This is a genomic window from Sphingomonas abietis, from assembly GCF_027625475.1.
In the GTDB taxonomy this organism is placed as follows: domain Bacteria; phylum Pseudomonadota; class Alphaproteobacteria; order Sphingomonadales; family Sphingomonadaceae; genus Solisphingomonas; species Solisphingomonas abietis.
Map to the genome: position 1 here is coordinate 57,672 of NZ_CP115174.1, position 54,832 is coordinate 112,503.

The 54,832-nt window shown below is 68.1% G+C and carries 56 protein-coding genes, 1 tRNA gene and 1 riboswitch (1 of these 58 running past the window's edge); of the genes, 32 read left to right on the forward strand and 25 right to left on the reverse strand.

Annotated features, from left to right (window positions below; translation table 11 throughout):
- Positions 1-20 precede the first annotated feature (20 nt).
- On the forward strand, positions 21-689 hold the full coding sequence (locus tag PBT88_RS00315) for a COQ9 family protein (RefSeq protein WP_270077277.1): 669 nt from the start codon (positions 21-23) through the stop codon (positions 687-689).
- A gap of 7 nt (positions 690-696) precedes the next feature.
- Here PBT88_RS00315 and PBT88_RS00320 read toward each other — a convergent pair whose 3' ends face one another.
- A complete protein-coding gene (locus PBT88_RS00320; RefSeq protein WP_270077278.1) occupies positions 697-1,296 on the reverse strand; it encodes a hypothetical protein in 600 nt (199 codons plus the stop codon).
- Between the two features lie 170 nt (positions 1,297-1,466).
- On the opposite strand from PBT88_RS00320, the gene PBT88_RS00325 reads away from it, so the two are divergent.
- From PBT88_RS00325 to ssb, 3 genes are read left to right on the forward strand one after another with little or no spacing between them, the layout of a single operon-like run.
- On the forward strand, positions 1,467-1,709 hold the full coding sequence (locus PBT88_RS00325; RefSeq protein ID WP_270077279.1) for a FeoA family protein: 243 nt from the start codon (positions 1,467-1,469) through the stop codon (positions 1,707-1,709).
- The gene (gene feoB / locus PBT88_RS00330) at positions 1,706-3,568 is read left to right on the forward strand and encodes a ferrous iron transporter B (protein WP_270077280.1); all 1,863 of its coding nucleotides are present in this window, start codon (positions 1,706-1,708) and stop codon (positions 3,566-3,568) included. Before PBT88_RS00325 ends, feoB begins: the two co-directional genes overlap by 4 nt.
- A 15-nt stretch (positions 3,569-3,583) precedes the next feature.
- On the forward strand, positions 3,584-4,141 hold the full coding sequence (gene ssb, locus PBT88_RS00335; RefSeq protein WP_270077281.1) for a single-stranded DNA-binding protein: 558 nt from the start codon (positions 3,584-3,586) through the stop codon (positions 4,139-4,141).
- 6 nt (positions 4,142-4,147) lie between these two features.
- On the opposite strand, the gene PBT88_RS00340 is transcribed toward ssb, so the two are convergent.
- The 3 genes from PBT88_RS00340 to PBT88_RS00350 all read right to left on the reverse strand — a co-directional run bounded on the left by PBT88_RS00340 (position 4,148) and on the right by PBT88_RS00350 (position 5,438).
- A complete protein-coding gene (locus PBT88_RS00340; RefSeq protein ID WP_270077282.1) occupies positions 4,148-4,294 on the reverse strand; it encodes a hypothetical protein in 147 nt (48 codons plus the stop codon).
- 125 nt (positions 4,295-4,419) lie between these two features.
- Entirely contained in the window at positions 4,420-4,956 is a 537-nt protein-coding gene (locus tag PBT88_RS00345) for a YceD family protein (protein ID WP_270077283.1), read from the reverse strand.
- On the reverse strand, positions 4,953-5,438 hold the full coding sequence (locus PBT88_RS00350) for a ubiquinol-cytochrome C chaperone family protein (protein ID WP_270077284.1): 486 nt from the start codon (positions 5,436-5,438) through the stop codon (positions 4,953-4,955). Before PBT88_RS00350 ends, PBT88_RS00345 begins: the two co-directional genes overlap by 4 nt.
- 184 nt (positions 5,439-5,622) lie before the next feature.
- On the opposite strand from PBT88_RS00350, the gene PBT88_RS00355 reads away from it, so the two are divergent.
- The gene (locus PBT88_RS00355) at positions 5,623-6,126 is read left to right on the forward strand and encodes an outer membrane protein assembly factor BamE (protein WP_270077285.1); all 504 of its coding nucleotides are present in this window, start codon (positions 5,623-5,625) and stop codon (positions 6,124-6,126) included.
- A gap of 135 nt (positions 6,127-6,261) precedes the next feature.
- Here PBT88_RS00355 and ribH read toward each other — a convergent pair whose 3' ends face one another.
- Genes ribH through gltX form a run of 6 tightly spaced genes read right to left on the reverse strand, consistent with a single transcriptional unit; the run spans position 6,262 to position 11,179 of the window.
- The gene (gene ribH / locus PBT88_RS00360; RefSeq protein ID WP_270077286.1) at positions 6,262-6,675 is read right to left on the reverse strand and encodes a 6,7-dimethyl-8-ribityllumazine synthase; all 414 of its coding nucleotides are present in this window, start codon (positions 6,673-6,675) and stop codon (positions 6,262-6,264) included.
- Positions 6,675-7,793 (reverse strand): 3,4-dihydroxy-2-butanone-4-phosphate synthase, encoded by a 1,119-nt coding sequence (gene ribB, locus PBT88_RS00365; protein ID WP_270077287.1) that lies wholly within the window; start codon positions 7,791-7,793, stop codon positions 6,675-6,677. The genes ribH and ribB overlap by 1 nt, the downstream gene beginning before the upstream one ends.
- Entirely contained in the window at positions 7,790-8,407 is a 618-nt protein-coding gene (locus PBT88_RS00370; RefSeq protein ID WP_270077288.1) for a riboflavin synthase, read from the reverse strand. The genes ribB and PBT88_RS00370 overlap by 4 nt, the downstream gene beginning before the upstream one ends.
- A 10-nt stretch (positions 8,408-8,417) precedes the next feature.
- On the reverse strand, positions 8,418-9,422 hold the full coding sequence (gene ribD, locus PBT88_RS00375) for a bifunctional diaminohydroxyphosphoribosylaminopyrimidine deaminase/5-amino-6-(5-phosphoribosylamino)uracil reductase RibD (RefSeq protein ID WP_270079343.1): 1,005 nt from the start codon (positions 9,420-9,422) through the stop codon (positions 8,418-8,420).
- Positions 9,423-9,469: 47 nt separating this feature from the next.
- Positions 9,470-9,811, reverse strand: a complete 342-nt coding sequence (locus PBT88_RS00380) for a hypothetical protein (protein ID WP_270077289.1) — start codon at positions 9,809-9,811, stop codon at positions 9,470-9,472.
- A gap of 33 nt (positions 9,812-9,844) precedes the next feature.
- The gene (gene gltX, locus PBT88_RS00385; RefSeq protein ID WP_270077290.1) at positions 9,845-11,179 is read right to left on the reverse strand and encodes a glutamate--tRNA ligase; all 1,335 of its coding nucleotides are present in this window, start codon (positions 11,177-11,179) and stop codon (positions 9,845-9,847) included.
- A gap of 111 nt (positions 11,180-11,290) precedes the next feature.
- Here gltX and PBT88_RS00390 point away from each other — a divergent pair, with 111 nt between their 5' ends.
- Positions 11,291-12,226 carry a ribose-phosphate pyrophosphokinase gene (locus tag PBT88_RS00390; RefSeq protein WP_270077291.1) on the forward strand — a complete coding sequence of 312 codons (936 nt, stop codon included), beginning with the start codon at positions 11,291-11,293 and terminating at the stop codon, positions 12,224-12,226.
- A 31-nt stretch (positions 12,227-12,257) separates the two neighbouring features.
- On the opposite strand, the gene PBT88_RS00395 is transcribed toward PBT88_RS00390, so the two are convergent.
- The gene (locus PBT88_RS00395; RefSeq protein WP_270077292.1) at positions 12,258-12,692 is read right to left on the reverse strand and encodes a VOC family protein; all 435 of its coding nucleotides are present in this window, start codon (positions 12,690-12,692) and stop codon (positions 12,258-12,260) included.
- Positions 12,693-12,760: 68 nt separating this feature from the next.
- On the opposite strand from PBT88_RS00395, the gene hisN reads away from it, so the two are divergent.
- A complete protein-coding gene (gene hisN, locus PBT88_RS00400) occupies positions 12,761-13,528 on the forward strand; it encodes a histidinol-phosphatase (RefSeq protein WP_270077293.1) in 768 nt (255 codons plus the stop codon).
- A gap of 8 nt (positions 13,529-13,536) precedes the next feature.
- On the opposite strand, the gene PBT88_RS00405 is transcribed toward hisN, so the two are convergent.
- On the reverse strand, positions 13,537-15,654 hold the full coding sequence (locus PBT88_RS00405; RefSeq protein WP_270077294.1) for an AsmA family protein: 2,118 nt from the start codon (positions 15,652-15,654) through the stop codon (positions 13,537-13,539).
- A 174-nt stretch (positions 15,655-15,828) separates the two neighbouring features.
- On the opposite strand from PBT88_RS00405, the gene rpmI reads away from it, so the two are divergent.
- From rpmI to pheT, 4 genes are all read left to right on the forward strand, one after another.
- Complete coding sequence (rpmI, locus tag PBT88_RS00410) at positions 15,829-16,032, forward strand: 50S ribosomal protein L35 (protein WP_270077295.1); 204 nt, start codon at positions 15,829-15,831, stop codon at positions 16,030-16,032.
- A 13-nt stretch (positions 16,033-16,045) separates the two neighbouring features.
- Complete coding sequence (gene rplT, locus PBT88_RS00415) at positions 16,046-16,423, forward strand: 50S ribosomal protein L20 (RefSeq protein WP_270077296.1); 378 nt, start codon at positions 16,046-16,048, stop codon at positions 16,421-16,423.
- A gap of 116 nt (positions 16,424-16,539) precedes the next feature.
- On the forward strand, positions 16,540-17,628 hold the full coding sequence (gene pheS, locus PBT88_RS00420; protein ID WP_270077297.1) for a phenylalanine--tRNA ligase subunit alpha: 1,089 nt from the start codon (positions 16,540-16,542) through the stop codon (positions 17,626-17,628).
- Positions 17,625-20,009: a phenylalanine--tRNA ligase subunit beta gene (pheT, locus tag PBT88_RS00425; protein ID WP_270077298.1), complete on the forward strand. Its 2,385-nt coding sequence runs from the start codon at positions 17,625-17,627 to the stop codon at positions 20,007-20,009. Before pheS ends, pheT begins: the two co-directional genes overlap by 4 nt.
- A 129-nt stretch (positions 20,010-20,138) precedes the next feature.
- Here the strand turns inward: pheT and metW are convergent, their stop codons facing one another.
- A complete protein-coding gene (gene metW / locus PBT88_RS00430; RefSeq protein ID WP_270077299.1) occupies positions 20,139-20,744 on the reverse strand; it encodes a methionine biosynthesis protein MetW in 606 nt (201 codons plus the stop codon).
- Positions 20,741-21,856: a homoserine O-acetyltransferase MetX gene (gene metX / locus PBT88_RS00435; RefSeq protein ID WP_270077300.1), complete on the reverse strand. Its 1,116-nt coding sequence runs from the start codon at positions 21,854-21,856 to the stop codon at positions 20,741-20,743. Before metX ends, metW begins: the two co-directional genes overlap by 4 nt.
- 121 nt (positions 21,857-21,977) lie before the next feature.
- Between metX and hisC the strand changes: the two genes are divergently transcribed.
- Both hisC and PBT88_RS00445 read left to right on the forward strand, forming a co-directional pair.
- Positions 21,978-23,072: a histidinol-phosphate transaminase gene (gene hisC / locus PBT88_RS00440; RefSeq protein WP_270077301.1), complete on the forward strand. Its 1,095-nt coding sequence runs from the start codon at positions 21,978-21,980 to the stop codon at positions 23,070-23,072.
- The gene (locus PBT88_RS00445; RefSeq protein ID WP_270077302.1) at positions 23,073-23,978 is read left to right on the forward strand and encodes a prephenate/arogenate dehydrogenase family protein; all 906 of its coding nucleotides are present in this window, start codon (positions 23,073-23,075) and stop codon (positions 23,976-23,978) included.
- A gap of 10 nt (positions 23,979-23,988) precedes the next feature.
- Here PBT88_RS00445 and PBT88_RS00450 read toward each other — a convergent pair whose 3' ends face one another.
- The 4 genes from PBT88_RS00450 to ftsE are packed head-to-tail and all read right to left on the reverse strand — an operon-like array spanning position 23,989 to position 26,804.
- Entirely contained in the window at positions 23,989-24,672 is a 684-nt protein-coding gene (locus tag PBT88_RS00450) for a lysophospholipid acyltransferase family protein (protein WP_270077303.1), read from the reverse strand.
- 7 nt (positions 24,673-24,679) lie between these two features.
- Entirely contained in the window at positions 24,680-25,213 is a 534-nt protein-coding gene (locus PBT88_RS00455; RefSeq protein ID WP_270077304.1) for a YdcF family protein, read from the reverse strand.
- Positions 25,210-26,094, reverse strand: a complete 885-nt coding sequence (locus tag PBT88_RS00460; RefSeq protein WP_407696487.1) for a cell division protein FtsX — start codon at positions 26,092-26,094, stop codon at positions 25,210-25,212. Before PBT88_RS00460 ends, PBT88_RS00455 begins: the two co-directional genes overlap by 4 nt.
- Positions 26,095-26,096: 2 nt before the next feature.
- Positions 26,097-26,804, reverse strand: a complete 708-nt coding sequence (gene ftsE / locus PBT88_RS00465) for a cell division ATP-binding protein FtsE (protein ID WP_270077306.1) — start codon at positions 26,802-26,804, stop codon at positions 26,097-26,099.
- 158 nt (positions 26,805-26,962) lie between these two features.
- Between ftsE and PBT88_RS00470 the strand changes: the two genes are divergently transcribed.
- The 3 genes from PBT88_RS00470 (at position 26,963) to PBT88_RS00480 (ending at position 30,640) form a co-directional block, all read left to right on the forward strand.
- Positions 26,963-27,724 carry a zinc-ribbon domain-containing protein gene (locus PBT88_RS00470; protein WP_270077307.1) on the forward strand — a complete coding sequence of 254 codons (762 nt, stop codon included), beginning with the start codon at positions 26,963-26,965 and terminating at the stop codon, positions 27,722-27,724.
- Positions 27,725-27,821: 97 nt separating this feature from the next.
- Positions 27,822-27,907: transfer RNA gene (locus PBT88_RS00475), tRNA-Leu, on the forward strand.
- 264 nt (positions 27,908-28,171) lie between these two features.
- The gene (locus PBT88_RS00480) at positions 28,172-30,640 is read left to right on the forward strand and encodes a glycoside hydrolase family 31 protein (RefSeq protein WP_270077308.1); all 2,469 of its coding nucleotides are present in this window, start codon (positions 28,172-28,174) and stop codon (positions 30,638-30,640) included.
- Here PBT88_RS00480 and PBT88_RS00485 read toward each other — a convergent pair.
- Both PBT88_RS00485 and PBT88_RS00490 read right to left on the reverse strand, forming a co-directional pair.
- Positions 30,624-31,676 (reverse strand): glycosyltransferase family 2 protein, encoded by a 1,053-nt coding sequence (locus tag PBT88_RS00485; RefSeq protein ID WP_270077309.1) that lies wholly within the window; start codon positions 31,674-31,676, stop codon positions 30,624-30,626. The genes PBT88_RS00480 and PBT88_RS00485 overlap by 17 nt on opposite strands.
- The gene (locus PBT88_RS00490) at positions 31,673-34,168 is read right to left on the reverse strand and encodes a DegT/DnrJ/EryC1/StrS family aminotransferase (RefSeq protein WP_270077310.1); all 2,496 of its coding nucleotides are present in this window, start codon (positions 34,166-34,168) and stop codon (positions 31,673-31,675) included. Before PBT88_RS00490 ends, PBT88_RS00485 begins: the two co-directional genes overlap by 4 nt.
- Before the next feature lie 293 nt (positions 34,169-34,461).
- Between PBT88_RS00490 and PBT88_RS00495 the strand changes: the two genes are divergently transcribed.
- From PBT88_RS00495 to PBT88_RS00525, 7 genes are read left to right on the forward strand one after another with little or no spacing between them, the layout of a single operon-like run.
- Complete coding sequence (locus PBT88_RS00495) at positions 34,462-36,060, forward strand: efflux transporter outer membrane subunit (RefSeq protein WP_270077311.1); 1,599 nt, start codon at positions 34,462-34,464, stop codon at positions 36,058-36,060.
- A gap of 1 nt (position 36,061) precedes the next feature.
- Positions 36,062-37,399 (forward strand): efflux RND transporter periplasmic adaptor subunit, encoded by a 1,338-nt coding sequence (locus PBT88_RS00500; RefSeq protein WP_270077312.1) that lies wholly within the window; start codon positions 36,062-36,064, stop codon positions 37,397-37,399.
- 4 nt (positions 37,400-37,403) lie between these two features.
- Positions 37,404-38,099, forward strand: coding sequence for an ABC transporter ATP-binding protein (locus PBT88_RS00505; RefSeq protein ID WP_270077313.1), 696 nt, complete (start codon positions 37,404-37,406; stop codon positions 38,097-38,099).
- Positions 38,100-38,149: 50 nt separating this feature from the next.
- Positions 38,150-39,358, forward strand: coding sequence for an ABC transporter permease (locus tag PBT88_RS00510; protein ID WP_270079344.1), 1,209 nt, complete (start codon positions 38,150-38,152; stop codon positions 39,356-39,358).
- Positions 39,355-40,029, forward strand: a complete 675-nt coding sequence (locus PBT88_RS00515) for an EF-hand domain-containing protein (protein WP_270077314.1) — start codon at positions 39,355-39,357, stop codon at positions 40,027-40,029. The genes PBT88_RS00510 and PBT88_RS00515 overlap by 4 nt, the downstream gene beginning before the upstream one ends.
- Positions 40,026-40,751 (forward strand): response regulator, encoded by a 726-nt coding sequence (locus PBT88_RS00520; protein WP_270077315.1) that lies wholly within the window; start codon positions 40,026-40,028, stop codon positions 40,749-40,751. Before PBT88_RS00515 ends, PBT88_RS00520 begins: the two co-directional genes overlap by 4 nt.
- Complete coding sequence (locus tag PBT88_RS00525) at positions 40,751-42,073, forward strand: sensor histidine kinase (protein WP_270077316.1); 1,323 nt, start codon at positions 40,751-40,753, stop codon at positions 42,071-42,073. The genes PBT88_RS00520 and PBT88_RS00525 overlap by 1 nt, the downstream gene beginning before the upstream one ends.
- Positions 42,074-42,088: 15 nt before the next feature.
- Here PBT88_RS00525 and PBT88_RS00530 read toward each other — a convergent pair whose 3' ends face one another.
- From PBT88_RS00530 to PBT88_RS00540, 3 genes are all read right to left on the reverse strand, one after another.
- Positions 42,089-42,673, reverse strand: coding sequence for a manganese efflux pump MntP (locus tag PBT88_RS00530; protein WP_270077317.1), 585 nt, complete (start codon positions 42,671-42,673; stop codon positions 42,089-42,091).
- 12 nt (positions 42,674-42,685) lie between these two features.
- Positions 42,686-42,871: riboswitch (yybP-ykoY riboswitch) on the reverse strand.
- A 26-nt stretch (positions 42,872-42,897) separates the two neighbouring features.
- Positions 42,898-45,588, reverse strand: coding sequence for a phosphoenolpyruvate carboxylase (gene ppc, locus PBT88_RS00535; RefSeq protein ID WP_270077318.1), 2,691 nt, complete (start codon positions 45,586-45,588; stop codon positions 42,898-42,900).
- Between the two features lie 83 nt (positions 45,589-45,671).
- Complete coding sequence (locus PBT88_RS00540; protein WP_270077319.1) at positions 45,672-46,274, reverse strand: HNH endonuclease; 603 nt, start codon at positions 46,272-46,274, stop codon at positions 45,672-45,674.
- A gap of 176 nt (positions 46,275-46,450) precedes the next feature.
- Here PBT88_RS00540 and gluQRS point away from each other — a divergent pair, with 176 nt between their 5' ends.
- The 8 genes from gluQRS to PBT88_RS00580 all read left to right on the forward strand — a co-directional run bounded on the left by gluQRS (position 46,451) and on the right by PBT88_RS00580 (position 52,511).
- Complete coding sequence (gluQRS, locus tag PBT88_RS00545; protein WP_270077320.1) at positions 46,451-47,335, forward strand: tRNA glutamyl-Q(34) synthetase GluQRS; 885 nt, start codon at positions 46,451-46,453, stop codon at positions 47,333-47,335.
- Positions 47,336-47,344: 9 nt separating this feature from the next.
- Complete coding sequence (locus PBT88_RS00550) at positions 47,345-47,587, forward strand: HIG1 domain-containing protein (protein ID WP_270077321.1); 243 nt, start codon at positions 47,345-47,347, stop codon at positions 47,585-47,587.
- A gap of 9 nt (positions 47,588-47,596) precedes the next feature.
- On the forward strand, positions 47,597-48,175 hold the full coding sequence (locus tag PBT88_RS00555) for a cob(I)yrinic acid a,c-diamide adenosyltransferase (protein ID WP_270077322.1): 579 nt from the start codon (positions 47,597-47,599) through the stop codon (positions 48,173-48,175).
- Positions 48,176-48,271: 96 nt separating this feature from the next.
- Positions 48,272-49,564: an ergothioneine biosynthesis protein EgtB gene (gene egtB / locus PBT88_RS00560; RefSeq protein WP_270077323.1), complete on the forward strand. Its 1,293-nt coding sequence runs from the start codon at positions 48,272-48,274 to the stop codon at positions 49,562-49,564.
- Between the two features lie 2 nt (positions 49,565-49,566).
- Complete coding sequence (egtD, locus tag PBT88_RS00565; protein WP_270077324.1) at positions 49,567-50,547, forward strand: L-histidine N(alpha)-methyltransferase; 981 nt, start codon at positions 49,567-49,569, stop codon at positions 50,545-50,547.
- A 64-nt stretch (positions 50,548-50,611) separates the two neighbouring features.
- Positions 50,612-51,481, forward strand: a complete 870-nt coding sequence (locus tag PBT88_RS00570; RefSeq protein ID WP_270077325.1) for a 3-hydroxyacyl-CoA dehydrogenase NAD-binding domain-containing protein — start codon at positions 50,612-50,614, stop codon at positions 51,479-51,481.
- The gene (locus PBT88_RS00575) at positions 51,478-52,017 is read left to right on the forward strand and encodes an HIT family protein (RefSeq protein WP_270077326.1); all 540 of its coding nucleotides are present in this window, start codon (positions 51,478-51,480) and stop codon (positions 52,015-52,017) included. Before PBT88_RS00570 ends, PBT88_RS00575 begins: the two co-directional genes overlap by 4 nt.
- 68 nt (positions 52,018-52,085) lie before the next feature.
- Positions 52,086-52,511 carry a hypothetical protein gene (locus tag PBT88_RS00580; RefSeq protein ID WP_270077327.1) on the forward strand — a complete coding sequence of 142 codons (426 nt, stop codon included), beginning with the start codon at positions 52,086-52,088 and terminating at the stop codon, positions 52,509-52,511.
- Between the two features lie 48 nt (positions 52,512-52,559).
- Here the strand turns inward: PBT88_RS00580 and PBT88_RS00585 are convergent, their stop codons facing one another.
- Both PBT88_RS00585 and PBT88_RS00590 read right to left on the reverse strand, forming a co-directional pair.
- Positions 52,560-52,838 (reverse strand): hypothetical protein, encoded by a 279-nt coding sequence (locus PBT88_RS00585; RefSeq protein ID WP_270077328.1) that lies wholly within the window; start codon positions 52,836-52,838, stop codon positions 52,560-52,562.
- Positions 52,835-54,076, reverse strand: coding sequence for a NupC/NupG family nucleoside CNT transporter (locus tag PBT88_RS00590; RefSeq protein WP_270077329.1), 1,242 nt, complete (start codon positions 54,074-54,076; stop codon positions 52,835-52,837). The genes PBT88_RS00585 and PBT88_RS00590 overlap by 4 nt, the downstream gene beginning before the upstream one ends.
- Positions 54,077-54,218: 142 nt before the next feature.
- On the opposite strand from PBT88_RS00590, the gene PBT88_RS00595 reads away from it, so the two are divergent.
- On the forward strand, positions 54,219-54,832 hold the 5' portion of the coding sequence (locus tag PBT88_RS00595; protein ID WP_270077330.1) for a hypothetical protein. The gene runs 4 nt beyond the window's last position; the window shows 614 of its 618 coding nt (coding positions 1-614); its start codon is at positions 54,219-54,221; the stop codon falls past the right edge of the window.

The window sequence follows — 54,832 nt, forward strand, 5'->3', positions numbered from 1 at the left end:
GCGGAGCTAGAAGCGCGGCCATGGCCGACATCCTCCTCCCCGCCGACCCGACCCTTGACGAGATGCGCGCGGCGCTTGGCGCCGTCATTCCCGCCCATGCCGTGTTCGATGGCTGGACCGAGATCGCGCTGGAGAATGCGGCGAAGGAGCTGAAGCTCGATCCCGCCCATGCCCGGCTCGCTTTCCCGGATGGCGCGCTCGGCATGATCGATGCCTGGTATGCCAGTATCGACACGCGTCTTGCCGCTGCCTTTCCGCCCGAGCGCATCGCGGCGATGAAGATTCGCGAGCGCATCGGGGCGCTGGTGCTGGCCCGGCTCGATTTCGCCCGCCCGCACAAGCAGGCGGTGCGCAGCGCGCTCGCCATCCTCGCCCAGCCAAGCCATTTGGCTGCCGCAGCGAAGTTCGGCTGGCGCGCGGCGGACGGGATGTGGCGGATCGCGGGTGATACCGCGACCGACTTCAACCATTATACCAAGCGGGTGACGCTCTCGGCCGTCTACGGATCGACCCTGCTCGCCTGGCTGGACGACGAAAGCGAGGGCGAGGCGGACACCCAAGCGTTCCTCGGTCGCCGCATCGATGGCGTGATGCGCTTCGAGAAGTTCAAGGCGCAGCTGGTGCCCGATCCGGAGCGGCGGTTCAGCGTCACGCGATTCCTGGGGCGGCTGCGCTACCCCGCCGCCTGACCGACGCTCAGTCGGACCCGCTTTCGCTGGCGAGGCGCGCGGCCATGCCGGCATGGCGCCCCGCGGCATAGGGATCGAGACCCGCCGCGCCGCGTGCCGGATCGACCGCATATTGCGGTGCCAGGACGACGCCGGTCACGCCCGCATAATGGCTGCCCTTGCCGGCGACGGCATCCTCGCCCTTGATCTGGCTGGCGAACGCCGCCCCCCCGATCACCCAGGCGATCACCACCTCGGTGGTCTTGCCCTGGCCCGCGATCCGATAATGGCCGGACACCGGCACCGGGCGGCCATCGATCGTCAGATCGACCAGGTCGAACTCCATCTTGCCCGATTTGCCGAAGCCGCCCTTGCCGGTGCGATAGGTGACGATGCCCTGACCGGGCGTGCCGCGCGGGATAACGACATAGCCGTCCTTCACCACATCCTGCGCGACGACCAGATCGATCGAGTCGCCCCGGCGCAGATCGGCGGTGCTGACGTCGTGCAGCGGCCGAACCTCCACCGCGGCACCGCTTTCGAGCGGCGATGCCGGTATCGCCTGGGCGGATGCGCCCGCCAGGATCGCGATCATCGTAGCGCCGAGCGCCGCCTTCATCCCCGTCATGTCCGTTTCCACCCCGTCCCTGTGGCGCCTGGCATCGCACGGATTCCGTAAAGGATGCCGGAAAGGGCGTGGTTAAATCGCCGCAAGGTAGGGATCGGCGCTGGCATCATACGGGTGTTATTGATAATGACTTGCATGGGGAGCCTTTCCCTCGAACTGGAATAGTGCCTGTGCGCCTCGATCAATTGCCGCTGAAATGCCCCGCCAGGGTTTCCGCCGTCGCGTGGGACGAGATGGCCGAAACCACCGCCAAGCGACTGCGCGAACTGGGGCTGGACGAAGGCGTGCTGGTGGAGGCGCTGCATGTCGCGCCGTTCGGCAGGGATCCGATCGCCTGCCGGGTGGGGCGGATGACGGTGGCGCTGCGCCGTGCGCAGGCCCATGCGATCACGGTCGAGCAGCTGGCCGCATGAACCCCGCACCGATGGTGGCGCTGGTCGGCAATCCCAATGCCGGCAAGAGCGCGCTGTTCAACGCGCTGACCGGCGCCCGCCAGAAGGTCGGCAATTATCCCGGCGTCACGGTCGAGCGGAAGGTCGGCCGGATGAGCCTGCCCGATGGCCGCCCGATCGAGCTGATCGATCTGCCCGGCACCTACAGCCTCGAACCGGCCAGCCCGGACGAGCAGGTCACGCGCGACGTGCTGTTCGGCCGCCAAGAGGGCGAGCGGCTGCCGCAGGCGATCCTGTGCGTGGTCGATGCGACCAATCTCGACAATCATCTGCGCTTCACCCTCCAGCTGATCGCGCTCGGCCTGCCGGTGGTGGTGGCGCTCAACATGGTCGACATGGCCGAGCGCGACGGGCTGACGATCGATGCCGCCAGGCTTTCGGCCGAACTCGGCGTGCCGGTGATCCCGACGGTCGCGGTGCGCAAGCGCGGCATCGATGCGCTCAAGACGGCGATGGAAGGACTTGTCGGCGACGGCACCGTCCGCAAGATCGCCGCCGGTCCGGGCTTCCACCACGAGGATCTGGTCGTGCTCCAGCGCCGGGCCCGCGCGATCGCGCTGGCCGCGACCACCGAGGAGCATGGCGCGCGCGCCTGGAGCCATCGCATCGATTCGATCGCGCTGCATCCGGTGTTCGGGCCGTTGCTGCTCGCCGCCTTGCTGTTCATCGTCTTCCAGGCGGTGTTCGCCTGGGCGCAGGCGCCGATGGACGCGATCACGGCGGGCTTCGACTGGCTCGGCCGCTGGGTCGAGGCGACCTTCCCCGACGGTTTCGTGCGCAACCTGCTCGCCGAGGGCGTGATCAAGGGGACCGGCGCGGTCGTCACCTTCCTGCCGCAAATCCTGATCCTGTTCTTCTTCATTCTGCTGCTGGAGGCGACCGGCTACATGGTCCGCGCCGCCTTCATGATGGATCGGTTGATGGCGCGGGTCGGCCTGTCGGGCCGCGCCTTCATTCCGCTGCTCTCCAGCTTCGCCTGCGCAGTGCCCGGGATCATGGCGACGCGGACGATCGACGATCCCAAGGATCGCCTGACCACCATCCTGATCGCACCGCTCACCACCTGTTCGGCGCGACTGCCGGTCTACACGCTGATCATCGGTTCGTGCATCCCGGCCAGGCATGTGCTGCCCTATGTCGGGTTGCAGGGCCTCGTGCTGTTCGGGCTGTTCATCATGGGGATCGTGTGCGCGCTGCTGGCGGCGCTGATCCTGCGCAAGACCGTCACCAAGGGGCCGAGCCAGGGCTTCATGATGGAAATGCCCAAATATCAGATGCCGAGCGTCCGCGACGTCGGGCTCGGCCTGTGGACGCGCTGCCTGATCTTCCTCAAGCGCGCCGGCACGATCATCCTGCTGTCCAACGTGATCCTGTGGGTATTGTCCTCTTACCCCGTGGCGCCGGCCGGGCAGAAGCAGACCGAATATTCGATCGCGGGCCGTATCGCCTCGGTGATCGAGGTCGTGGTCAAGCCGATCGGGTTCAACCATAATATCGCGCTGGCGCTGCCGCCGGCGATGGCGGCGCGCGAGGTCGCGGTGTCGGCGCTCGCCACCACCTATGCGATCGACGCCGGCGACGACACCGAGGCGGCCAGCGAGGCGGTCGGGCCCAAGATCGCCAGGGACTGGACGCTGCCCACCGCGCTCGCCTTCCTGATGTGGTTCGTGTTCGCGCCGCAATGCTTATCCACAATCGCGGTGACACGACGGGAAACGAACGGGTGGAAATGGCCGGCGTTCATGGTTAGCTACCTTTTCGTGCTGGCCTATGTCGCGGCGGGAGCGACCTTCTGGATCGCGACCTGGGCTGGACTCTAGATTCGGAGAGAATTCATGGCCGGCGTCAACAAAGTCATCCTCGTCGGCAATCTCGGGCAGGATCCGCAGTCGCGCAGCTTCCAGAATGGCGGCAAGGTCGTCGAGCTGCGCATCGCCACCAGCGAGACCTGGAAGGATCGCGCCACCGGCGAGCGCAAGGAAAAGACCGAGTGGCACACGGTCAAGATCTTCAACGAAGGCCTGGCCAACACCGCCGAGCGCTTCCTCAAGAAGGGCTCCAAGGTCTATATCGAAGGCGCGCTCCAGACCCGCAAATGGCAGGATAATGCCGGCGCCGACCGCTATTCCACCGAGATCGTGCTGCAGGGCTTCAACGGCTCGATGGTGATGCTCGATGGCCCCGGCGGCGGCCAGGGCGGTGGCCGTTCTTCTGGTGGAGACGAATGGGGTTCGTCGGGCGGCGATTTCGGCGGTGGCGGCGGATCGAGCTTCGGCGGTGGTAACAGCGGCGGCGGCTTCGGTGGCGGCCAGCGTTCGGGCGGTGCCTCCGGCGGCTCGCGCCCGGCCGGCGGCGCCTTCGACAGCGATCTGGACGACGACGTTCCCTTCTGAGTGCGCTCAGGCCGCGCGGCGGCGCGCGATCGTGACGTCGATATTGCGAAGCATATCCTCGATCGACGGCATGTCGTGCGCCGCCGGTGCGTGAGTGGGTGCCTTGCGCATCCGGCGGGCGATGACGGTGAAGCTGTCGGTCTGGCGGGCCATGGCAATCCTTTCGGGGCAGGCCTGTTCGCTAGAGTCGCGTGGTTAACGGACTCTTGACGCCATTTCGCAAAGCTGTGGACGAATATCCGTGCCGGGCAGGGGCTTCGGCACGGACAGAGCGGGGCTCAGCCCTTCGTCAGCCCCTTGAGTGCGGCGAACGGGCTGGTCTCGGCGCGCAGCCGCTCGGCCTCCTCCTCGGCGATCACGCCGGCGGCGTGCAGCCGCTGATCGGCATCGGCGACGCGGGGGAAGGGATCGAGGGCGAGGCTGAAGCCCTGCGCCACCGCCTCGCCGAGATCGATCGCGCCGCCTTCATAGGGCAGCACGTCGAGATCGCCGGCGTCCAGTTCCAGTTCCTCGTCCGCTGCCTCGCCCTCGGGATCGAAGCGCAGCGAGAAATGCTCGTCTACCCGGGCCTTGATCGGGTCGCCGGTGGCGACGCAGCTCTGCACCGCACGGCCGGACAGCTTGCCCTCCGCCCGGATCCGGGTGCCGTCGCGGCGGATCGTCGCATCCGCCGACAGGCTGTCGATCGAGACCAGCCCGAAGCGGGTCGCCAGCGCCGCCCGCTCGGCGGCATCGGCCTCGATATGCACGCCGCGCGGCTCCTCGCCGATCGTGTCGATCCGATAGGGGCGGCTGAATTCGGGGGTGCCGTTCACAGGGTTTCTCCAGATAGGGGCGCGCCTGCCACCAGCGTGGCCAGGTCGCGTTGCTCCAGCGCCGCGGCGAAGGCGCGTAGCCCGGCCTCGACATGCGCCTTCGCGGTTTCGGGCACGTCTGCGCCACGGTGGATATTGCGTTCGATCGCGCCGCCGAGGTCGCCGTCCGCGGTCAGGGCGTCGCGATAGGCGCTCAGGCGGCCGCCGAGCTGGCTCATCATGCGGCCGACATGCTTGCCGACCACGAGATCGCCGATGCCATGCTGGCGCAGCTGGCCGTCCATGTCGCTGATGAAGAGTTCGGTGAGCCTGGCGGCCGGTTCGCGGGCCGCATCGCCGAGCGCCTCGAGCCGTAGCAGGACCAGTGCCAACAGGCTGGAGACCATGTCGAAACGGCCGTCCAGCGTATCGGGCACGCGCCCGTCGAGATACCAGTGGGGCAGGCGCGCGGCGGCAACGATGGCGTTGTACAGCGGCATCATCGGGGCGGCATCGCCCCGTCCGCCCCATATCCGTTTGAGTAGAGCCACCAACCTGCCTGCATCCTGCGCACGAGCCGCCTTGTGCGGCGCCCCGGCACCGCATATTGAGCGGCTGAGCAGCCGATGCAATGCCGCTCGGGTTGGGTTTGGCCGGATCGGGCACCGGCGACGTGAGGAGAAGCGAATGACGGCCAGCATGCGTGGCGCCACCAAGGCCGCCGTAGCGGGCATGGCGCTGGCCGCAAGCCTCTCGGGCTGCGCCGAAGTGCGCAACCATCAGGGCTATGTCGTCGATCGCACGCTGGTCGCGTCGGTGGAGCCGGGCGTCGACAATCGCGATTCGGTGCAGGCCACGCTGGGCGATCCGAGCTTCGCCAGCCAGTTTGATGACGGCACCTGGTATTATGTGTCGCGCTCGACCAAGCAATTCTCGTTCGGTACGCCCAAGCCGGTCAGCCAGCTGACCCTCGCCGTGCATTTCGACAAGGCCGGCCTCGTCACCGGCATCGATCGCAGCGGGCTTGAGCTTGCGTCGCACATCCATCCGGTCGGCGACAAGACGCCGACGTTGGGCCGCACGCGCAGCCTGTTCCAGGAGCTGTTCGGCAATATCGGTGCGGTCGGTTCGGCCGGCATGAACGCGCCGACCACCGACAACCCGACCGGCGGCGGCACCAACGCGCCTTAATGCCAGGCGCTCGGCTGGTCTGCGGGCTGAGCCGGGCAATGGCGGCGACGGCCTGATTGCGTTCAGACCGGCTCCGAACAGCCCGAACGTCGCGCCGCACCCGATGGCAATGACCGATCGGGTGCGGCTACGGCCTCAGCTGTATTTCTGCTGAAGTTCAAGCATCGCAATCGCGGCCTTGGCCGCCTCGCCGCCCTTGTCCTTCTCGGTGCGACGGGCGCGGGTCAGCGCCTGCGCCTCGTTCTCGGTGGTGAGAATGCCATTGCCGATGGCGATGCCGTCCAGCGTCAGCGCCATGATCGCGCGCGCGCTTTCGCCGGCGACGATCTCGAAATGGTAGGTTTCGCCGCGGATCACCACGCCGATCGCCACGAAGGCGTCGTAATGATCGGCAGCCAGCGCGATCGCGCCGGGCACTTCCAGCGCGCCGGGCACGGTGATGGTCTCGTGGCTATGGCCGGCCGCCTCGATCGCGGCGCGGGCGCCTTCGAGCAGCAGGTCGTTCAGATGCTTGTAGAAACGGGCTTCGACAATCAGGATCTTGGCCATCAGAGTGGGCGCTCCTCGATGATGTTGAGGCCGTAGCCGTCCAGGGCGATCAACGTGTGGTGGGAATTGGTGAGCAGGATCATCTCGTGGATGCCGAGTTCGGCGAGGATCTGGGCGCCGACGCCATAATCGCGCAGCTCGTTCATCTCGGGCACCTTCTCGCCGGCATGGGCGCGGATCGCCTGCGACAACGATACGGTGCGGTTGAGCAGCACGACGACGCCGCTGCCTTCCGCCGCGATTGCCTCCATCGATCGTTCCAGCAGCGCCTCGCGCTCGCCGGTCCCGCCGAGCACGTCGGACAGGGTGTCGAGCGAATGCATCCGCACCATCGCCGGCTTGCCCGGTTCGAGCCGGCCCTTGACCAGCGCGAGCGTCTCGGCGTCGATCGCCTTGTTGCGATAGGTGATGGCGGTCCATTCGCCGCCCCAGCGGCTTTCGAACTTCGCCTCGGCGACCTTCTCGACATTATGGTCGTGGCGGCGGCGATAGGCGATCAGATCGCGGATCGTGCCGATCTTGAGGCCATGGAGCTGGGCGAAGGACACGAGATCGTCGAGCCGGGCCATCGTCCCGTCATCCTTCATGATCTCGCAGATCACGCCCGACGGGTTGAGCCCGGCGAGGCGGGAGACGTCCACCGCGGCCTCGGTATGGCCAGCGCGGACCAGCACGCCGCCCGGCTTGGCGATCAGCGGGAAGACATGGCCGGGGGTGACGATATGCTCGGGGCCCTTGGAGGCATCGATCGCCACCGCCACGGTGCGGGCGCGATCGCCGGCCGAGATGCCGGTGGTGACGCCGTCGCGCGCCTCGATCGAGACGGTGAAGGCGGTCTCGTGGCGGGTGCCGTTCTTGGCGCTCATCAGCTTGAGGCCGAGCTGATCGACCCGCTCCTTGGCCAGCGTCAGGCAGATCAGGCCCTTGCCATGGGTCGCCATGAAGTTGATCGCCGATGGCGTCGCCATCTGCGCGGGGATCACCAGATCGCCCTCATTCTCGCGGTCCTCATCGTCGACGAGGATGAACATGCGGCCATTCTTGGCCTCCTCGATGATCTCCTCGGTGGTCGAGAGGAAGGCGTGGCGCATACGCTTGAAGGGTTCGGCTGCGGTCATGTGCGGAGCTGCTCCATGCGGCCCAGATAGCGGGCGAGGATATCGATCTCGAGATTGACGGACGATCCCGCCGCCAGCGCGCCGAGCGTCGTCTGCGCGGCGGTGTGCGGGATGATGTTGAGCGCGAAATGGGTGGTGCCGTCGGGCTGGTCGGTGACGTCGTTGACGGTCAGCGACACGCCGTCGACGGTGATCGATCCCTTGGCGGCGAGATAGGGGGCCAGCGATGCCGGCGCCGCGATGTCGATGCGCCGCGAATCGCCCACGGGCGCCATGCCGACGACGGTGCCGATGCCGTCGACATGGCCGGTGACGATGTGGCCACCCAGTTCGTCGCCGACCTTCAGCGCGCGTTCGAGATTGAGCTGCCGCCCCTGTTCCCACATGCCGGAGGCGGTACGCGAGACGCTCTCTGCCGAGATGTCGACGTCGAACGTGGCCGGCGCGCCGGGCGCCGATTTGTCGACCACCGTCAGGCACGCGCCCGAACAGGCGATCGAGGCGCCGAGCGCCACGCCCGCCATGTCATAGCCGCAGGCGATGCGCAGGCGCAGGTCGCCGCGTTGCTCGACATGTTGGATGGTGCCGATGTCGGTGATGATACCCGTGAACATGCTGCTGCCCCTAGCGCCGTCGTTCGTAGATTTCGAGTGGGTCGATGCCGAAGGTTCGCGTATCGGTCAGCGCCCAGCGGCCATGCGCTTCGGAAAGCTGCCCGAGGCCGATATCGCCGATCGCCGCGCGGCCTTCCCCGATCAGGATGGGCGCGCGGTAGAGCAGCAGGCGATCGACCAGATCGGCGGCGAGGAAGCTCGACGCGACGCCGGCGCCGCCTTCGACGAGGACATGGTCGGTGCGCGGCAGCGCCGTGATCTGGTCCGGCGCGGACAGGACGAGATAGCCGCCGCCACCGCCGCCGAGCAGCATCTCGGTGATGAGCGCGGGGTGCTCCGCGCTGGCCTGCGCCGCGAACGATCGGCTGAGCAGCAGACGGGCAGGCGCGCGATCCTCCAGCCCCGGCAGGCGCACGTCGAGCCGTGGCGTATCGGCGTCGTGGGTGCCGCGCCCGACCAGGATCGCATCGGCGCGCGCCCGTTCCAGATGGGCGTGGGCGCGGGCCTCGGGGCCGGTGATCCAGCGGCTTTCGCCGGACGGCAGGGCGATCTTCCCATCGAGCGAGGTCGCGAGCTTCAGCGTGACGTGCGGCCGCCCCAGCGTCTGCCGGGTGAGGAAACCCGCCATCGCCCGGCGGGCGGGCTCGACCAGGATGCCCTCCGTCACCGCGATTCCCGCGGCGCGGAGGCGCGCAAACCCCTGGCCCGCGGTGCGCGGATCGGGATCGGTGATCGCGGCGACCACCCGTGCCGGCCGCGCCGCGACCAGCAGATCCGCGCAGGCCGGGCCGCGCGCGCCATGGTGCGCGCAGGGTTCCAGCGTCACATAGGCGGTCGCGCCGAGCGCCGATGCGCCGGCCTGTTCGAGCGCCACCGCCTCGGCATGGGGGCGGCCGCCCGGCTGGGTCCAGCCTCTACCGACGACGCGGCCATGCTTGACGATCACGCAACCGACATTGGGATTGGGCGCCGTGCGGCCCCGGCCGCGTTCGGACAGGGCGATCGCGGCGGCCATCCAGCGCGCATCGGCGGCGGGATCGATCCGGCTATCCATCGCGCGGCTCACAGCCAGCCGCTGGTGGCCTTCTGTGCCTTCTGGAAGAAGGCGCGGCGTTCGGCATTGGCCTGATCGCGCTCGATGCGATCCTTCTTCTGCTCGGCAATGATCTCCGCGTCGGTGCGATCCGCGCGCCAATTGTGGACGAAGATGATCTGCTGCTGCGCCGGGAAGCGGCTGTCATGCCAGAAGGCGAAGATGGTGAAGGCCGTGATCCCCGCGGCGAGGATGGCGATCACATAATCGGCGCGACCACGCGTGCCGAGGAATAGCCGCAGATCCTCGAACCCGGCGGCGAGGCGGCGGGGTGAGGGCGGCTTGAACGGCGAGAAGGATGAACGGGCCATAAGCGGCAAGATAGGCGTCTCCGGCCCCGGCCGCTAGGCCGCTGCCGTGCGCAACCGTTCGATCGCGCGTTCGCGGCCGATCAGGGGGAGCAGCGCCGCCATTTCCGGGCCGTGATCGCGGCCGGTCAGCGCCTGCCGCAGCGGCAGGAACAGGGCCTTGCCCTTGCGTCCGCTGGTCGTCTTGAGCGCGCCGGTCAGCGCGGCCCAGGGCGAGACGGACCAGTCGATCGCCGCGGCGGCTTCGGCCGCCTGCGCGCAGAAGAGTCTGTCCTCGGCGGTCAGCGGCGCCGCCGCGATCGGCCCGTCGATCATCGCCTGGCCCTCTACGATGTCGTTCAGCGTGGCGAGATTCGGGCGGAGCGCCAGCCAGCCGGCCTCGCTGGTCCCGGCCGGCAGGCGATCGCGCACGGCGGCATAGGGCAGCAGGTGCAGCGTCTTGGCGTTGAGTTGGGCCAGCTCCGCCGAATCGAACCGGGCCGGCGCCCGGCCCATATGCGAGAAGGCGAACCCTGCGATCAGGTCGCCGGCCTGCGCGACCGGCATGACGGGGTCGCTCGTCCCGATTCGCGCGAGCAAGGCGAGCAGGGCCTGCGGTTCGATCCCGTCCTGGCGAATCGCGCCGACGCCGATCGAGCCCTCGCGCTTGGAGAGCTTGCCGTCCGCCCCGACCAGCAGCGCCATATGCGCGAAATGCGGGATGGCGGCCCCCAGCGCGGCGAACATCTGGATCTGCACGGCGGTGTTGGAGACATGATCCTCGCCGCGCACGACATGGCTGACCTTCATGTCGATATCGTCGATCACGCTCGGCAGCAGATAGAGCCAGCTGCCATCCGCACGGCGGACCACCGGATCCGACAGCGCGGCGCCCTCGAAGCGCTGTGGCCCGCGCACGAGATCGGTCCACTCGATCGGCACCGCGTCCAGCCGGAAGCGCCAATGCGGGCGGATGCCGTCGGCCTCCAGCCGGTGCCGCTCCTCCACCGTCAGCGCCAGCGCGGCGCGATCGTAGATCGGCGGCAGGCCGCGCCCGAGCGCGACGCGCCGCTTGATCGCCAGCTCCTCCTCGCTCTCGTAGCAGGGATAGACCCGGCCGGCCGCATGCAGCCCCTCGAACGCCGCCTCGTAAAGCGCGAAACGATCCGACTGGCGGACCTCGCCATCCGGCACCAGCCCGAGCCACGCCAGATCCTCGCGGATCGCGACGACATTCTCCTCGGTGGAGCGCGCGCTGTCGGTATCGTCCAGCCGCAGCAGGAATGTGCCGCCGGCCGCGCGCGCCGCCAGCCAGCACACCAGGGCGGTACGGATGTTGCCGACATGCAGCTTGCCGGTGGGAGAGGGCGCGAAGCGGGTGATCACGGTCATGGAGGGCGCTGTAGCAGCCTGTCATCGTCCCGCAACTTGGCAGGACGCCGAGTCGTCGCTAAGGCGCGCGCAACACACGCCCGGCGTCGGGCGCCGCCGGGGATCACACGCATGAAACTTCTGTCGGGCAATTCGAACCTGACGCTCGCCAAGGCGATCGCGGACTATCTCGACATGCCGCTCACCAATGCGAGCGTGCGCCGTTTCGCCGACGAGGAGATCTTCGTCGAGATCCACGAGAATGTCCGCGGCGAGGACGTGTTCGTCCTCCAGTCGACCGGCTATCCGGTCAACGACAATCTGATGGAATTGCTGATCTGCATCGATGCGCTCAAGCGCTCGTCGGCCCGGCGGATCACGGCGGTGCTCCCTTATTTCGGCTATGCCCGGCAGGATCGCAAGCCCGGCCCCCGCACGCCGATCTCGGCCAAGCTGGTCGCCAACATGATCACCGCGGCGGGGGCCGATCGCGTGCTCTCGGTCGATCTCCATGCCGGCCAGATCCAGGGTTTCTTCGATATCCCGACTGACAATCTCTATGCCGCGCCGGTGATGTCGGCGGATATCCTGGCGCGCTTCTCCGGCAAGAATCTGATGGTCGTCTCGCCGGACGTCGGCGGCGTGGTGCGTGCGCGCGCGCTTTCCAAGCGGCTGGGCAATGCGCCGCTGGCGATCGTCGACAAGCGCCGTGAAAAGCCGGGCGAATCGGAGGTGATGAACATCATCGGCGACGTCGAGGGCCGCTTCTGCATCCTGATCGACGATATCGTCGATTCGGCCGGCACGCTGTGCAACGCCGCCGCCGCGCTCAAGGAGGCGGGGGCCGAGGGGGTGGTCGCCTACGTCACCCATGGCGTGCTGTCCGGCGGCGCGGTGGCGCGCGTCGAGGGTTCGGTGCTGACCGAACTGGTCGTGACCGATTCGATCGCGGCGCCGCCTGCGGTGGCCGATGCCCAGAAGATCCGCCTGCTGACGATCGCGCCGCTGCTGGCGGAAGCGGTGAAGCGCATCGCCGACGAAACCTCGGTGTCGAGCCTGTTCGACTGATCCCGGCAGGGATGCCCCGCCGGGAGGCGTGTCAGGCGTCGGCCGGCGGCGGTGCGAAGGGGTCGTAGTCCCCGAAGCTCCAGATATTCCCTTCCGGGTCGCGGGCGGTATAGCCCCGGCCCGGATAGCCCTCATTGTCGTGCGGTTCGGTGACCAGTTCGGCGCCGGCCGCCCTCGCGCGTTCCGCATGGGCGTCGACGTCGGCGATCACCGCATAGACGCACATGGTAATGCCGCCGGCCTCTTCGGTCGTCCGCCAGCGATAGGTGTCGCTGGCCTCGTCGTCGCTGGTGCTGCTCAGCATGATCATATTGCCGTCCAGCTGGAGCTGGGCATGGTGGATCACCTCTTGATCCTCTTCATCGGCATAGATGGCGTGCGGCAGGAAGCCGAAGGCATCGCACAGGAACAGGATGGCGGCGGGCGCATCGTCATAGCGAAGCGTGGGGATCAGGGCGTGGCGCATGGTCGATTCATCTTTCGAAAGCTCACCCGAGGCTACCGCAGCCATGCGCGTTTCGCTACGGCATGGGCATGACCGACGACGATATCCGACTGGCCGAGCGACTGGCCGATGCGGCCGGCGCCGCGATCCGCCCCTTCTTCCGCGCCCGCTTCGATCTGGAGCAGAAGGCCGATGCCTCGCCTGTCACCGAGGCCGATCGCGCCGCCGAGGCGGCGATGCGCGCGATCATCGAGGCCGAGCGACCGGAAGACGGCATCATCGGCGAGGAATATGGTGTGGTGCGCGGGGAGGCCGAGCGTTTGTGGGTGCTCGACCCGATCGACGGCACCCGCGCCTTCGTCACCGGCCGGCCGCTGTTCGGCACGCTGATCGCGCTGCTGGAAGGCGGCAGCCCGGTGCTGGGCATTATCGACCAGCCCATCCTCGGCGAGCGCTGGATCGGCGCCGCCGGCCGGCCGACGCGCTTCAACGGCGGGATCGTCGGCACGCGCCATTGCACCGATCTCGCCGAAGCCCGGTTCGGCAGTACCGCGCCCGCCGCGTTCAGCGTGGACGAGAATGCCGCCTATGCGCGCGTCACCCGCGATGCGCGTGACGCGATCTGGGGCGGCGACTGCTATAATTACGGGCTGGTCGCGCTCGGTCAGCTCGACGGCGTGATCGAGGCGAACCTGAAGCTCTATGATTTCGCTGCGCTGGTGCCGGTGGTCGAGGGCGCGGGCGGCGTGATGCGGGATTGGCAGGGCGCGCCGCTCGACCGGGGCAGCGACGGCCGCGTGGTGGCGCTCGGCGATGCCCGACTGCTCGATCCCGTGCTGGAGCGGCTGGGCGGCTGACGCGCCGGCTAGAAGATACCGAGGATCTTCTTTTTCTTCTTGGGCTGGGCGGCCTTCTGGCCGTTCGTGCCCTTGGTGCCGAGCGCCTTGATGTCCTGGCCCTTGGTGGTGCGCTGGGCGGACGCCGGCGCCGCTGCGAGGATCGGGCCGCAGGCCGCGCTCTTGGCGTCGCCCGGATCGACGAAGGCCAGCACCGAGGCGAACGGCGTCGCCACCAGCCCGAGCGCGACCGCCGCACCGCCGCGCGCGAGCAGTTGCGGGGTGACGATGCCGAGCTTGGGCGCCGCGAAATAACCGCCGATATTGACCGGGGATTGGCCGGAGAAGACCGAGAATTTCTTGGCATCGGCCCTGAACTGGATGTTCATCGACTCGTCCTGGAAGCTGAAGCCACCCTTTGCGGTCATCACATTGGCGTCGGTATCGATCAGGATCGGGTCGGCGGCCGCGACGCCTTTCTTCACGGTGAAGGCGATCAGGCCGCAATTGATGTGGACCGGCTTCTTGAGCTTCTTCTGGAGCAGGCGCTGCACGAACACGCCGATATCGAATTCGGCGAGCTGGACGTTGCGCGTCCAGAAATCGCCGGCCGGGATGATGATGGCGATGCGGCCATCGGAGGTCGCCAGCGACTTGCGCACCGAATCGCCGGTGCCGTGCATCTTCACGCGTGCCGCGATGGTGCCGGTGGTGCCCGATTCGTCCACGCCCCAGCCGGCGAGTAGCCTGCCCATCGGCGTCGGCGACAGCCGGATGTCGTAATCGGTGACGACCGCCGGATCACGCGCGTTGAGGGTGATGTCGGCGGCGAGATGCCCGCCCGAGACGTCCATCGTCATCGGCGAAAGGGTGAGCAAATTGTGATCGAGGTCGAGCGTCAGCGCGACGTTGGAGACCGGCACGTGCGGCGCCCGGATTGTCGCCACCTTGTAGATCACATGGGCGTCGAACGCCTTGAGCGCCTCGGCGCGCAGGGGGGCGTCGGGCAGGATGCGCGGGTGGTCGGTCTTGGACTGGGTGGTCGCCGCCGCCGTCGGCCCCTTGGCAGCGAGCGCGGTGGGATCATAGCCGATGAACGGCCCGATATCGATGATATCGACCTTCCGGGAGGCGATGTCCGCATCGACGCGAAGCCGGTCATGGGGCAGCGAGATGGTCATCTGCCCGGCAAGATCGCTGTCGCCGAAGGCACCGGCGAGATGCGCGAACTTCCAGTCGCCGCCCTCCTTGGTCAGGTGCGATTTGAAGTGATAGGCGCGGGTATCGGGGATCACGACGCCGAGCAGGTCGAACAGCAGCCGCGCATTCGGGCCGCGAACCGCGACATTGAGGTCCGATCCCTCGATCTGGGTGGCGGCGGGCAGCGTACCGGCGACATCCAGATGGGTCGCGCCGGTCAACGCGTGCAGCTCGAGCTGGGTCTTGCCGAGCGTGATCGTGGAATTGGGCGACAGCAGCGCGCCGGTGTTGGTGAACGGATGGCCGCGCAGCGTGCCGTCGCCGGTGAAATGGATCGCATTGTTGATGCTGGTGCCGGTCGACTGGATCGTGTCGAGCCGCTGGTCGGTCGCCAGCAGCATCTGCGGATCGCGGTAACGGACGGTGGTTCCGGCCGCCATCGCACGCTCTATCACCGGCATCTGGAAGGGCGCGCCCTTCTTGTTCGGATCGCCGAAGGTCCATGTGTTGTGGAGGTGGGCCTTGTCCCACTCGGCATCGATCGCGGCGTTGGTCAGGTTGAGCCAGCGCGCATGGCGGGCGCCGAAGATCAGCCGGATCGTCGAGATGCGGGTATCGATATGATCGGCGGTGAGGAAATTCGGCTTCGAGGCCCAGCCGGGGTTCGACACGCTCAGCCCGTCGGCGACGAACTTGACGTTGATCGGATCGAGATAGAGCTGGAAATCGCCGGCGACCGTGACCTGCCGTTCGGTCAGGCTGGAGGCGATGCTCTCGAACCGATGCTTGAGGAAGCGGCCCTTGGTGACGAACAGGATCGCCCAGGCAAGGACGATCAGCCCGATCAGGATGGCGATCACCGAGAGGCCGTAGCCGACCGGGCGGTGCCAGCGCCGGTGCGAGCCGACGGGATGCTGCTCTGCGGCCGGGGGTGATGCCATGGTCATGAGGCAGGAGAACGGCCGCGCCACCGCTCTGTTCCGACAGGTGGTTGCATGCAACCGGCTTTGACCCTATAGGCCCGCCCTTCGATCGAGGGATGGTCCGGCCAGTGTGGGCTGCCGTGTCCTGTCCGCAATCGACCGGTCCCAGTTCCGGGGCCACCTTACGAGGAGTCGAAAATGCCCAAGCTCAAGACGAAGAGCGGCGTGAAGAAGCGCTTCAAGCTCACCGCCACCGGCAAGGTGAAGCATGGTGTGGCCGGCAAGCGCCACCGCCTGATCAGCCACAATTCCAAGTACATCCGCACCAACCGCGGCACCAGCGTGCTTTCCGAGGCGGATACGCCCCGGATCAAGCTCTGGGCGCCCTACGGTCTGAACTGAGGAGTACTGACACATGGCACGCGTAAAGCGGGGTACGACCACCCGCGCCAAGCATAACCGGATCCTGGACGCAGCGAAGGGCTATTACGGCCGTCGCAAGAACACGATCCGCATCGCCCGTCAGGCCGTCGAGAAGGCCGGCCAGTACGCCTATCGCGATCGCAAGGTGAAGAAGCGCTCGTTCCGCGCGCTCTGGATCCAGCGTATCAACGCGGCAGTGCGCGCCGAGGGCCTCACCTATGGCGTGTTCATGCACGGCCTCAAGCTGGCCGGCGTCGAACTGGACCGGAAGGTTCTGGCCGATCTCGCCATGAACGAGGGCCAGGCGTTCAGCGCGATCATCGCGCAGTCCAAGGCGGCTCTGCCCGAGGGCGCGCGCGTCGCGGCATAAGCCGATACGCTGAAGGCTCTTCAAGGGGCGCGGTGGCCGATGGTCGCCGCGCCCTTTGCTTTTTGGGGTCGGCCTGTCCTAAGGGCTCGGCCGACATTCCCGGATCTGGACCTGCCATGACCACCGATATCGACCAGTTGCAGGGCGACCTGCTGAGCGCCATCGCCGCCGCCCCGAATCTGGAAGGGCTGGAGGCGGCCCGTGTCCATGCGCTCGGCAAGCAGGGCGCGGTGACGGCGCTGCTCAAGACGCTCGGCGCGATGGCGCCCGAGGAGCGGCAGGCCCAGGGCCCGCGCATCCAGGGGCTGCGCGAGGCGGTGACCGCCGCGATCGCCGCGAAGAAGGCCGAGATGGAGCGCGCCGTGCTCGATGCGCGGCTCGCCTCCGAGACGCTCGACATGTCGCTTCCGGTGGCAGGCACGGCCGGCGGATCGGTGCATCCCGTTTCCCAGGTGATGGACGAGCTGGCGGAGATCTTTGCCGATCTCGGCTTCGCGGTTGCCACCGGCCCCGAGATCGAGGACGACTGGCACAATTTCACCGCGCTCAACATCCCGGAGAGCCATCCGGCGCGCGCGATGCATGACACCTTTTACTTCGACAAGGTCGATGGTGAGGGCAGGAAGATGCTGCTCCGCACGCACACTTCACCCGTCCAGATCCGCACGATGGTGACGCAGAAGCCGCCGATCCGGATCATCGCGCCTGGCCGCACCTATCGTTCGGACAGCGACGCCACCCACACCCCGATGTTCCACCAGGTCGAGGGGCTGGTGATCGATCGCGGGATCACGATGGGCCATCTCAAATGGACCCTCGAGACCTTCGTGAAGGCCTTTTTCGAGCGCGACGACATCGTGCTGCGGCTGCGGCCGAGCTATTTTCCCTTCACCGAGCCCTCGATGGAGGTCGATGTCGGCTATACGCTGGTGAAGGGCAAGCGCGTGATCGGCGGCGCCGAGCCCGATGGCTGGATGGAAATCCTGGGCAGCGGCATGGTCCATCCCGAGGTGATCGCCGCCTGCGGGCTCGATCCCGAGGAATGGCAAGGCTTCGCCTTCGGCTGCGGCATCGATCGTCTCGCGATGCTCAAATATGGCATGGACGATCTGCGCGCCTTCTTCGACGGCGATCTGCGCTGGCTGCGCCATTATGGCTTCGCGGCGCTCGACATACCCACCATCGCGCAGGGAGTCGGCGCATGAAGTTCACCCTGAGCTGGCTCAAGGAGCATCTCGACACGCAGGCCGACGCGGTCGCCGTGGCGGACGCGCTCAACCGCATCGGGCTGGAGGTGGAGGAGGTCTCCAACCCCGCCGACGTGCTGCGCCCGTTCAAGATCGCGAAGGTGCTCACCGCCGCGCCGCATCCGCAGGCGGACAAGTTGCAGGTGCTGTCGGTCGATGCGGGTGACGGGCCGTTGCAGGTGGTCTGCGGCGCGCCGAACGCGCGCGCGGGTCTGGTCGGCATTTTCGGCGCGCCGGGCACCTGGGTGCCGGGGCCGGACATGACGCTGAAGGTCGCCGCGATCCGCGGGGTCGAATCGAACGGCATGATGTGCTCGTTCCGCGAGCTGCTGCTCGGCGAGGATCATGACGGCATCGTCGAGCTGCCCGCGGATGCGCCGGTCGGCACCAGCTACGCCGAATGGGCGGGGCTGGACGATCCGCTGTTCGACATCGCGATCACCCCCAACCGACAGGATTGCATGGGCGTGCGCGGCATCGCCCGCGATCTCGCCGCTTTCGGCCTCGGCACGCTCAAGCCGCTGCACGATGTCTATCGCATGGCCTCGCTCGATCCGATCGCGGGCGATGATCCCGCGCTGGACGTGCGGATCGACGATGTCGAAGGATGCCCGGCCTTCTTCGCGCAGGCGGTGGCGGGCGTGACCAATGGCGCCTCGCCCGAGTGGATGGCGCGCCGGCTCCAGGCGATCGGCCAGAAGCCGATCTCGATGCTGGTCGACATCACCAATTTCGTCTCAATCGATCTCGGCCGCCCGCTCCACGTCTATGACCGCGCGAAGCTCGCCGGTGCGCTGGTCGCGCGCAAGGCGAGCGACGGTGAGCAGGTCGTCGCGCTCAACGGCAAGACCTACACGCTCGACGGCTCGATGACCGTGATCGCCGACGACGCGATGGTCCACGATATCGCGGGCATCATGGGCGGCGCGCATTCGGGCGTGTCCGAGGGCACCACCGACGTGCTGATCGAATGCGCCTATTTCGATCCCGACCATATCGCGCTCGCCGGCCAGAAGCTGGCGCTGACCAGCGATGCCCGCCAGCGCTTCGAGCGCGGCGTCGATCCGGCCTTCCTCGATGCGGGGCTGGCGATCGCGACGAAGCTGGTGCTCGATCATGGCGGCGGCCGCGCCAGCGCGATCACCCGCGCCGGCCAACCGCCGGTCGCGCCGCGCACGCTCGCCTTCGATCCGGCGAAGACGCGGACGCTGGGCGGCATGGATGTGGCCATCGACCGGCAGAAGGCGATCCTCGAACGGCTCGGCTTCGGTGTCTCCGACGATTTCACCGTCACCATCCCGAGCTGGCGTCGCGATATCGACGGCACCGCCGATCTGGTGGAAGAGGTGATCCGCATCGAGGGGCTGGACAATCTCCCCGCGGTGCCGCTGCCGCGCGCCGAGGGCGTTGCCCGCCCGACCGCGACGCCCGAGCAGCGCACCGAGCGCAAGGCGCGCCGCATGGCTGCCGCGCGCGGCTTCGCCGAGGCGGTGACGTGGAGCTTTCTCTCCGAGAAGGAGGCGGCGGTGTTCGGTGGCGGCCATTGGACGCTCGCCAACCCGATCTCCGAGGATCTCAAGGTGATGCGCCCGTCGCTCATCCCGGGGCTTGCCCGCGCCGCGCAGCGCAACCGCGATCGTGGCGAAAAGTCGGTACGGCTGTTCGAGCTCGGCCGTCGCTATCTGGGAGAGGCAGAGCGCTCGACCTTGACCGTGCTGATCGCCGGCGAGGCCCAAGGCCGCGACTGGCGTTCGGGCAAGGCTCGCGCGGCCGACGCCTTCGATGCCAAGGCCGAAGCGGTGGCAATCCTCGCCGCGGCGGGCGCGCCGGTCGATCGGCTCCAGCTGGTCGGGGCCGGTGGCGACACTTGGCATCCGGGGCGCTCGGGCCAGCTCGGCCTCGGCCCCAAGATGATCCTCGCCACCTTCGGCGAGCTGCATCCCGAGACGGTGAAGGGCCTCGATGTCGAGGGGCCGGTGGTCGCCGCCGAAATCTATCTCGACGCGATCCCGGTCAAGCGCGATGCCGGGCGAACCCGTCCCGTCTATGCGCCGTCGGCGTTGCAGGCGGTGCGGCGCGACTTCGCCTTCCTGGTGCCCGCCGATCTCGCCGCCGACAGGCTGACCCGCGCCATCGCCGGGGCGGACAGGCAGGCGATCGTCGAGGTATCGCTGTTCGACGTCTTCACCGGCGCCGGCGTGCCCGAAGGGCAGAAATCGTTGGGCGTCGAGGTGGTGCTCCAGCCGACCGACAAGAGCTTCGACGAGGCCGGGTTGAAGGCGATCGCCGACAGGATCGTCGCGGCGGCGGCGAAGCAGGGCGCGACGCTGCGCGGCTGAGCGCCCGACCCGCTATCCGTTCGCGCTGAGCGCAGTCGAAGTGCGTGCTTCAAGCCTGGCGCATGCAGCATGTCCTTTGACTGCGCTCAGGACGATCGGATGTTGGCAGGGCGGTATGCCGACCGGAGATCAGCGCCGGATCAGGAACACCGCATGTTCGGCGCGGAAGTTCGCTGCCCATTCGCTGGTCAGTCGGTCGCCGTTGAGGAACCAGGCGCCCTCGGTGACGATGGCGCGGGCCTTCAGGAAGGCGCGGAAATCGTCGATGGTCAGGTGATGGATGTTGGGGGTGGCGTACCACGCCACCGGCAGCGTCCGTGTCACCGGCATCCGCCCGCCCCACAACAACGACGCGCGCACCCGCCAGTAGGCGAAGTTGGGGAAGGAGACGAAGGCGCGCCCGCCGATGCGCAGCAGCTCGTCGAGCACCTTGTCGGGCGCGCGCGTCGTCTGGAGCGTCTGGCTGAGGATGGCGTAATCGAAGGCGTTGGAGGGATAGCCCGCCAGATCGACATCGGCGTCGCCCTGCACCACCGAGAGGCCGCGCGCCACCGCGCTGGCGACGTTGCCGGCATCGATCTCGATGCCCCGCGCATCGACCCCGGCATGATCGCGCAGCGCCGCCATCAGCGCGCCGTCGCCGCACCCGATGTCGAGCGCGCGGCTGCCTGGCGCGACATGGTCGGCGATGATCCGCAGATCGGGGCGGAGAGCGAGAAGCGCCTGGCCGTTCACAAGCCGCCCGCCTTCAGGAAGCCGTCGACGACGCGGAACAGCTCGGGCACGTCGAGCAGGAAGGCGTCATGGCCGAAGGGGGAGGACAGCTCCACAAAGCTTGCCGCCGCGCCGGCGGCGTTCAAGGCCTGCACGATGCTGCGCGATTCGCGGGTCGGGTAGAGCCAGTCGGTATCGAAGGAGACGAGGCAGAAGCGCGTCTTGGTGCCGCGGAAGGCATTGGCGAGCAGCCCGCCATGCTCTTCGGCGAGATCGAAATAGTCCATCGCGCGGGTGATATAGAGATAGGAGTTGGCGTCGAAGCGATCGACGAAGCTCAGCCCCTGGTGGCGCAGATAGCTCTCCACCTGGAAATCGGCGTCGAAGCCGAAGCCCTTTGATTCACGCGCCTGAAGCTTGCGGCCGAATTTCTCGGTGAGCCCGTCCTCGGACAGGTAGGTGATGTGCGCCGCCATCCGCGCCACCGCCAAGCCATCGGCAGGGGGATCGTTGCTCGCATAATAGTCGCCGCCGCGCCATTTGGGATCGGCCATGATCGCCTGTCGCCCGACCTCGTGGAAGGCGATGTTCTGCGCCGAATGACGCGCCGCGCTGGCGACGATCACCGCCGAGCGGACCCGCTCCGGATAGGTCGCGGCCCATTCGAGCACCTGCATCCCGCCCATCGATCCGCCGACCGTGGTCAGTACGCGCACGCCGAGGTGATCGAGCAGCATCGCCTGCGCGCGCACCATGTCGCGGATGGTGATGACCGGGAAGCGCATCGCATAGGGCTGGCCGTCGGCGGCAGCCGTCGCCGGGCCGGAGCTGCCCATGCACGATCCCAGCACGTTGGCGCAGACGATGAAATGGCGGGCCGGGTCGATCGGCTTGCCCTCGCCGACCATGCGCGTCCACCAGCCCGGCTTGCCGGTGACGGGGTGGAGGCTGGCGACATGCTGGTCGCCGGTCAGCGCATGGCAGATCAGGATGGCGTTGGAGGCATCGCCGTTCAGCGTGCCGTAGGTTTCGTAGCCGATGGTGACGGGCGTGAGGATCTGCCCGCCATCGAGCGCGAGCGGCCCCGGCAGGGTGACGCTGCGCTGGGTTCCGAAACGCTGATCATGCTCCATCACCGCTGCGCGCTACGGGCGCGCGGGGGCGGGTGTCAATCGCCCTGCGTGCGGTGCCGTGCATCCCCTCTGCGATCGTCGGCCGTTCCCTCGCCCTCCATTCGCCGCTACAGCCGCCAGCATGACCATGCTGACCCCCAAGCCCTGGATCGACGCGATCGCGCCCTATGTGCCCGGCCGCTCCACCACCGACAGCGGCGTGAAGGCCGCCAAGCTCTCGTCCAACGAGAATCCGCTAGGCACCGCACCGGCTGTCCGTGAGGCGTTCGCGACGGCGGCGGCGACGCTCGATCGCTATCCCGATGCCGGAGCGACCGAACTGCGCGACGCCATCGCGGCGCATTACGGGCTCGATGCGGATCGGGTGATCCACGGCACCGGATCGGACGAGGTGCTCCACCTCGCCGCCGGTGCGTTCGCCGGGCTGGGCGATGAAGTATTGTTCGTGCGCTACGGTTTCTCGGTCTATCCGATCGCGGCGCGGCGCGTAGGCGCGGCGCCGATCGAGGCGCCGGATGTCGATTACGCCACCGACGTCGATGCGCTGCTCGCCGCGGTGACGCCGAAGACGCGGGTCGTCTATCTCGCCAACCCCAACAACCCGACCGGCACCTATCTGCCCAAGGACGAGCTGGCGCGCCTCCACGCCGGCATCCCGGCGGATTGCCTGTTCGTCGTCGATCAGGCCTATGCCGAATATCTGGCGCCGGAGGATGACGACGGTGCCTTCGAACTGGCGAAGACTGCCTCGAACGTGCTGGTCACGCGCACCTTCTCGAAGATCTTCGGATTGGCGGCGGAGCGGATCGGCTGGGGCTATGGCCCCGCCCCGGTGATCGAGGCGATGCACAAGATCCGCGCCCCGTTCAACGTCACCACCGCCGGCCAGAGCGCGGCGATCGCCAGCCTGAAGGCGACCGATTTCGTCGAGGCGAGCCGCGTCCACAATGCGCAGTGGCTTGGCTGGATGAGCGACGAGATCGCCAAGCTTTCCAATGCCGGCCTCCGCGCGGTGCCGTCCAAGGCCAATTTCCTGCTCGTGCTGTTCGAGGGACAGGTGAGCGCCGAGGAAGCCTATACCGGGCTGATGGAGCGCGGCTTCATCGTGCGCTGGCTGCCGGGCCAGGGGCTGCGGCATGGCCTGCGCATCTCGGTCGGCACCGAGGCGCAGACGCGCGGGCTGATCGACGCGCTCCGCGAAATCGTCGGCGCCTAGATGCTGCCCTTCTCGCGCGTCACCATCATCGGGCTGGGGCTGATCGGCTCCTCGATCGCGCGCGCGGTGCGGGACTATATGCCGACCGTCCGGCTGACCCTGCACGATGCCGATCCGGCGGTGCGCGAGCGAGTGCGGGCGCTCGATCTCGCCGACGACGTGGCCGATACTGCCGGTGCCGCGGTGATCGATGCCGATCTGGTGATGCTGTGCGTGCCGGTCGGCGCGATGGGGGCGGTGGCGGAGGCGATCGCGCACGATCTGCCGGCGGACGCGATCGTCAGCGATGTCGGCGGATCGAAGGCCAGCGTCATCGCGGCGCTGCGCGAACATCTGCCCGATGCGGTCATCGTCCCCGGCCATCCGGTTGCGGGCACCGAGCATAGCGGGCCGGATGCCGGCTTCGCGAGCCTGTTCAAGAGCCGCTGGTGCATCCTGACGCCGACCCCGGAGGCGCCCGAGGCGGCGGTCGAGCGATTGCGCGCCTTCTGGCAGGCATTCGGTGCGCAGGTCGAGATCATGGACCCCAAGCATCATGATCTGGTGCTGGCCGTCACCAGCCATGTGCCGCATCTGATCGCCTACACCATCGTCGGCACCGCGTCGGACCTCGAGGACGTGACGCAGGGCGAGGTGATCAAATTCTCGGCCGGCGGCTTCCGTGACTTCACCCGCATCGCTGCCTCCGATCCGACGATGTGGCGCGACGTGTTCCTCAACAACCGCGAGGCGGTGCTGGAAGTTCTCCAGCGGCTGACCGAGGATCTCACCATGCTCCAGCGCGCGATCCGCTGGGGAGACGGCGACACGCTGTTCGATCTGTTCACGCGGACGCGCGCAGTGCGCCGCTCGATCGTCGAGCAGGGCCAGGACGATGCGGCCCCCGATTTCGGCCGCAAGCACTGAGATTGAAGGCTTAGCCGTTCAGGACGTTGATCGCGTCATGGACGGCCGCCTCGATCGCCTTGCGCGGCAGGCCTGACGGAATGGTCTCGCCGAACCGCAGCGTGACGATGCCGGGCTGCTTCATCAACCCGCGCGGCCAGACGATGCCGGCATCGGTCGCGACCGGGATGACCGGCATACCGAGCCGCGCATAGAGGCCTGCGAAGCCGGCCTGCAGCTTCGGCGCTTCGCCATGCGGAACGCGCGTGCCCTCCGGGAAGATCAGCACCACGCGATGCCGGGTCTTCGCATCATCCGCTGCGAGCAGCATCGATCGCAGCGCGGTGGCGCTGGCGGCACGATCGACCGGAATGACGCCGTGGCGGCGGATCAGCGTGCCGAACAGCGGGATCGCGGCCAGCTCGCGCTTCAGCACGATGATCGGCTCGTCGAGTATCGCCAGCAGCGCGAGCGTCTCATAGGCCGATTCATGCTTGGCGGCGACGAGCACCGGCCCGTCCGGCAGCGTGCCCTCCACCTTCATCCGCACGCCAACGGTGGCGCGGGCCAGGATGAGGTACAGGCGGCCCCAATGGTGGGCGACGCGGGAGATGCCCTTGCGGCTGAACAGCGCGATCGGCAGCCCGACCAGGACGATCATCGTCGTCAGCGCGTAGAAGAGCAGGGCGAAGCTCAGGGATCGGATCAATCTCATCACGATATCAATAGCCGAAGGGTGCAGCGATCCGCCGCAGCAAATATTTATGATATTCGGTGAACAGGGTCATGAAGCCGGGCTGGCTGCGCACCGCATCGGGCAGGATGGCGATGCCCTTGCCGGCAAGGGCGCGATCCAGATCGGAATGCGCGCGCGGCATATGCCAGTCGGTCGTGATCAGCCGGGCGCTGTGGTAATGATGCGCGAGCAGCCATTTGGCGGTTTCGGTCGCGTTGGTGCGGGTGTCGACCGATTCCTGGCCGAGATCGACGCAGCAATCGAACAGCGCCTCGGGGCGTCCGGTGCGGAGCGCCAGTTCCTTCTTGCGCACGGTGCGATCGGCGCCGGAGACCAGCAGCCGCTGCGCGCGATGCTGCGCCAGCATGGCGAGGCCGCGATCGAGCCGTCCGGCGCCGCCGGTCAGCACGACGATCGCGTCGGTCTGCTCGTTGCCGGCCGGGCGGGGCAGGGTGAGCGTGAAGACCGCGAAGCCCAGCCCCCACAGGACGATCAGCAGGGCGATCAGGCGACTGATCATAAGGTCCGTCCCAGTGCGCGCTGCACGGTCACGCGGGCGACCAGCAGCGCCAGCAGGCCGGCCAGCACCGGCAGGCAGAGCAGCACCAGCCAGGCGCCGGCAGGCAGCGCGATCGAGCCGACCAGGCCCGAGCCGATCTGGCTGATCCTGCGCCCCAACACGACGATCACGACGATCGCGGCGACCAGCCCGACGACGGCGCCGAACAGTGCGTCGAGCGCGATACGGCGCTGGAAGAGGCGTGCCACCTGGACATCGGTGGCGCCCATCATGTGCATCACGTCGATCGTGCGGCGATGGGTGTTGAGCGCCGACCGCGCGGCCAGCACCACGGCGGCGGCGGTGGCGCCGGCCATCATCACCACGATACCGCCGGCCAGCAGCCCGAGCGAGCGGATCAGCCCGATCAGCGGGGCGATGAAGCCGGCATGATCGTCGATCCGGGCATGGGGGGCGACGGTGCGGATCATGGTGGCGATGCGATCGAGCCGGTCGCGGCCGGTCTCCGTCAGGTCGATGTCGATCATCGCCGGTAGCGGCAGGTCGCGATCAAGGCCGGCATCGCCCAGCCATGGCCGCAGCAGCGCCTGCATCTCCGGCTGGCCGAGCCGCCGGGCCGAAATGACGCCCTCCTGTGCGCGCAGGGCCTGTTCGGCGGCGCCGGCCTCACGGTCGCGCTGGGTGGGATCGGCGAGGATGATCTGCACCGTCACCTGGCGGCCGAGATCGCTGCCGAGCCGGCTCGCCGCCGACGCCATGGCGAGCCCGCCGGCGGCGGCCAGCGCGGTCAGGAACATCATGATCGCGATCACCCACGGCATCGGCCCGGCCAGTCGCCCTTCGGGCAACAGCCGCCGTTCGGCCTGGGATGCGCCCAGCATCATCAATGATGCTCCGCGCGCGGCGGATAGCGCAGCGCTCCGGTCGGATCCTGCAACTGCCCGCGATCGAGCCGCATGACATTGGCCGAGGCGACGCGGCTGAGCAGATGGATATCGTGGGTGGCGACGACGATGGTGGTGCCGAGCGTGTTGAGCGCGTCGAACAGATGGAGCAGCCGCGCCGCCATTTCGGGATCGACATTGCCGGTCGGCTCGTCGGCGACGAGGATTTCGGGCCGGCCGATCACCGCGCGGGCGATGGCGACGCGCTGCTGCTCGCCGCCGGACAGCGTTGGCGGGTGCGCGGAGGCGCGTTCGGCGAGGCCGACCCACGCCAGCATCTCGCGCACCGGCGTCACCAGATCGCGCTCGTCGACGCCGGCGATGCGCAGCGGCAGGGCGATATTGTCGAAGGCGGAAAGGTGCGGGATCAGTCGGAAATCCTGGAACACCACGCCGATCCGCCGCCGGAAGCCGGGCAGGCGGGCGCGGCGGAGTTGCACGACATCCTCGCCGAACAGCCGGATCGCGCCGCGCGACGGGCGCTGCGAGAGATAGAGCATCTTGAGCAGCGACGTCTTGCCTGCGCCCGAAGGGCCGGTCAGGAAGTAGAAGCCGCCCGGCGCCAGCGTGAAGCTCAGGTCCGAAAGCGTCTCGGCGCCGGTCCCGTAACGCAGGCCGACATTCTCGAACTGCACGATACCGGACATTCGCTGGGCTGACGCCTTTCCATTCAGAGCCTCGTTCCTGCCGCTTTCGCACAGGCACGCCAGCGGGAGCAAGCGCGGCGCTTGCCAGCCGGGCATTCATCGTCCTAGATCGATCTAAAGGGGTTGCGCGCGTTGCGGAAAAGCCGGACGACAAAGGCATGATACTGAGCTGTCCCGCGTGCGGCACGCGCTATCTCGTGCCCGATAGCGCGGTCGGTGTGAACGGCCGGCAGGTGCGGTGCGCGTCCTGCCGCCATAGCTGGTTCCAGGAGCCGGCGAGCGTCGATCCGGCGGAGGCCCCCGCAGGCTTCGTGCCACCATCGCTCCCCGTCGTGCCCCCCCCCGTCGTGGCGCGCGCCGTCCCGGATGAATCGCCTTATGGTGCCCCGCCGACCGGCATGGAAACGCCGCCGCCGCCGGCCGGTGCCTTCGCCGACATTCGATCGACCGATCCGATCCATCCCTATGCGCCGGAGCCTCCGTTCCGGGCGCGGCGCAATCCGGTGCGCCAGATGACGATGCTGGCCGTGCTCGCCGGCGTGCTGCTGCTGATTGCGGCGGCGGCGGTGGCATGGTTCGGGCCGACCGCGTTCGCCGGCCTGTTCGGCACCAGCAAGGCGCAGAGCCCGCTGATGCTCCAGGTCGTCCGCAAGCCCGATCGCCGCACGCTGGCAACCGGCAACGAGCTGTTCGCGGTGTCGGGTCGGATCGTGAATCCCACCAATGTGATCCAGCAGGTGCCGGATATCCGCGCCGAGCTGCGCGATGCGCAGGGCCGGCCGGTCTATGGCTGGACGATCAACGCGCCGGTTCGCCAGCTGGCACCCAAGGGCTCGGCCGACTTCGACAGCGCCGAAGTGGACGTGCCGCAGGGATCCAAGGCCCTGAACCTCAGTTTCGCCGGCACGGACGACCATTAGAAGAAAGCGCATTGCGCGCTGTCATTGGCTTTGCTAGAGGGACGCGCCTACCCGCCGCCGGGCTCCCGACATGGGATTTTCGGCGGTTTGGCGACGTGCGGTCGTGGCGGAATGGTAGACGCGCAGCCTTGAGGTGGCTGTGGCCGAAAGGCCGTGGAAGTTCGAGTCTTCTCGACCGCACCATTCATCAGAACAGCGATGGCGAAAACATCCCTTCGGGGATTTTGGCGCGCGGCATATCGCCATAGCGTCGCGACCGCCGTCAATGCTGCGCCGTCCTCCACAAACTCACATCCCATCCCATCCGGGCGTCCCGTTCCTTACGCGGCGCAGCCCGGCACGCCCGCAACCGCGCGCAGCGCAGAATTAGCGCTGGCTTTTGGGGGCGTTGGTCATGCTTATCATGAGAAGTCGGCCTTCGGGGTCGGTTGAGGGGAAGGGGACAGGATGAGGTTCGCGATGCTGGCCGGTGTGGCGGCGGTGGCGTTCGGAAGTGCGGCCATGGCGCAGGTGACGCCACCCGCCGAGACCAAGAAGGCGGCAGAGCCGGGGCGTTCAGTGGCATCCGCGCCTGTAGAATCGGTGTCGATCACACCGCGGGCCGACGGCATGGAGCTGCACATCGGCAAGCGGCTGGTGCAGATCACCGCCCTCGAAGGCGATATCGTGCGCGTCCGTGTTGGCCTTGGCGGCGTCTTGCCGGCCGATGAAAGCTGGGCGGTGCCGCAGGCGGTGCGTCAGGCGTCGGTGAAGGTGCGGGCGGTGGCCAACGGCTTCGCGGCGGGTTCGCTGGTGGTCACCGCCGACCCGATGACCGGGCGCCTGATCGTGGCGGACGGTGCGGGCCGTAGCGTGTATCGCGAGGCCTCGGTGCCGTCGGTGCGGGACGGCGACGGCTTCCAGCTCGTCCAGCAGATGCCGGAGGACGCGCATTATTTCGGCCTCGGCGACAAGACCGGCCCGCTCGACCGGCGCGGTCAGGCGTTCACGCTGTGGGATACCGATGCCTTCGGCTTCCAGGAATCGACGGACCCGATCTACAAATCGATTCCCTTCGTCCTCCAGGTTTCCAACGACGGCCATGCCTCGGGCCTGCTGATGGACAACACATGGCGCAGCTTCTTCGATTTCGGGCGAACCGATCGCGGGCTGCTGCGCTTCGGTTCCGAAAACGGGCCGATCGACTATTATATCCTCGCCGGCCCGACGACCAAGGACGTGGTGCAGCGCTATGCGAAGCTTACCGGCCCGTCGCCGCTGCCACCGCTCTGGGCGCTGGGCTTCCAGCAATCGCGCTACAGCTACATGTCGGCGGTCGAGGTGCGCGACATCGCCGGCCATTATCGCCGCGACAGGGTGCCGCTCGACGTCCTCTACCTCGATATCGCCTACCAGGATCGCAACCGCCCCTTCACCGTCGACGGCAAGACCTTCCCCGATCTGCCGGGGCTGGTGAAGGATCTGAAGGGGCAGGGCATCCGCCTCGTCACGATCACCGATCTCCATATCGCCGCCGCGCCCCATCAGGGTTATGTGCCCTATGATACCGGCATGGCGGGCGACGATTTCGTCAAGAATGCCGCCGGCAATCTCTATGTCGCGCCGGTCTGGCCGGGGCCGTCGGTGTTCCCGGACTTCACCCGGGCGAAGACCCGCGACTGGTGGGGCGGCCTCTATAAGGGCTTCGTCACCGATGGCGTCGCCGGCTTCTGGAACGACATGAACGAGCCGGCGGTGTTCGACACGCCGACCAAGACGATGCCGCTCGACAACCGCCACCGCATCGAGGAGCCGGGCTTCGCGACCCGCACCGCCACCCACGCCGAGATCCATAATGTCTACGGCATGGAGAATAGCCGGGCGACCTACGAAGGGCTGCTCAAGCTCGCGCCCGACGAGCGGCCGTTCGTGCTGACCCGCGCCAGCTACGCCGGCGGCCAGCGCTATGCCGCGACCTGGACCGGCGACAACACGTCGAGCTGGAATCATCTGCGCCTATCGGTGTCGCAGATCGTCAATCTCGGATTATCGGGCTTCGCCTGGTCCGGCGCCGACGTCGGCGGCTTCGCGGGCGTGCCGTCCGCCGATCTGCTGACCCGCTGGATCGAGGTCGCGGCGTTCCAGCCGATCTTCCGCGATCACACCACCATCGGTACGCCGCATCAGGAGGTGTGGGTCCACGGGCCGCAGCATGAGGCGATCCGCAGGCGCTATATCGAAGCGCGCTACCGGCTGATGCCCTATCTCTACGCGGTCGCCGACGAGACCGCGCGCACCGGCCTGCCGATGATGCGGCCGCTGTTCATGACCTACCCCGAGGCGCTGACCGCGTCGTGCGACACCAGTAACGATTTCCTGGTCGGCGACAGGCTGCTGGTGGCGCCGCCGAACCAGCCCGAGAGCCCCGAAAGCTACGACATCTGCCTGCCCAAAGGCGGCTGGTACGACTATTGGACGGGCCAGGCCGCGCCGGCCAGGGTGCATGAGACGCCACAACTGGATCGCCTGCCGGTCTATATCCGGGCCGGCACCATCCTGCCCCGCCAGCCGCTCGTGCAAAGCACGATGGAAACACCCAACGGCCCGCTGGAACTGGCGGTCTACGCCGGGCCGAACTGCGCGGGCACGCTCTATGCCGACGATGGCCACAGCCTCGGTTATCAGCATGGGGCCTATCTGCGGCAGCCCTTGAGCTGCACCATGACGCCGAAGGGGATGACCCTCGCTTTCGCCAAACGCGACGGCAGTTGGAAGCCATGGTGGAAGACTCTGACGGTCAGTGTCTATGGTTGGAAAGGCGCCGCCCACGCCAGCATGGGGGGCCAAAACCTGCCGGTCAGTATCGATTCCGGCGGCGTGCTGCACGTCTCCCTACCCGATCAGCCGGGCGTGGCGAGCGTCACGATCGGGGGCTGAGGAGCCTGCGTGCGGCGCCGATCGCGGCGTCGCGCGCGATGGCACGCTTGCCCGTCGCGGCCAGCGGCGCGAAGTCCGGGCGAGCGCGGGCGACGTCGCCGACGCCATAGCGGCCTGCGCGCAGGCCGGATCGGGCCATGCGCCACCACAGGGCGGCGCTGCTCGACCGGGCGAAGGCTGGCGCGATGGCGCCATGCGCCTCCAGCAGCCGGGCGATGATCGTGCCGCAGCGGGCGAGGGTCGGCGCATCGGCAGGGGCATAGCTGGCACCGGCATGGCGGCTCATCAGCAGCGCCGAATCCATGGCATCGCTGCCGAACAGCGGTGCATAGCGCTGCGCCAGCACCTTGCCGGCGGACTGGATCATACCCTCTTCATAGGCCTGCGACGCGCCCCCGGCATGAAGACGGTAGCGGACCAGCGGTTCGGCGATCCGTCCGATCCGGCCATGCGCGCGGATACGGGTGTAGAGATCGAAATCCTCGGCGAAGCGCATTTCGTCACGCTCGAACGGATCGAGCGCGCGCGCCGCCTCCGCGCGCATCATCGTGGTCGACCAGGCGAGCGGATTGATCAGCAGCATCATCCAGTCGATCTCGCTCGGATCGACGAGATCGGGATAGGGATCGCGGCGGATGCGATCGCCCTCGAACATCTCGATGGTCGAGGCGACCAGCGCCACGTCGGCGTGGGCATCGAGATAGGCGAGCTGCTTCTCGAAGCGATCGGGGCTGCACAGATCGTCCTGATCCAATCCCACGATGAAGCGCCCTCGCGCCACCGCCATCGCCCGCGTGCGCGCTACCGCCGGGCCGCCGTTGCGCTCGGCAGGCAGCACCCGCAGGCGGGGATCGTCGATCGTGGCGAGCACCGCCAGCGTATCGTCCTTCGAGGCGTCGTCGGCGACGATGATCTCGAAATCGGCGACACTCTGTGCCAGCACTCCTTCGATCGTCTCGCGGATGAAGGCGCTGCCATTATAGGCGGCCATCACCACGCTGATGGTGGGGCATGAAGGCGTTTCGCTTCTGCTCATGCCACGGCGCGCTGGGTGTCCATCTTCCCGTCGGCCGCCGCCAGGATCTGATCGAGGATCAACCGGCCGACATCATTCTGCCACAGCCACAGCCCGTTGGCTTGCCCCTGGAAGCTGGCTTCGCCGCCCAGCCTGCCATGGGGCACGAAGCCCGCGGCAAGGCCGATGCCATAGGCGCCGGGCACCGCGATGCCGTCGCTGTCGGCGATCCGGCAAAGATCGTCGACCATGGGCCCGCGCACCGGACCCTCGCAGCGCAGCCGGATCGCGCGGCCGCGCTCGTCGATCAGCGGCAGCGCGTGCGGCTGATAGCCGAAGGCGGCGACGACGAGATCCGCCCGCTCGAGCAGATCAACCGCCGTGGCGTCATCGTCACCGGTCAATTGATGAGTCTGCAGGCGCGGATCGCCGACGCGCCCGCCGATGCCGAGGGTATGGATCACCAGCTCGCGGGCCTCCAGCCGGAAGCCGCCGAGTCGGTAGACGAAGCCGGAGACCGGGCAGATGTCGTCCGCGCCGAAATCGGTATAGCCGTCCGCATGGGCGGCATCGGCCGAGGGATAAAAGGGGCGAAGCGGCCGGAGATGGAGCAGCGCGATGCCGCCCGGATCGAGCGGCAGAGAGGCCTTGAGCAATCGCACCGCGGCTGTCACCGCGCTGGTCGATCCGCCGACGATCGCGATGCGGATCGCACGGCCCTCGGGCAGCCGCTCGCGCACCGCCTCGATGCCGCCGGTCGCGAGCAGCGTGTCCGACTGGATCAGCCGATTGCCACACCGCTCGACCAGCGACATGCCGGCGACCTTCTCCTCGGCCAATCGGATTGCGGGCTGATGGCCGCCGGTCGCCACCACGATCGAACGGGAGAGCAATTCGATCGAACCACCGTCCGCGATCCGCCGCGCGCGCGTCCGCCACAGGCCATCGGCGGTGCGCTGCGAGGAGACGACCTCGTGGCCGTTGAGCACGGTGCCGCCCAGCGAACGCAGCCGCTGATCGAGAATCTCGCCGAGCCGATCGAGATAGGCACCGACCTTCGGCAACGGCACGCCGAGCGCGCCCTTATGTTCGGCGATCGCCTGACCGGTCGGCTCGTCGGCGATGGCGAGCCCGGCGGGGAGCGCGCTGTCGGCGGTGAGGAAGGTTTCGGCCGAACTGTCCGACGTGATCTCGTAGGCGCCGAGGCGGCCGGCGCCGATGGCGGCACCGCGATCGATCATCGCGAATCCGGCGCTGGCCAGCGCATCGAGCTTGCCGGCCTTGCCGGCGGCACAAAGCAGCGCGGTGCCGCCCGGTCCGCCGCCGATCACGACCGTGCCCAGCACGCGATCGCGGAGCGGCGCGGCGGCGATGCTGGCGCGGGGCAGGGTCGCGCAGATCGCGATCAGGCTGTCCGCGACGCGATCGACGTCGTTCGACGTCATGTCGTCGGTGACAGGCAGCACCAGCATCCGCCGGGCAATGTCGTCGGTGACGGGCAGCGGGTCGATCACGCAGCTTTCGCGGAACCAGGGCTGTTCGCCGAGATGCGGGCTGAAATAGGTGCCGGCCCCGATGCCGACCGCAGCCAGCTTCTCGATGATCGCCGGACGATGTGCGGCGAGCGCGCCGGGCAGCAGCACCGCCATGAACTGCATCGCCTGGCCATGGCCGCTCGGGCGCTGGAGCGAGAAGGCGGCCAGCCGCTCGCGATAGCGGTTGGCCAGGGCCTCGCGATGCTGCGCAATCGTCTTGATATCGCCGAGCTTGGCTTCGGCGATCAGCGCGGAGACTTCGGCCAACTTGGCGTTGATTCCCGGCAAGGTCGCCGAACGGCTGCCCTCGAAGCCGAAATTGGCCATCGACCGCAATTTCTCGATCATAGCGGTGTCGGCGCAATGGATCAGGCCGCCTTCGGATGTCGAGAAGGTCTTGGTCGCGTGCATCGAATAGACCACCGGGAAGGGCGCGCCGGTGCCGAAGCCGCGGCCCTCGCTGTCCAGCGAACCCAGCGACGCGGCAGCATCGATCACGATCGCGACGTCATGCCGGCGGGCGAGCCAGGCGTAGCGGTCGAGGTCGATCGCATTGCCGAAGGTGGCGTAGGGCACGATCGCGGCGATGCGGCGGCCATAATCGGCGAGCAGGCGCTCCTCGGCCTTGGGGCACAGTGCCCAGTCGTCCGGATCGCAATCGGCGAGCAGCGGCGTGAGCCCGGCCCATTCGGCCGCCTGCGCGGTGGCGGCAAAGGTGAAGGCGGGCATCAATGCGAGCTTGCGCGTCTCATCCTGCCCCAGCGTCGCATAGCGCAGCGCGATCATCAGGCCGAGGGTCGCGTTGGCGACGGCGAGGCACGCGCCCTGTCCCCCGAACAGATGCTCGGTTATGGCTGCCTCGAACCGGCGCGCGACCGGACCATTGTTGCTGAACGTCCCCGAAGCTTCGATCGCCTGCAGCCCGGTGACGAGCTGGCTCAGCTTGGGAGGGTTTGGTCGGATCAGGGGCAGGTCCATAGTGTCGCGTTCCGCTTCGCAGTGGCAGCCAGAAGGGTATTGCGCCCGACGCTATGGCTAACGAGCGCTAAGGAAGCGTGTACAGGACGCCGATTTTGCCCTGAATCGCGCCCGAAGACCACGGGAATCTGCTGATCGGAACGGTTGCCGCTTCATATTTTGCGGCAGATCGCGGAATCCATGCCATATCGGTCGTGACCGGCGAAGCGACGGGGCGAACGCAACAAGGCTTTCGCATCTGCGATAGGGCGCGCTATCAGGGCGTTGCAGCAATAGGGGTGTATAGAGCCGACATGCCAGCCGGCACGATCGTAACCAGGGGCAAGACGTTTGGCGGCGCGGCGATCGCGACGACGACGGCCTTCATGCTCGTCCTGTCGGGATGCACGGTCGGCCCCGATTATCGGCCGCCGTCGGCGGGGCGCATGGGCGTGCCCGATCACTATGCGACCGATGTCGCCCCGGGGGCCGAGGCGCCGAGCGAGCAGGAGCTGGCGACCTGGTGGGCGGCGCTCGGCGATCCCATGCTGGATACGCTGATCGAGAAGGCGCTGGCCGCCAATCCGGATATCGAGGCGGCGGGGGCGCAGCTGCGCCAGGCGCGCGCGCAATATAAGCAGGCGCGCGCCGCCCTGTTCCCGACCTTGAACGTCAACGGCTCGGGCGGGCGTACCGCGCTGCTCGGCAAGGGGCAGAGCACCTTCATCGCCACGCCGGGCGGCACCGGCGGCACCTCGTTCGCGACCGAAGGCAGCTACAACCAGGTCAATGCCGGGCTGGATGCCGCTTATGAGGTCGATCTGTTCGGTGGCGTGCGGCGTTCGATCGAGGCGGCCAAGGGCGATTATGCCAGCTCGGCCGAGACCTTGCGCGATACCCAGCGCACCATCGTCGCCGAGGTGGCGCTGGATTATATCGACGCCCGCTCCGCGCAGGAGCGGCTGGCGATCGCGCGCTCCAACCTGAAGAGCCAGGACGAGACCGTCCAGCTGGTCGGCTGGCGGGTGAAGGCGGGGCTGGTCTCCGGCCTCGATCTCGCGCAGGCGAAGGCGCAGCAGGAGCAGACCGCGGCGACCATCCCGTCGCTGGAGACCAGCCTGGCCCAGTCGCTGAACGCGCTGGCGACCCTCACCGGGCAGGCGCCCGGATCGGTGAGCGCCGGCTTCGATCCGCCGCGGCCGGTGCCGGTCGCCGATCGCGCGCTCGGCGTCGATATTCCGGTGGCGATGCTGGCGCAGCGGCCCGACGTGCGCGCCGCCGAACGCACGCTGGCGGCGGCGACGGCCCGCATCGGCGTCGCCAAGGCGCAGCTCTATCCCACGCTCAAGCTGTCGGGCTCGCTCGGTGGCAACGGCACCGCGATCGGCGATATCGGCACCTTCCTCACCGGCACCTTGCTCGCCTCGGTCAGCGCGCCGATCTTCGATGGCGGCGCGATCCGCGCGCAGATCGAAAATGCCCGCGGCGGCGCCGACCTCGCGCTCGCCAATTATCACAAGGCGGTGCTGACCGCGCTGTCGGACGTCGAAAATGCGCTGGTCTCGCTGGCCAACAGCCGGCGCCGGGTGGTGACGCTGGGCGCGGCGGTCGACGATTCGCGGGCGGCGCTGATCTACGCGGAAAGCCAGTATCGCGCCGGCCTGATCGACTTCCAGACCCTGCTCGATTCGCAGCGCACCCTGCTTTCCAGCCAGGACAGCCTGGCCCAGGCCCGCGCCGACCGTGCGACCGCGCTCGTCCAGCTCTACAAGGCGCTCGGCGGTGGCTGGCAGGCGGCGCCGCTGCCCGGCACCGCCATGCCCGGCGTCCCCGCGCAGATCGAGATACCGGATCTTGCGGAGACGCCGTCTCCCATTCACCCAGCCGATACCCAGCCGACCGAAAGGCCCTGACGTGGACCAGCCCAGCACGGCCCCTGACACCGATATCGATAGCTTCCTCGGCATCGAGACGAGCCATAGCGGCCGCCGCATCGCCCGCCGGATCGCCATCGGCGTCGCGGTGATATTGGTGCTGCTGCTCGTCGTCCGCTGCGTTTCGAGCGCGCATGAGCGCACCCATTATTCGACGGTGGCGGTGAAGCGGGGCGATCTTTCGGTCTCGGTCTCGGCGACGGGCAATCTCACGCCGACCAAGCAGGTCAATGTCGGTTCGGAGGAATCGGGCATCGTCGTCGACGTGTTCGTGCAGAACAACGATCATGTCACCAAGGGCGAACCGCTCGCCCAGCTCGATCCGTCGCGGCTGAAGGATGCGCTGGTGCAGAGCCAGGCCACTTTGCTCGCCGCGCAGGCGACGGTGGCGCAGAACCAGGCGACGGTCGACCAATCGAGCGCGACGCTGCGTCGCTATCAGGAGGTCGCGCGCCTGTCCGGTGGCAAGGTGCCGTCGGCGACCGAACTCGATACCGCACGCGGCGACGCCGAGCGCGCGATCGCCAATCTGAAGGCGGCGCAGGCGCAGGTCGCGCAGGCCCGCGCCAGCGTCTCGACCAACCAGACCAGCCTGTCCAAGGCGACGATCTACGCGCCGGTCGACGGCGTCGTGCTCTCGCGCCAGGTCGAGCCCGGGCAGACCGTGGCGGCGTCGTTCAACGTCGCCACCCTGTTCACGATCGCCGAAGATCTGACCAACATGAAGCTCGACGTGAAGGTCGACGAGGCCGACGTCGGCGACGTGCGGGTCGGCGACAGCGCGACCTTCACCGTCGACGCCTATCCGGGCCGCACCTTCACCGGCCATGTGACGCGCATCGATCTCGGCGCCAACGCCACGCCGACGGTCAACAGCGCCGGCACGACCACCAACGCCTCGACCACGGTGGTCGCCTATACCGCCTCGCTGACGGTCGCGAACCCGGATCTGGTGCTCCGCCCCGGCATGACCGCGACGGCGAGCGTGCTGGCCTCGGTGCAGCACAACCAGCTGCTGATCCCCAATGCGGCGCTGCGCTTCACGCCGGATGGCTGGAAGAGCGATACGGGGGGCGCCTTCCAGCTGGGCGGCCCGAAGCAGGGCAGCGGTGGCTTCGGCGTGGCGGGCCAGGAGAAGAAGGCCGCTATCGGGCGCGGCAGCCAGCAGACCGTCTATGTGCTGGACGGCAAGGGCGATCCCAAGGCGGTGAACGTCGTCGTCGGCAGCACCAATGGCACATCGACCGCCGTATCCGGGCCCGATGTGAAGCCGGGGATGCAGGTGATCACCGGCCGCCTCGCCGTAAAGGGCAAGTGATCCGGTGGCGGCGCCGCTGATCCGGCTGAAGGGCGTCACCAAGCGGTTCGGCGCGGGGGAGGCGGCCTTCCAGGCTCTCAAGGGCATCGATCTCGATATCGAGGCCGGTGATTTCATGGCCGTCATGGGGCCGTCCGGCTCCGGCAAATCGACGACGATGAACATCCTCGGCTGCCTCGACGTGCCGACCAGCGGCAATTTCCTGTTTCGCGGCCATCATGTCGAAAGCCTGGGCCGGGACCAGCGGGCGCTGCTCCGTCGCCGCTATCTCGGCTTCGTGTTCCAGGGCTTCAACCTGCTGGCCCGCACCACCGCGCTGGAGAATGTCGAGCTGCCGCTGCTCTATCGCGGCGAGGACCGCTGGACCCGGCGCGAGATGGCGCTGGCGGCACTCGACAAGGTCGGGCTGGTCGATTGGGCGAAGCACACACCGGCCGAACTGTCGGGCGGTCAGCAGCAGCGCGTCGCCATCGCCCGCGCGATCGTCACCCACCCGGACGTGCTGCTCGCCGACGAACCCACCGGCAATCTCGATTCCGAACGCTCGATCGAGATCATGGAGTTGCTGACCAGCCTCAACCGGGACAATGGCATCACCGTGCTGATGGTCACCCATGAGGCCGAGATGGCGGCCTTCGCCCGCACCATCGTCCATTTCCGCGACGGGCTGGTCGAATCGATCGAGAGGAAGGCGGCATGAGCGATTTCTCCGCCGCCCCGCCGCCGCCGCGCCGTGCGTCCTCGGCGCGATTGATCGCCACCACCTCCCTGCTCGCGCTGCGGGCGATCCGGCGACACATTTTGCGCTCCTGCCTGACCGTGCTCGGCATCGTCATCGGCGTCTTCGCGGTGGTGACGATGGTGACGCTGGGCAAGGGCGCCACCCAGTCCGTCCACGATCAGGTCTCCAGCCTCGGCGCCAACATCCTGACGGTGCTGCCGGGGCAGGGCGCCGGGCGCGGCGGCGGCGGGGAGACGCCGCCGCCGTTCAAATATGCCGATCTCGATGCGATCCGCGATCAGGTGACCGGGGTGACCTCGGTCGCCCCGCAGGCGCAGGCGTCGGCATCGGCGGTCCATAACGCCGCCAACTGGTCGACGACCGTCAACGGCACCACCAATGCCTATCTCGACGCGCAGAACTGGAAGATCGCCGATGGCCGCCGGTTCAGCGATGGCGAGGAGGAGGCCGGCAAGTCGGTCTGCCTGCTCGGCAACACGGTGAAGACCAACCTCTATCCGCACGAGGAGCCGGTCGGCACCCGGCTCCGGCTCGGCGCGGTCGATTGCCAGGTGATCGGCGTGCTCGATACGCGCGGGCAGGGCGGTTTCGGGCAGGATGCCGACGATACCGTCGTCATGCCGATCAAGGCGGTGCAGCGTCGGTTCAGCGGCAACCAGGATATCCGCGCGATCATCGTCGCGGCGGACCCGGCCTATGACAGTGCCGACGTGCAGGAATCGATCGCCGCGCTGCTGCGCGAGCGCCGCAACATCCGCGGCGGCAAGCTCGACGATTTCATGATCTTCGACAACAAGCAGATCGCCGACACGCTGTCCGGCATCACCAACGTGCTGACCGCGATCGTCAGCGCGGTGGCGGCGATCTCGCTGCTGGTCGGCGGCATCGGCATCATGAACATCATGCTGGTGTCGGTGACCGAGCGCACCCGCGAGATCGGCATCCGCCTGGCGATCGGCGCGGTGGCGCGCGAGGTGATGCTGCAATTCCTGGTCGAGGCGGTCGTGCTGTCCTGCCTCGGCGGGCTGATCGGGCTGGTCCTGGCCCTGCTCGCCTCCTTGGGCCTGTCGCAGGTGATCAAGGTGCCGTTCGTGTTCGATCCGTGGACCAATTTGTTCGCCTTCCTGTTCTCCGGCCTGATCGGGATCGTGTTCGGCTATTTCCCCGCGCGTCGGGCGGCGGCGCTCAACCCGATCGACGCGCTTCGCCACGAATGATCTGGACGCTGTTTCTCGCATGGCAGGCGGCGGGCGTGCAGGCGCCGGCCGAGCAGGCGCCGGTCGAGCAGGCGATCGTCGTCAATGGCGCGATCGGCTGCGGGCCGCCCTTCGCCAAGACCTATATCGCCCCGATGGGCGAGCCGTTCCGCACCGACGGTTTCACCGATCCGATGAAGCTGTGGTTCGATCGCGCCGATGCCGATCATGACGGCCGGCTCACGCTCGCCGAGATGCAGGCCGATTCGGATCGCTTCTTCGCGACGCTGGACAAGGATCGGTCGGGCGAGATCGACCCGGACGAGATGTCCTATTACGAGAATGTCGTCGCGCCGGAGATCAAGCTCTACCAGCGCGGGCAGGACAAACGGCCGCATACCCGTGAGCAGAAGCACGACGCCAAGGCGGCCGCACGGCGACGGGCCGATTATGAGGCGCCTTATGGCGCGGGCCTGTGGGCCTCGCTCAACATCCCGCAGCCGATCGTATCGGCGGATTTCGATCTCAATCGCGGGGTCTCGCGCGCCGAGCTCGACCAGGCGGCGGTCAATCGCTGGCCGCTGCTCGATACCGCCCATCGCGGCTATCTCACCTATGACACGCTGGCGAAGTCTCCTTCGCAAATGGATATCGACGCATGCCGCGCGGCCGCCGATAAGCAACATCGATGAACGAACCCACGCCCCCCCGCCTGCTGGTGGTCGACGACGACGCCGATCTGCGCGACCTGATCGCGGCCTTCCTGCGCGACCATCATATCGACGTGGACACCGCCGCCGATGCCGAGGGCATGGATGCGGCGCTGTCCCGCCAGCGCTATGATTGCGTGATCCTGGATCTGATGATGCCGGGCGAGGACGGGCTTTCGGTGCTGCGCCGGATGCGCGGGCGCGATCGCACGCCGGTGATCATGCTGTCGGCGATGGGCGAGGATGTCGATCGCATCGTCGGCCTCGAAGTCGGCGCGGACGACTATCTGTCCAAGCCCTGCAACCCGCGCGAACTGCTCGCCCGCGTTCGTGCGCTGCTGCGCCGGACCACGCGGGGCGACGAGGTGGCGCTGGTGGCGGTGCCCGGCAGCGGCACCCCGCGTCGTCGCTTCGGCGACTGGTCGCTGGATCTGGTCGAACGCACGCTGTTCCGGCAGGGCTATCCGGCAGCGCCGCTCACCGACGCCGAATTCCGGGTGCTCACCGCCTTCCTCGATCGCGCGCAGCGCGTGCTGTCGCGCGATACGCTGATCGAGCTGGCCAAGGGATCGGACGCGGACGTGTTCGATCGCGCCATCGACGTCACGATCAGCCGGTTGCGCAAGAAGCTCGGGCCCGGCGATCCGATCCGCACGATCCGCAACGAAGGCTATATGCTGGCACTGCGGCCCGAGGAGAGCTGATGCGCTTCCGGTCGCTGCCCCTGTTCTGGCAGACGCTGATATTGCTGATCGCCGGCCTGATGACGGCGCAACTCGTCTCCGTCCTGCTGATCATCTACCTGCCGGCACCGCGCCCCGATTTCTATACCATGACCGAGATCGCGGAACGGCTGGCGTTCGATCCGGGGGCGGACAGCGCGCTGGTCGTCCGGCACAGCGCGGACGAGCCGGCGCCCGACAATGGCATGATTTCCGATCCTTCGATCACGGCGCGGCTGGCCTATCAGCTGGCCCGGCCGATCGGGCAGGTGCGGATCTTCTTCCTGGCCGACCAGGCGGAGGTGTTTCCCTTCTCCCGCACGTCGGGCGCCGGCGCGGTGCCAATCCGGCATGGCCAGCCCTATTTCTTCAATACGGTGCTCGCCGGGGTGCGCGATCCCGGCGGTGGCTGGAACATCCTGCGGACGCCGCCGCCGTCGTGGATCAGCGTCTGGCAGCAGCGCACGATGATCTGGTTCGGGCTGACTGCACTGGCGATGATCCCCTTCGCCTGGATGTTCGCGCGCCGCCTGACCCGGCCGATCCGCCGGCTGGCCGAAGCGGTCGAGCGGATCGACCATGATCGCGATGCGCCGCCGGTGCCCGCCGAAGGCCCGGCCGAGCTGCAACTGACCGCCAAGGCCCTCAACGCGATGCATGGGCGCCTGCGCACCAACATGCGCGAGCGGGCCGCGATGATCGGGGCGATCGCGCATGATCTGCGCACGCCGCTCGCCCGCATCGCCTTCCGCATCGAGGCGGCGCCGGAGAAGATCCGCGGGCCGGTGCAGGCCGACATCGAGCAGATGCGCGAGATGGTCGCCGCGACGATCGGATTCCTGCGCGGCGATGTCGGCATGGGCGAGCGCCAGCCGGTCGATCTCGCGGCGCTCGCGCGCAGATTGGCGGGCGAGGCGACCGACACCGGCTCGTCGGTCGCGATCTCGGAGATCGAACGTATCATCGTCAGCGGCGATCGTTCGGCCCTGGAACGGCTGTTGCAGAACCTGATCGACAATGCGCTGAAATATGCCGGCAGCGCCGAGCTCATCGTGTGCCGCGACATCGATCGCGCCCGGCTCATCGTCGTCGATCGCGGGCCGGGCATTCCCGAAGAGGAACTGGATCGGATGTTCGAGCCGTTCGAGCGGCACGAGCCGTCGCGCAGCCGGTCGACCGGCGGGCTCGGGCTCGGGCTCGCCATCGCCCGCCTGATCGCGCAGGCGCATGGCGGCTCGATCCGCGCCGAGAATCGCGACGGCGGCGGGCTGGCGGTGACGGTGGACCTGCCCGCCGCCGCCTGACCGGCCGGTTTGGCGTCAGCCTTTGACCAGCAGCTGCTGGATCGGAATCGCCGCGCCGATCAGGATCAGCACCGCACCGCCCGCGATCTCGGCATAGCGGCCCAGCCAGAGACCGGCATGTTTGCCGAGCATCACGCCGCCGGTGGCGATCACCGTGGTGACGGCACCGATGACGATGCAGGCCGCGAGCAGCGGCACGCCCATCACCGCGAGGCTGACGCCCACCGCCAGCGCGTCGATCGAGGTGGCGACGGCGGTCAGCGCGACGCCGAGCATCCCGCCGCTCTTCGTCTTCTCGTCATCGTCATGGCCCTCGGCAAGATCGCCATGCCAGGCTTCCCACATCATGTGCCCGCCGACGCCGACGAGCAGCGCGAAGGCGATCCAGCCGCCATATTGGGCGAACCAGGTCGCCACCGCCTTGCCGATCACCCAGCCGAGCGCGGGCATCAGCGCCTCGAAGGCCCCGAAGACGATACCGATGCGCAGCGCGTCGCGCAGTTTCGGCTGCCCGATCGCGGCACCCTTGCCGACCGCAGCGGCAAAGGCATCGACCGACAGTCCGAGCCCGAGGGCACCGAGAGTGAGCATTCCAGCCATGAAAATTCCTGGGCGGGCCGAGTGGACAGACAACGACGCACGTTCCCCCGGCCCGACCGGGAAACATGTCATCGTTGGTCTTGCCGGGCGGATGCACGATCCGCTGCCTTCGCCATGGCGACCTGAAACCAGATCGACCAAGTATGTTGACGAAGGCCCCGCTGAAACGGCGGGTGGCTACTCCCCAAGAATGGGCGGGTGGTTAGCGGGGATCGATGGTCCGATCAACCACTGTTGCGCAACGCCGTGGCGATGGCGTTGATCGACAGCTCGATGCCCTCCTTGATGCGGGGGTCTTCCTCGCCCGCGCGGTGGCGCTTGAGCAGCTCGACCTGGAGCAGGTTGAGCGGCTCGATATAGGGCAGGCGCAGCCGGATCGAGGTGTCGAGCGCCTGATGCTTCTCCAGCAGCCGGGTCTGGCGGGTGACGGCGAGCAGGCAGTCCTGCGCCTGGTTCCAGCCGTCGCGGATGCGGCCGAAGAAGCGATCCCCCATCGCCTTGTCCTCGACCAGCGGGAGATAATAAGCGGCGATCTTCATGTCCGATTTCGCCAGCACCATCTCCATGTTGGCGAGCGTCGCGGCGAGGAACGGCCAGGCCTCCAGCATCTCGCGCAGCAGGCCCATGTCGCCGAAGCCGGACAGCCCCTGGCCGACGCCATACCAGCCCGGCAGCATGATCCGCGCCTGGGCCCAGCTGAACACCCAGGGGATCGCGCGCAGATCCTCGATGCGATCGGATTTGGTGCGGCTGGCGGGCCGCGAGCCGATCTTGAGGCCGGCAATCTCGGTCAGCGGCGTGATCTGGCGGAAGAAGGTGCGGAAGGCGTCGTCGCCATAGACCAGATCGCGATAGGCCCCGAACGCGGTTTCGGAGATGGAGGCCATGGCGGTGGCGAAGCGATCATAGTCCTTGTTCGAAAGCTTGGGCTTTTCGAGACTGGCGAGCAAGGTGGCGGACGCCATCGCTTCCAGGTTGATCGCGGCGCTTTCCCGCGTGCCATATTTGGCGGCGATCACCTCGCCCTGTTCGGTGATGCGGATGCGGCCGTTGACGGTGCCCGGCGGCTGCGCCTGGATCGCGGCGAAGGACGAGCCGCCGCCGCGCCCGACCGCACCGCCCCGGCCGTGGAACAGCTGCATGGCGACGCCGGCCTTGTCGAACACCGGCGCCAGCGCGCGCGAGGCCTGGTGAAGCGACCAGACCGAGGTCAGATAGCCGCCATCCTTGTTCGAATCCGAATAGCCGACCATCACCTCCTGATGGCCGCGCGCCTTCGACAGCGCCGCGATCTCGGGCAGCGCGAACCAGTCGGCCATCACCGCCGGCGCATTTTCGAGATCGCCGATCGTCTCGAACAGCGGCACCGCCATGATCGCGGCCTCCGGCGCTTCGCCCTCGCTCGCGGCGGGCCGGTACAGGCCGACCTCCTTGAGCAGGGTGTGGACCTCCAGCATGTCCGACACGCTTTCGGATTTCGAGATGTTGTAGATGCCGATGCACGCCGGGCCATAGAGGCGATGGGCTTCGGCCGCCGCCCGCAGGATGCCGAGTTCGGACTGGGTCTCCTCCGAATAATCGCCCCAGCCGCTGGACAGCGGCCGGGCATGGGCGAGTTCGCTGCGCAGCAGCGCGATGCGTGCCGCCTCGTCGAGCGCCAGATAATCGGCTTCGACGCCGGCCACCTTGAGCAGTTCGGCGACCACCCGTTCATGGACGTCGGCATTCTGTCGCAGGTCGAGCGCGGCGAGATGGAAGCCGAAGATATCGATCGCCCGGATCAGCCGGCCGAGTGCGCCGCCGCTCTTCAGCGTGTCGCCGCCGCTGTCGGCCAGCGCACGGGCAAGGGTGGAAAGATCGTGGCGCAATGCCGCCGGATCGGCATAGGCGGCCGCCTTCACCCGTGCCGGGCGCGGCGGGGCATGGCCGACGATCGCCGCGAAGGTGGCGGCGAGGCGGGCATAGATGCCGGTCAGGGCGCGCCGATAGGGCTCGTCGCTGCGGTTGCGGCCGGGATCGTGGGCATCATCGGCGAGTGCGCCCAATTGCTGGTCGACGGGGGCCAGTTCGGTCGAGATCGAAAGCTCGGCGCCGAGCCCGTGGATCGCATCGAGATAGGAGCCGAGCACCGCTTCGGCCGATCGTGCCAGCACCAGCCGCAACTGATCGGCCTGGACATTGGGATTGCCGTCGCGATCGCCGCCGATCCAGTTGCCCAGCCGCAGGAAGCTCGGCGTCCGCGCACCCAGCGCGCGATCCCAGCGCGCATAGAGCGCCGGCAGGGTCGGCAGCAGCACGTCGCGCAGATAGGCCAAGGCGGTGTCGATCTCGTCGGCCACATAGAGCCGCTCGCGGCGGAGCGCGCGGGTCTGCCAGAGCAGCGCGATCTGGCGGATGATCGCCTCTTCGACCAGATCGCCGTCCTCGGTCTCCTCCGCGCCGCCATCCTTGAGCTGCATCAGCTCGGCGATGCGGTTGCGGTGGTCGATCACGCTCTTGCGGCGAACCTCGGTCGGGTGTGCGGTCAGCACCGGCACGACCAGAGCCCGCTCGAGCATGGCGAGGATGCGCGCCTTGTCGATGCCCTGATGCTCGAGCCGGGCGAGCGCGTGCGCCATGTCGGCATCGGGTTCGGCGGTGACGCCCTGTCGATCCTCGGCGAGATTGGCGAGCATCGAGAACAGCATGAAGCCGCGCACGAAGGCGAGCGTGTCATCGAGGCCGAGCGCATCCAGCCCGGCATCGATGGCCTCGGCACCGGCAATCCCGCGCGCCCGATCCACCGAAACCGAGCGGATATATTCGATCCGCCGGAACAGCGCGTCGCCGCCATAGGAGCGGATCACATCGCCGAGCAATCGCCCGAGGAAACGGACATCGGGGTTCTGCGTGATCGGGGGGGATGCGCTGGCCATGCGCGGTTGCTGCAACGCACCAGCCCCGCCGTCAATGCTTCGTTTCACCAATGATGTCGTATACTATTTGTTTGTTACCCGCATCAGGCCTCCAGCGGCACATCCCAATAGAGCCAGTCCCGCCAGCTATCGTGGAGATAATTGGGGGGGAAGCGGCGGCCATTCTCCTGCAATTCCCAGCTCGTCGGGCGCATCGGTTCGTGGGTGAGCTTCATATGGGCCTGCCTGGGCGTCCGCCCGCCCTTGCGCAGATTGCAGGGCGAGCAGGCGGTGGAGACATTCTCCCACGTCGTCCGGCCGCCTTGCGCGCGCGGGATGACGTGATCGAAGGTGAGATCGTGCCGCTCGCCGCAATATTGGCACTCGAACCCGTCGCGCAGGAACAGGTTGAAGCGGGTGAAGGCCGGATAGGCCGAGGGCTTCACGAACTGGCGCAGCGCGATCACCGAGGGCAGCTTCATCGAGAAGCTCGGCGAATGCACCTCGCGTTCGTAATGCGAGACGATGTCGACGCGCTCCAGGAACACCGCCTTGATCGCGGTCTGCCACGGCCATAGCGACAGCGGATAATAGCTGAGCGGCGTATAATCCGCGTTGAGCACCAATGTCGGGCAGCCATCGGGATGCCGGGCGAGATCGGGATGTTGGGCAATATCGGGATGCCGGATGAGATCGGGATGGTACATGGAACGGCAGGGACCTCCGCGTCGCGCGGCGTTGCCCGTCCGGCCTCCAGCCCTGTCGCACTCAGGACGCGATGCCGGTAAGGCAGCGTCGTCGTCTTCGTTGCCATGTCGGATGCCCGATCATGGTGACGGGTGCATGACACATCACTCGCGACTCGCGGTCAAGGGCCGGTTCGATGATTTTTCCCTCTGATTCGACCATTGCGCCGATCGTCACCCGCTTCGCGCCGAGTCCGACGGGGCGGCTGCATCTCGGCCACGCCTTCTCGGCGATCCAGGCGCATGATTTCTCGCGGCACCGCGGCGGACGCTTCCTGCTCCGGATCGAGGATATCGATCCGGGCCGGACCCGGGAGGAGCATGTCGCCGGCATCGCGGAGGATCTGGCATGGCTCGGATTGGGCTGGGACAGCGATCCGATCCGGCAATCGGCGCGCCTGCCCGTGTATGCGGCGGCGCTCGACCGGCTGAAGGCGGACGGGCTGGTCTATCCCTGCTTCTGCACCCGCGCCGAGATCGCGGCGAGCGCCTCTGCGCCCCATGGGCCGGCGGGCGCACTTTATCCCGGCACCTGTCGCGGGCTGGGCGCGGCGGCGCGCGCGGCGCGCATGGCGGGGGAAGCCCATGGCTGGCGGATCGACATGGCGCGCGCGGTCGCAATGGCGGGGCCGCTGACGTGGCACGATCAATCCGCCGGCACCGTCGTGGCGATGCCGGCGGCGCAGGGCGACGTGGTGCTGGCACGCAAGGATGCGCCGATATCCTATCATCTTGCCGTCACCGTGGACGATGCGGCGCAGGGCGTCACCGATATCGTGCGCGGGGTCGATCTGTTCGAGGCGACCCATGTCCACCGCCTGCTCCAGGCGCTGCTCGGCCTGGCGACGCCGCGTTACCATCACCATCCGCTGCTGACCGGCGCCGACGGCCAGCGACTCGCCAAGCGCCATGGTGCGCCGAGCCTCGCCGATATGCGGGCGGCCGGGCAGGCGCCGGGCCTGCTGGCGGCGGCGCTGCGGGAGGGGCGGACGCCGGTTGGCTTCGGCGTCGTGCAGGCCTAGCATCGGCCGATGCAGACCGTCCTTGCGATCATCGTCCTGCTGTTCGCCTTGGCGGCGCTGGTTGCGCTCATGCGCGGGATCGTGATGTTCCTGCGTACCAAAAGCGAGGAATTGCGCGGCGATCCTTCCGCCGGGCCAAGCCCGTCGAGCCTGCGGCAGAACCGGATGATGTGGCGGCGCATCCAGTTCCAGGCGCTGGCGGTGATCGCGGCCGTGCTGTTCCTGCTTTTGGCGCATCCGCACGGGCATTGAGGGCATCTGATGGTCAAGCTCAACAAGATCTACACGCGCACCGGCGATGGCGGCGAGACCGGCCTCGTCGACGGATCGCGCGCCCCCAAGCATGATCCGCGCATCGCCGCGATCGGCGAGGTCGACGAGGCGAACTCGGCGATCGGCGTCGCGCTCCTCCATCTTCCGGCCGCAAGCGAGGCGGCGGCGATGCTCGGCCGGGTGCAGAACGAGCTGTTCGATCTCGGCGCCGATCTCGCCACGCCGGGCGAGGATTTCGTGGCCACCGACATGGCGTTGCGGATCGTGCCCGGCCAGATCGACCGGCTGGAGCGCGAGATCGACGCCATGAACGCGACGCTGGCGCCGCTCACGAGCTTCATCCTGCCCGGTGGCGAACCGGCCGCCGCGCATCTCCATCTCGCCCGCGCGATCGTGCGGCGGGCGGAGCGGGCGGCGGTGCTCGCGGCGGCGACGCGCTCGCTCAATCCCTTGGCGTTGCATTATCTCAACCGGTTGTCGGATCATCTGTTCACGCTCTGCCGGGTGATCAACGGCGCCGGCGCGCAGGACGTTCTCTGGGCGCCGGGGGCGACTCGGGCGGGCTGAGCCTGTCGGCGGCGGACTCCTTGAAATTGCCGGCGGAAGCGCAACCTATCCGGCGGCGAAGTCGTTGACCGCGTTCCATACGGGGAGTCGTTTTTCATGGCAGCACGAGCTGGCGCGATCGTGTCGACGCGCGACGCGCCCGATGATGGTGAAGCGCTCGAACGATTTCAGCGGGTTCGTGCCCTGTCGCTGGCGCTGGCGGCCAATCTGTCGGATGCCGACGCCACCGCCCAGTCGATGCCCGATGCCTCGCCGGCGAAATGGCATCTGGCGCACACCACCTGGTTCTTCGAGACCTTCGTGCTGCGCGATCATGTGCCGGGCTACGATATCTTCGACGCGCGCTGGCCGTTCCTGTTCAACAGCTATTATGAGGCCGAGGGCGCGCGGATGGCACGGCCGTCGCGCGGTTTGCTGACCCGCCCCTCGCTGGACGAGGCCCGGGCCTATCGCGCCCATGTCGAGCGCGCGCTGGAGGAGGCCTGGGCCGATTTGCCGCAGGCGGCGCGCGATCTGGTCGAGCTGGGCTGCCATCATGAGGAGCAGCATCAGGAATTGCTGCTCACCGATATCCTGCACCTGTTCGCGCAGAACCCGCTCGCGCCCGCCGTCTGGCCGGCGCCGCCGCGCCGGTTCGGCACGGCGCCTGATCCGATCCGCTGGATCGCGGGGCGGAGCGGCCGGGTCGAGATCGGGCATGACGGCGAGGGGTTCGCCTTCGATTGCGAAGGGCCGCGCCACAGCGTCTGGCTGGCGCCCCATGCATTGGCCGATCGGGTGATCACCAATGGCGAATGGCGCGCCTTTATCGACGGCGGCGGTTATACCACCGCCTCGCACTGGCTGTCCGATGGCTGGGCGTGGGTGCGCGAAAACGGGATCGAGGCGCCGGCCTATTGGCGCCGGGGCGAGGATGGCGGCTGGACCGAGCGGTTCGGGCTCGACGGCCAGCACCCGATGGACCTGGCTGCCCCCGTCCGTCATGTCAGCTATTATGAGGCGGACGCCTATGCCCATTGGGCCGGCGCAAGACTGCCGACCGAAGCCGAATGGGAAAGCGCCGCGCAGGCGCACGACCCGACCGACGGCGCCTTTCTCGATACGGCGCAGGCCGTCCGTCCGCTTCCGCCGACGCCGGGCAGCGGCCTTCGCCAGATGTTCGGCGATGTCTGGGAATGGACCCAGTCGGCCTATCTGCCCTATCCGGGCTTCCGCGCGGCCGAGGGTGCGGTCGGCGAATATAATGGCAAGTTCATGTCCGGCCAGTTCGTGCTGCGCGGCGGCAGCTGTGCCACGCCGCGCGGCCATGCGCGGGCGAGCTACCGCAACTTCTTCTACCCCCATCAGCGCTGGCAGTTCACCGGCGTGCGCCTGGCAAAGGATCTGTGACCATGCTGCTGGAGATGGAGCGGAGCGACGCCGCCACGCCGGGCGTCGACCCCGCCTTCCGCGCCGACGTTCTCGCGGGACTCGCGACGGCGCGCAAGGCGATCCCGGCGCGCTGGTTCTACGATCGGCGCGGCTCGGAGCTGTTCGAGCAGATCACCGGGCTTCCCGAATATTATCCCACCCGCACCGAGCGCGCGCTGCTCGCGGCGCATGCGCCCGATGTCGCGCGGCTCGCCGGCACCGGCCGGGCAGTGGTGGAGTTCGGCTCGGGATCGTCGGCCAAGACGCCGCTGCTGCTCGCCGCAGTGGAGCCCGCCGCCTATGTGCCGATCGATATCTCGGGCGACTTCCTGCGCGAATCCGCCGCCGCGCTCGGCCAGCGCTTTGCCGGACTGCCGGTGCATCCGGTGGAGGCCGATTTCACCCGCCCGATCCGCCTGCCGGCGGCGATCGGCGGTGCGCCGCGCCTCGGCTTCTTCCCGGGCTCGACGATCGGCAATCTCGCGGCGGTCGCGGCGGTCGATCTGCTGCGGGCGATGGCGACCACGCTGGGCGAAGGCGCGATGCTGCTGATCGGCATGGATCGGGTGAAAGGCGAGGACGTCCTCGTCCCCGCCTATGACGATGCGCAAGGCGTGACGGCGGCGTTCAACCTCAACCTGCTCCACCGCATCAATCGCGAACTGGACGGCGATATTCCCGTCGACGCCTTCCGCCACCGGGCGATCTGGAACGACGGCGAGGCGCGGATCGAGATGCACCTGGAGGCGACCCGCGATATCGCCTTCACCGTCTCCGGCTGCCGCTTCGCGATGGCGGCCGGCGAGACCATCCATACCGAGAACAGCCATAAATATGGCCCGCGCAGCGCACGCCAGACCCTGGCGGCGGGCGGCTGGACGACGGTCGCCGAATGGACCGATCCGCAGCAGAATTTCGCCCTCCTGCTCGCCGAGGCACGGCCGACGCCGGCGGCACCCTGATCGTCTGTCCTTCGCGATCGAACCCGGCTAGGCGGGCTGGCAAGCGATTCGGATGGAGGATGGCATGGAAACGATAGGGGTTATTGGCGCGGGGCAGATGGGCGCCGGCATCGTGCAGGTGGCGGCGCAGGCCGGCTATCGCGTGCTGCTCTCCGATCGCGACGTGACGCTCGCCGAAAAGGGCAAGATGGGCATCGCCAAGCGGCTCGGCTCGGCGGTGGAGAAGGGCAAGGCGACGGCGGTCGATGCCGATGCCGCGCTCGGCCGGATCGAGACGGTCGGGGATTATAGCGCTTTCGGCGACGCCATCATCGTGATCGAGGCAGCGACCGAACGCGAGGAGATCAAGCGCGCGATCTTCGCCGAGGTGGGTGCGAAGATGGGCGGCGATGCGATCCTCGCCACCAACACCTCGTCGATCCCGATCACGCGGCTGGCCCAGGCGGCGCCCGATGCCGGCCGGTTCATGGGCGTCCACTTCTTCAACCCGGTGCCGGTGATGAAGCCGATCGAGCTGATCCGCGGCCTGGCGACCTCGCAGGAGACGGTCGATCGGGTCGAGGCGTTCGCGCGGCAGCTCGGCAAGGAGGTCGTCCACGCCAACGACGCACCCGGCTTCATCGTCAACCGCGTGCTGATGCCGATGCTCAACGAGGCGATCTTCGCGCTCGGCGAGGGCGTCGCCAATGTCCGCGACATCGATACGGCGGTGAGCCTTGGCCTCAACCATCCGATGGGGCCGCTGACGCTCGCCGATTTCATCGGCCTCGATACCTGCCTGGAGATTTGCCGGGTGCTCCATGCCGGCACCGGCGATCCCAAGTTCCGGCCGGCGCCGCTGCTGGTCAAATATGTCGAGGCCGGCTGGCTCGGCCGCAAGACCAAGCGCGGCTTCTACGATTATCACGGCGCCGAGCCGGTGCCGACGCGATGAGCCGCGCCGCTGTCGCCCTGCTCGCGCTGCTCGCCCTTGGTCCGGCTCTTGGCCCGGCCATGGCCGAGGTCGCGCCCGGCACGACGCCGGGGTCCGCCACCGGCCTGTTCGGCGGCTATGACGACCATAATGCCTTCGCGCGGATCCTGCGCGGGGAGCTGCCGGCCACCAAGGTCTATGAGGACCGGCAGGCGTTCGCCTTCATGAACATCCATCCGCTCTCGACCGGCGATCTGCTGGTGATCCCGAAGCGGCCCTATCGCAACATGATGGATATCCCGCCCGCCGTGCTGGCGCATCTCATCCAGGTGACGCAGCGGCTGGCCAGGGCGCAGGCGCGCGCGCTCCATCCCGACGGCATCTTCATCCGCCAGAATAGCGGCGAGGTGGCGGGGCAGACCGTGTTCCACTTCCACATGCATGTGACGCCGCAATATGCCGGCGTACCGCTGGCGAAGACCTCCTACGGGCAGGCGCCTGCCGACCCCAAGGAACTGGCGGCGGTGGCCGCGAAGATCCGCGCCGCGATGCGCTGATCCGCAAGCCGCTGGCATCGGCCGATGTTCGTGTTAGGCTCCGCGCTTGACGATCAGGAGGGACGGGCATGACCAAGTGGTTCGCAAGTGCTGCCGTGCTGGCAACGGGATTCTGGATGGCGGTGCCCGCGCACGCCGCCAACGACATCATGAAGGAATGCGGCGCCAAATATCAGGCGGCCAAGGCGGCCAACACGCTGGGCGGCAAGAACTGGGCGCAGTTCCTCGCGCAATGCCGTGGCGGCCAGGTGGCGGCTCCGGTAGTGGCGGCCCCCGTTGCGGCGGCGAGGCCCGTGGCTGCGGTGAAGCCCGTCGCGGCCGCCAAGCCGGCATCGCATCTGCCCGGCGCGCAGAGCCCGGCGATGGTGGCGATGCACGATCGCCAGCGCAAATGCGGCCAGCAATGGAGCGCGGACAAGGCCGCCGGCAAGATCCCGGCCGGTCAGAAATGGCCGCAATATTGGAGCGCCTGCAACACCCGCCTCAAGGGCTGAGTCTGACTGGGGGGACGGATTGCGCCGGCGCCGAACCGGCGATCCGTCCTAGCCCATGGCCAGCGTCAGCGTCCCGCCAACGGGCACCGCCTCCCAGGCATGGGTCAGCCGGGCGAACTCGGCGCGGATCGTGGTGATCGCGGTTTCGTCGAGCGGGAGCGGCGGGCAATGCCGCGCGGCGCAGGTGACGCGGTAGAGATCGATCATGTCGCGCGGGATGATCCGCTGCTTGGGGCATTCGATCCGCTCGCTGCCGCCGTCGGCGCGGGTGATGAGCAATGAATCGCTCCTGCCGGCGCCTTTGGTGAAGGCGAGCGCCGTCGTCATACCGGCAGCAGCAGGCCCGCAAATGCCGCCGACATCAGGTTGGCGAGGCTGCCGGCGAGCAAAGCGCGCAGGCCGAGCTTGGCGATGGTCGGGCGCTGGTTGGGGGCGAGGTTGCCGGTCACCGCCATCTGGATCGCGATCGAGGAGAAGTTGGCGAAACCGCATAGGGCAAAGGTCACCACCGCCACCGTATGCGGCGACAGCGTGCTGTCCTTGCCGAGCGAGATATAGGCGACGAACTCGTTGAGCACGATCTTCTCGCCGAACAGGCCGCCGGCGATTCCCGCCTCGTGCCACGGCACGTTGAGCAGGTACATCAGCGGCGCGAAGGCATAGCCGAGGATGCGCTGGAAGGTGAGATCGTCGATCCCGAACCAGTGGCCGAAGCCGGTCAGCAGGCCGTTGGCGAGCGCCACCAGCGCCACGAACGCCAGCACCATCGCGCCGACCGCGACGGCGAGCCGCACCCCGGTCTGTGCGCCCTGCGCGGCCGCCATGATGATGTTGGCGGGCTTCTCCTCGTCATGGGTCGCCTCGGCGATGATGACCGGCTCGGCATCCGCGTCGCTCGGCGGGGCGGACAGCGGATCGGGCATGATCATCTTGGCCATCAGCAGGCCGCCCGGCGCCGACATGAAGCTCGCGGCGAGCAGATAGTCGATCTTGATTCCCATCGAGGCATAAGCGGCGAGGATCGTGCCGGCGACGCCCGCCATTCCGCTGGTCATCACCGCGAACACCTGCGGCTGGGTGAGGCTGGCGAGATAGGGCCGGATGACGAGCGGCGATTCGCTCTGGCCGACGAAGATGTTGGCGGCGGCGCACAGCGATTCGACCTTGGAGATGCCGATCACCTTCTCGATCCCGCCGCCGATCCACTTCACGATCAGCTGCATGATCCCGACATGGTAGAGGATCGAGACCAGCGCCGCGAAGAAGATGATCACCGGCAGCGCCTGGATCGCGAACATCTGGCCGAGCGGATCGCTCGCGAACTTGCCGAACAGGAACTGGGTGCCGGCATTGGCATAGCCGAGCAGGTCCGAGACGCCGCCGGACAGCCATTCGAGCACGGTGCGGCCCCATGGCACGTAGAGCACCAGCACCGCGATCGCGGCCTGGACGGCGAAGGCGGCGCCGACCACGCGCAGGCGGATCGCCCGGCGATCGGCCGAGAAGGCGAAGGCGATCAGCAGGATCACGGCAATACCGGCAAGGCCGGTCAGGATCTTCGTCATCGGTGGGCGGATATCCCTGGAACACACTGGCTGCGACCATACACGGGCCGGCCCGCCCGACCAGCCTCCATTCAACGGACGTTCAGGTGCCGGACGCAGGATGGCGACTGCATCCGTCCCTGATTCCGAAGGAAAAGTTCCGATGCGACTGAGCCGAACACTTCTCGTCACCAGTATCGCCGCCGCGATCGCAGGCGTGACCGCGGTTGCCGCCGCCGATCGCCAGCCCGTCCACACCCTGCTCGTCCACCTGCCCGACGGCAGCGTCGAGCAGGTGCGCTACACCGGCGACGTCGCCCCGCATGTCGTGCTGCATCCGGTCGCGGCCGATCCGATGCTCGCCGCCTTCGGCGCCGATGATTCGCCGTTCGCGATGATGGATCGCATCTCGGCGCAGATGGACGCGCAGATGTCCGGCCTGATGCGGCAGGCCGCGATGATGCAGCAGATGACGCCCGAGCAGCTCCGGCAGACGGCGCTCGCGGGCGCGCCGGCCGGCGCGACCTCCAGCTTCACGATGATCTCCACCTCGGGCGGCAACGGCGCGTGCAGCCAGAGCATCCGCACCGTGTCGCTGGGTGACGGCAGGGCGCCGCAGGTGACGCGCACCGCGTCCGGTGATTGCGGATCGGCGATGCAGGGCAGGTCGCAAGGCCTGACCCCGACCGTCGCCCCCGCGGCCAAGGCGCCGCCGGTCGCGACGCCGGCCGTGCTGCCGGTGAAGCCGGTCGCGCCGAAGGTCGACCGCGACAGTAT

Excerpts from the sequence above, each read along its gene's own strand:
- rpmI (WP_270077295.1), top strand. The coding sequence starts at position 15,829 with ATGCCCAAGCTCAAGACGAAGAGCGGCGTGAAGAAGCGCTTCAAGCTC.
- PBT88_RS00590 (WP_270077329.1), bottom strand. The coding sequence starts at position 54,076 with ATGACGAAGATCCTGACCGGCCTTGCCGGTATTGCCGTGATCCTGCTG.
- ribH (WP_270077286.1), bottom strand. The coding sequence starts at position 6,675 with ATGGCCAAGATCCTGATTGTCGAAGCCCGTTTCTACAAGCATCTGAAC.
- PBT88_RS00480 (WP_270077308.1), top strand. The coding sequence starts at position 28,172 with ATGAGGTTCGCGATGCTGGCCGGTGTGGCGGCGGTGGCGTTCGGAAGT.
- PBT88_RS00540 (WP_270077319.1), bottom strand. The coding sequence starts at position 46,274 with ATGTACCATCCCGATCTCATCCGGCATCCCGATATTGCCCAACATCCC.
- ribD (WP_270079343.1), bottom strand. The coding sequence starts at position 9,422 with ATGGCCGCCGCGATCGCCCTGTCCGAACGCGGCCGGGGCCGCACGGCG.
- PBT88_RS00555 (WP_270077322.1), top strand. The coding sequence starts at position 47,597 with ATGGTCAAGCTCAACAAGATCTACACGCGCACCGGCGATGGCGGCGAG.
- PBT88_RS00315 (WP_270077277.1), top strand. The coding sequence starts at position 21 with ATGGCCGACATCCTCCTCCCCGCCGACCCGACCCTTGACGAGATGCGC.
- PBT88_RS00520 (WP_270077315.1), top strand. The coding sequence starts at position 40,026 with ATGAACGAACCCACGCCCCCCCGCCTGCTGGTGGTCGACGACGACGCC.
- ftsE (WP_270077306.1), bottom strand. The coding sequence starts at position 26,804 with ATGTCCGGTATCGTGCAGTTCGAGAATGTCGGCCTGCGTTACGGGACC.
- PBT88_RS00445 (WP_270077302.1), top strand. The coding sequence starts at position 23,073 with ATGCTGCCCTTCTCGCGCGTCACCATCATCGGGCTGGGGCTGATCGGC.
- gluQRS (WP_270077320.1), top strand. The coding sequence starts at position 46,451 with ATGATTTTTCCCTCTGATTCGACCATTGCGCCGATCGTCACCCGCTTC.
- PBT88_RS00455 (WP_270077304.1), bottom strand. The coding sequence starts at position 25,213 with ATGATCAGTCGCCTGATCGCCCTGCTGATCGTCCTGTGGGGGCTGGGC.
- PBT88_RS00485 (WP_270077309.1), bottom strand. The coding sequence starts at position 31,676 with ATGAGCAGAAGCGAAACGCCTTCATGCCCCACCATCAGCGTGGTGATG.
- PBT88_RS00460 (WP_407696487.1), bottom strand. The coding sequence starts at position 26,094 with ATGCTGGGCGCATCCCAGGCCGAACGGCGGCTGTTGCCCGAAGGGCGA.
- rplT (WP_270077296.1), top strand. The coding sequence starts at position 16,046 with ATGGCACGCGTAAAGCGGGGTACGACCACCCGCGCCAAGCATAACCGG.
- PBT88_RS00320 (WP_270077278.1), bottom strand. The coding sequence starts at position 1,296 with ATGACGGGGATGAAGGCGGCGCTCGGCGCTACGATGATCGCGATCCTG.
- PBT88_RS00340 (WP_270077282.1), bottom strand. The coding sequence starts at position 4,294 with ATGGCCCGCCAGACCGACAGCTTCACCGTCATCGCCCGCCGGATGCGC.
- PBT88_RS00470 (WP_270077307.1), top strand. The coding sequence starts at position 26,963 with ATGATACTGAGCTGTCCCGCGTGCGGCACGCGCTATCTCGTGCCCGAT.
- feoB (WP_270077280.1), top strand. The coding sequence starts at position 1,706 with ATGAACCCCGCACCGATGGTGGCGCTGGTCGGCAATCCCAATGCCGGC.
- ssb (WP_270077281.1), top strand. The coding sequence starts at position 3,584 with ATGGCCGGCGTCAACAAAGTCATCCTCGTCGGCAATCTCGGGCAGGAT.
- ribB (WP_270077287.1), bottom strand. The coding sequence starts at position 7,793 with ATGACCGCAGCCGAACCCTTCAAGCGTATGCGCCACGCCTTCCTCTCG.
- PBT88_RS00450 (WP_270077303.1), bottom strand. The coding sequence starts at position 24,672 with ATGAGATTGATCCGATCCCTGAGCTTCGCCCTGCTCTTCTACGCGCTG.
- ppc (WP_270077318.1), bottom strand. The coding sequence starts at position 45,588 with ATGGCCAGCGCATCCCCCCCGATCACGCAGAACCCCGATGTCCGTTTC.
- pheS (WP_270077297.1), top strand. The coding sequence starts at position 16,540 with ATGACCACCGATATCGACCAGTTGCAGGGCGACCTGCTGAGCGCCATC.
- hisN (WP_270077293.1), top strand. The coding sequence starts at position 12,761 with ATGACCGACGACGATATCCGACTGGCCGAGCGACTGGCCGATGCGGCC.
- PBT88_RS00580 (WP_270077327.1), top strand. The coding sequence starts at position 52,086 with ATGACCAAGTGGTTCGCAAGTGCTGCCGTGCTGGCAACGGGATTCTGG.
- PBT88_RS00380 (WP_270077289.1), bottom strand. The coding sequence starts at position 9,811 with ATGGCCCGTTCATCCTTCTCGCCGTTCAAGCCGCCCTCACCCCGCCGC.
- PBT88_RS00395 (WP_270077292.1), bottom strand. The coding sequence starts at position 12,692 with ATGCGCCACGCCCTGATCCCCACGCTTCGCTATGACGATGCGCCCGCC.
- egtD (WP_270077324.1), top strand. The coding sequence starts at position 49,567 with ATGCTGCTGGAGATGGAGCGGAGCGACGCCGCCACGCCGGGCGTCGAC.
- PBT88_RS00570 (WP_270077325.1), top strand. The coding sequence starts at position 50,612 with ATGGAAACGATAGGGGTTATTGGCGCGGGGCAGATGGGCGCCGGCATC.
- hisC (WP_270077301.1), top strand. The coding sequence starts at position 21,978 with ATGACCATGCTGACCCCCAAGCCCTGGATCGACGCGATCGCGCCCTAT.
- PBT88_RS00370 (WP_270077288.1), bottom strand. The coding sequence starts at position 8,407 with ATGTTCACGGGTATCATCACCGACATCGGCACCATCCAACATGTCGAG.
- gltX (WP_270077290.1), bottom strand. The coding sequence starts at position 11,179 with ATGACCGTGATCACCCGCTTCGCGCCCTCTCCCACCGGCAAGCTGCAT.
- PBT88_RS00550 (WP_270077321.1), top strand. The coding sequence starts at position 47,345 with ATGCAGACCGTCCTTGCGATCATCGTCCTGCTGTTCGCCTTGGCGGCG.
- PBT88_RS00490 (WP_270077310.1), bottom strand. The coding sequence starts at position 34,168 with ATGGACCTGCCCCTGATCCGACCAAACCCTCCCAAGCTGAGCCAGCTC.
- PBT88_RS00515 (WP_270077314.1), top strand. The coding sequence starts at position 39,355 with ATGATCTGGACGCTGTTTCTCGCATGGCAGGCGGCGGGCGTGCAGGCG.
- PBT88_RS00575 (WP_270077326.1), top strand. The coding sequence starts at position 51,478 with ATGAGCCGCGCCGCTGTCGCCCTGCTCGCGCTGCTCGCCCTTGGTCCG.
- metX (WP_270077300.1), bottom strand. The coding sequence starts at position 21,856 with ATGGAGCATGATCAGCGTTTCGGAACCCAGCGCAGCGTCACCCTGCCG.
- PBT88_RS00350 (WP_270077284.1), bottom strand. The coding sequence starts at position 5,438 with ATGATGCCGCTGTACAACGCCATCGTTGCCGCCGCGCGCCTGCCCCAC.
- pheT (WP_270077298.1), top strand. The coding sequence starts at position 17,625 with ATGAAGTTCACCCTGAGCTGGCTCAAGGAGCATCTCGACACGCAGGCC.
- PBT88_RS00585 (WP_270077328.1), bottom strand. The coding sequence starts at position 52,838 with ATGACGACGGCGCTCGCCTTCACCAAAGGCGCCGGCAGGAGCGATTCA.
- PBT88_RS00525 (WP_270077316.1), top strand. The coding sequence starts at position 40,751 with ATGCGCTTCCGGTCGCTGCCCCTGTTCTGGCAGACGCTGATATTGCTG.
- PBT88_RS00355 (WP_270077285.1), top strand. The coding sequence starts at position 5,623 with ATGACGGCCAGCATGCGTGGCGCCACCAAGGCCGCCGTAGCGGGCATG.
- PBT88_RS00390 (WP_270077291.1), top strand. The coding sequence starts at position 11,291 with ATGAAACTTCTGTCGGGCAATTCGAACCTGACGCTCGCCAAGGCGATC.
- egtB (WP_270077323.1), top strand. The coding sequence starts at position 48,272 with ATGGCAGCACGAGCTGGCGCGATCGTGTCGACGCGCGACGCGCCCGAT.
- PBT88_RS00530 (WP_270077317.1), bottom strand. The coding sequence starts at position 42,673 with ATGGCTGGAATGCTCACTCTCGGTGCCCTCGGGCTCGGACTGTCGGTC.
- PBT88_RS00405 (WP_270077294.1), bottom strand. The coding sequence starts at position 15,654 with ATGACCATGGCATCACCCCCGGCCGCAGAGCAGCATCCCGTCGGCTCG.
- PBT88_RS00495 (WP_270077311.1), top strand. The coding sequence starts at position 34,462 with ATGCCAGCCGGCACGATCGTAACCAGGGGCAAGACGTTTGGCGGCGCG.